39 protein-coding genes and 1 tRNA gene (2 of these 40 running past the window's edge) are annotated in these 57,671 nt (G+C 36.8%); 32 read left to right on the top strand and 8 right to left on the bottom strand.

The window, feature by feature from the left end:
- On the top strand, positions 1-1,011 hold the 3' portion of the coding sequence (locus WJN01_RS03770; RefSeq protein WP_445195822.1) for a T9SS type B sorting domain-containing protein. 393 nt of this gene lie to the left of the window's left edge; only the last 1,011 of its 1,404 coding nucleotides appear in the window; its start codon lies off the left edge, out of view; its stop codon occupies positions 1,009-1,011.
- Positions 1,012-1,024: 13 nt separating this feature from the next.
- Here the strand turns inward: WJN01_RS03770 and WJN01_RS03765 are convergent, their stop codons facing one another.
- The 3 genes from WJN01_RS03765 to rpiB are packed head-to-tail and all read right to left on the bottom strand — an operon-like array spanning position 1,025 to position 2,872.
- Positions 1,025-1,471: a GNAT family N-acetyltransferase gene (locus tag WJN01_RS03765; RefSeq protein ID WP_445195821.1), complete on the bottom strand. Its 447-nt coding sequence runs from the start codon at positions 1,469-1,471 to the stop codon at positions 1,025-1,027.
- 48 nt (positions 1,472-1,519) lie between these two features.
- Entirely contained in the window at positions 1,520-2,437 is a 918-nt protein-coding gene (locus WJN01_RS03760; protein WP_445195820.1) for a cation diffusion facilitator family transporter, read from the bottom strand.
- On the bottom strand, positions 2,438-2,872 hold the full coding sequence (rpiB, locus tag WJN01_RS03755) for a ribose 5-phosphate isomerase B (RefSeq protein WP_445195819.1): 435 nt from the start codon (positions 2,870-2,872) through the stop codon (positions 2,438-2,440).
- 557 nt (positions 2,873-3,429) lie between these two features.
- On the opposite strand from rpiB, the gene WJN01_RS03750 reads away from it, so the two are divergent.
- The 21 genes from WJN01_RS03750 to WJN01_RS03650 all read left to right on the top strand — a co-directional run bounded on the left by WJN01_RS03750 (position 3,430) and on the right by WJN01_RS03650 (position 42,002).
- On the top strand, positions 3,430-4,899 hold the full coding sequence (locus WJN01_RS03750; protein WP_445195818.1) for a T9SS type A sorting domain-containing protein: 1,470 nt from the start codon (positions 3,430-3,432) through the stop codon (positions 4,897-4,899).
- A 197-nt stretch (positions 4,900-5,096) separates the two neighbouring features.
- Positions 5,097-7,331, top strand: a complete 2,235-nt coding sequence (locus tag WJN01_RS03745) for a ribonuclease R family protein (RefSeq protein WP_445195817.1) — start codon at positions 5,097-5,099, stop codon at positions 7,329-7,331.
- A gap of 74 nt (positions 7,332-7,405) precedes the next feature.
- On the top strand, positions 7,406-7,699 hold the full coding sequence (locus WJN01_RS03740; RefSeq protein ID WP_445195816.1) for a YbjQ family protein: 294 nt from the start codon (positions 7,406-7,408) through the stop codon (positions 7,697-7,699).
- Between the two features lie 133 nt (positions 7,700-7,832).
- Positions 7,833-8,504 carry a head GIN domain-containing protein gene (locus WJN01_RS03735; RefSeq protein ID WP_445195815.1) on the top strand — a complete coding sequence of 224 codons (672 nt, stop codon included), beginning with the start codon at positions 7,833-7,835 and terminating at the stop codon, positions 8,502-8,504.
- 144 nt (positions 8,505-8,648) lie between these two features.
- On the top strand, positions 8,649-11,465 hold the full coding sequence (locus WJN01_RS03730) for a helix-turn-helix and ligand-binding sensor domain-containing protein (RefSeq protein WP_445195814.1): 2,817 nt from the start codon (positions 8,649-8,651) through the stop codon (positions 11,463-11,465).
- Positions 11,466-11,693: 228 nt separating this feature from the next.
- Positions 11,694-14,711: a SusC/RagA family TonB-linked outer membrane protein gene (locus WJN01_RS03725; RefSeq protein ID WP_445195813.1), complete on the top strand. Its 3,018-nt coding sequence runs from the start codon at positions 11,694-11,696 to the stop codon at positions 14,709-14,711.
- A 10-nt stretch (positions 14,712-14,721) separates the two neighbouring features.
- Positions 14,722-16,200, top strand: a complete 1,479-nt coding sequence (locus tag WJN01_RS03720) for a RagB/SusD family nutrient uptake outer membrane protein (protein ID WP_445195812.1) — start codon at positions 14,722-14,724, stop codon at positions 16,198-16,200.
- A gap of 104 nt (positions 16,201-16,304) precedes the next feature.
- Positions 16,305-18,314, top strand: coding sequence for a carbohydrate binding domain-containing protein (locus tag WJN01_RS03715; RefSeq protein ID WP_445195811.1), 2,010 nt, complete (start codon positions 16,305-16,307; stop codon positions 18,312-18,314).
- 20 nt (positions 18,315-18,334) lie between these two features.
- A complete protein-coding gene (locus WJN01_RS03710) occupies positions 18,335-19,285 on the top strand; it encodes a PKD domain-containing protein (RefSeq protein ID WP_445195810.1) in 951 nt (316 codons plus the stop codon).
- A 380-nt stretch (positions 19,286-19,665) separates the two neighbouring features.
- Positions 19,666-22,854, top strand: a complete 3,189-nt coding sequence (locus WJN01_RS03705) for a glycoside hydrolase family 2 TIM barrel-domain containing protein (protein ID WP_445195809.1) — start codon at positions 19,666-19,668, stop codon at positions 22,852-22,854.
- Positions 22,855-22,865: 11 nt separating this feature from the next.
- Positions 22,866-24,272, top strand: a complete 1,407-nt coding sequence (locus tag WJN01_RS03700) for an Ig-like domain-containing protein (RefSeq protein WP_445195808.1) — start codon at positions 22,866-22,868, stop codon at positions 24,270-24,272.
- A gap of 51 nt (positions 24,273-24,323) precedes the next feature.
- Complete coding sequence (locus WJN01_RS03695) at positions 24,324-25,166, top strand: glycoside hydrolase family 16 protein (RefSeq protein ID WP_445195807.1); 843 nt, start codon at positions 24,324-24,326, stop codon at positions 25,164-25,166.
- A gap of 11 nt (positions 25,167-25,177) precedes the next feature.
- Positions 25,178-26,899 carry a PKD domain-containing protein gene (locus WJN01_RS03690; protein WP_445195806.1) on the top strand — a complete coding sequence of 574 codons (1,722 nt, stop codon included), beginning with the start codon at positions 25,178-25,180 and terminating at the stop codon, positions 26,897-26,899.
- Positions 26,900-26,966: 67 nt separating this feature from the next.
- Complete coding sequence (locus WJN01_RS03685) at positions 26,967-30,404, top strand: 1,3-beta-D-glucan phosphorylase, GH149 family (protein WP_508493499.1); 3,438 nt, start codon at positions 26,967-26,969, stop codon at positions 30,402-30,404.
- 62 nt (positions 30,405-30,466) lie between these two features.
- Entirely contained in the window at positions 30,467-31,690 is a 1,224-nt protein-coding gene (locus WJN01_RS03680; RefSeq protein ID WP_445196294.1) for a glycosyl hydrolase family 17 protein, read from the top strand.
- Between the two features lie 57 nt (positions 31,691-31,747).
- Positions 31,748-33,202, top strand: a complete 1,455-nt coding sequence (locus tag WJN01_RS03675) for a glycoside hydrolase family 30 protein (RefSeq protein ID WP_445196293.1) — start codon at positions 31,748-31,750, stop codon at positions 33,200-33,202.
- A gap of 10 nt (positions 33,203-33,212) precedes the next feature.
- Complete coding sequence (locus WJN01_RS03670; protein WP_445195804.1) at positions 33,213-34,643, top strand: MFS transporter; 1,431 nt, start codon at positions 33,213-33,215, stop codon at positions 34,641-34,643.
- A gap of 12 nt (positions 34,644-34,655) precedes the next feature.
- Complete coding sequence (locus tag WJN01_RS03665) at positions 34,656-35,582, top strand: glycoside hydrolase family 17 protein (protein WP_445195803.1); 927 nt, start codon at positions 34,656-34,658, stop codon at positions 35,580-35,582.
- A gap of 361 nt (positions 35,583-35,943) precedes the next feature.
- On the top strand, positions 35,944-37,362 hold the full coding sequence (locus WJN01_RS03660; protein ID WP_445195802.1) for a T9SS type A sorting domain-containing protein: 1,419 nt from the start codon (positions 35,944-35,946) through the stop codon (positions 37,360-37,362).
- Positions 37,363-37,438: 76 nt separating this feature from the next.
- A complete protein-coding gene (locus WJN01_RS03655; protein WP_445195801.1) occupies positions 37,439-41,188 on the top strand; it encodes a glycosyl hydrolase in 3,750 nt (1,249 codons plus the stop codon).
- Positions 41,189-41,321: 133 nt separating this feature from the next.
- Positions 41,322-42,002: a LysE family translocator gene (locus WJN01_RS03650; protein WP_445196292.1), complete on the top strand. Its 681-nt coding sequence runs from the start codon at positions 41,322-41,324 to the stop codon at positions 42,000-42,002.
- 109 nt (positions 42,003-42,111) lie between these two features.
- Here WJN01_RS03650 and WJN01_RS03645 read toward each other — a convergent pair whose 3' ends face one another.
- The 3 genes from WJN01_RS03645 to folB form a co-directional block, all read right to left on the bottom strand.
- On the bottom strand, positions 42,112-42,594 hold the full coding sequence (locus WJN01_RS03645; RefSeq protein ID WP_445195800.1) for a hypothetical protein: 483 nt from the start codon (positions 42,592-42,594) through the stop codon (positions 42,112-42,114).
- Between the two features lie 165 nt (positions 42,595-42,759).
- Positions 42,760-42,830 (bottom strand) — tRNA-Cys (locus tag WJN01_RS03640).
- A gap of 49 nt (positions 42,831-42,879) precedes the next feature.
- Positions 42,880-43,242, bottom strand: a complete 363-nt coding sequence (gene folB, locus WJN01_RS03635; protein ID WP_445195799.1) for a dihydroneopterin aldolase — start codon at positions 43,240-43,242, stop codon at positions 42,880-42,882.
- Between the two features lie 108 nt (positions 43,243-43,350).
- On the opposite strand from folB, the gene WJN01_RS03630 reads away from it, so the two are divergent.
- The 6 genes from WJN01_RS03630 (at position 43,351) to WJN01_RS03605 (ending at position 49,986) form a co-directional block, all read left to right on the top strand.
- Entirely contained in the window at positions 43,351-45,345 is a 1,995-nt protein-coding gene (locus tag WJN01_RS03630) for a glutamine--tRNA ligase/YqeY domain fusion protein (RefSeq protein WP_445195798.1), read from the top strand.
- A gap of 75 nt (positions 45,346-45,420) precedes the next feature.
- A complete protein-coding gene (locus WJN01_RS03625) occupies positions 45,421-45,903 on the top strand; it encodes a DUF1761 domain-containing protein (protein ID WP_445195797.1) in 483 nt (160 codons plus the stop codon).
- 66 nt (positions 45,904-45,969) lie between these two features.
- Entirely contained in the window at positions 45,970-47,124 is a 1,155-nt protein-coding gene (locus WJN01_RS03620) for a GNAT family N-acetyltransferase (protein WP_445195796.1), read from the top strand.
- Between the two features lie 118 nt (positions 47,125-47,242).
- Positions 47,243-48,898, top strand: coding sequence for a sensor histidine kinase (locus WJN01_RS03615; protein ID WP_445195795.1), 1,656 nt, complete (start codon positions 47,243-47,245; stop codon positions 48,896-48,898).
- Positions 48,895-49,527 (top strand): response regulator, encoded by a 633-nt coding sequence (locus WJN01_RS03610; protein WP_445195794.1) that lies wholly within the window; start codon positions 48,895-48,897, stop codon positions 49,525-49,527. The genes WJN01_RS03615 and WJN01_RS03610 overlap by 4 nt, the downstream gene beginning before the upstream one ends.
- Before the next feature lie 105 nt (positions 49,528-49,632).
- Entirely contained in the window at positions 49,633-49,986 is a 354-nt protein-coding gene (locus WJN01_RS03605) for a hypothetical protein (protein ID WP_445195793.1), read from the top strand.
- An 81-nt stretch (positions 49,987-50,067) separates the two neighbouring features.
- Here the strand turns inward: WJN01_RS03605 and WJN01_RS03600 are convergent, their stop codons facing one another.
- Positions 50,068-51,000: an SPFH domain-containing protein gene (locus WJN01_RS03600; protein ID WP_445195792.1), complete on the bottom strand. Its 933-nt coding sequence runs from the start codon at positions 50,998-51,000 to the stop codon at positions 50,068-50,070.
- A gap of 73 nt (positions 51,001-51,073) precedes the next feature.
- Between WJN01_RS03600 and WJN01_RS03595 the strand changes: the two genes are divergently transcribed.
- Positions 51,074-51,757: a hypothetical protein gene (locus tag WJN01_RS03595; protein WP_445195791.1), complete on the top strand. Its 684-nt coding sequence runs from the start codon at positions 51,074-51,076 to the stop codon at positions 51,755-51,757.
- A gap of 33 nt (positions 51,758-51,790) precedes the next feature.
- On the opposite strand, the gene gltX is transcribed toward WJN01_RS03595, so the two are convergent.
- Entirely contained in the window at positions 51,791-53,302 is a 1,512-nt protein-coding gene (gene gltX / locus WJN01_RS03590) for a glutamate--tRNA ligase (protein WP_445195790.1), read from the bottom strand.
- Positions 53,303-53,402: 100 nt separating this feature from the next.
- On the opposite strand from gltX, the gene WJN01_RS03585 reads away from it, so the two are divergent.
- The 3 genes from WJN01_RS03585 to mnmG all read left to right on the top strand — a co-directional run.
- Entirely contained in the window at positions 53,403-56,843 is a 3,441-nt protein-coding gene (locus tag WJN01_RS03585; protein WP_445195789.1) for a coiled-coil domain-containing protein, read from the top strand.
- A complete protein-coding gene (gene ybeY / locus WJN01_RS03580; RefSeq protein ID WP_445195788.1) occupies positions 56,836-57,252 on the top strand; it encodes an rRNA maturation RNase YbeY in 417 nt (138 codons plus the stop codon). The genes WJN01_RS03585 and ybeY overlap by 8 nt, the downstream gene beginning before the upstream one ends.
- Positions 57,253-57,324: 72 nt before the next feature.
- Positions 57,325-57,671, top strand: partial view of a tRNA uridine-5-carboxymethylaminomethyl(34) synthesis enzyme MnmG gene (gene mnmG, locus WJN01_RS03575; RefSeq protein ID WP_445195787.1) — the beginning only. Its footprint extends 1,525 nt past the window's final position; only the first 347 of its 1,872 coding nucleotides appear in the window; its start codon is at positions 57,325-57,327; its stop codon lies beyond the right edge, outside the window.

The raw sequence follows: 57,671 nt of genomic DNA, 5'->3' as shown, positions 1-57,671 counted from the left end.
AATCTGGATGTCACTCAAAATACTGGATTGATTTCTTTGCGTTGTGAAATGAATAATCTAACAAGTTTAGATGTTTCTAATAATACCATTTTAAATGTTTTGGTTTGTGAAGAAAACAAAATAAATGCAATCGATGTTTCTAATATCACGGGGCTTAGTCGGTTTCAATGTGGCAATAATTTAATATCAAATTTAAATATTGATGCAAATACCAATCTTTCTTACTTAAGCTGTGAACAAAATAATATTTCAAGCTTAGACCTTCAAAACAATTCTAGATTGGATGTTCTTTTTTGTTCTTTTAATAACATTTCAAGTTTAGACCTTTCAAGCAATTCAAATTTAACCGATTTAGATTGCAGCAATAACCAACTTTGTAGTCTAAACTTAAGAAATGGCAATAACAATGATTTTATTTCGGTGAACTTTGATTCCAATCCCTATTTAAATTGCGTGGTTGTTGATGATGTAAATGGAAATCATAGCGGTTGGCTACCAAATTCTTTCTCTGGCTATGTTGGTAGAATTGAAGATTGCAATGATTTTATTCCTGTTTCATTTTTAGAAGATTTTATTGGTACAAGTTATACTTTACCAATGATAAACAACGGCAGTTATTTTACCGAATCGGGTGGTAATGGTACGGCTTTAAATGCTGGTGATGTAATACCAAGTTCTCAAACCGTTTATATTTACAATGAAAATAGTTGCTTTAGCAGCGAATCGAGTTTTAATGTCATCATTGCGGAAAACAACTATTTTATTCCAAAATATTTTACACCAAATGGGGATGGCAGCCATGATATTTGGAAAGTTGTTGATAACAACAATTTAATAAATAACATTACCATTTATAATCGCCACGGAAAATTGCTTAAATATTTATCCTCAACCTCCAATGGCTGGGACGGCACATTTAACGGCCAACCGCTAAATTCTGATAGTTATTGGTATGTTATCGTTTTAAATACCAAAGAAATTTTAAAAGGTCATTTCGCATTAAAACGATGACGGCAATGAAATTTCAAAACGACCCTATCATGGCTATATGCGGAATATCATCTTCAAGATACTCCGCACCCATTGCTTTAAACCCAACATTGGTATAAAATTGTTTTAGGTAGCACTGTGCAGAAATTTTTATCGTAGATTCCTGAAAGTGGATTTTAATAGCTTTGATAGACGCTTTCATGATATCGTAACCATATTTATAGTGTCTTTCTTTTTTAGCAACCACTACCCTGCCTATACTGGCTTTTTCAAAATAATCTCCTGGTTTAAAAATTCTGGAATAAGCAATTAATTTATTGTTTTTAAAACCTAAAACATGGAGTGCTTTTTCGTCTTTTCCATCAATGTCTTGGTAAACACAATTCTGCTCAACCACAAATACTTCGCTACGCAACTGAAGCAAATCATAAAGTTCTTGTTTGGTTAATTCTTTAAAGGATTTTAATTTAATTTCTAGCATAATTAATAAAAAGATGCTGAACCAAGTTCAGCATGACAAATAAATTTGTCAATCCTGTACAATAACATCTTTGGCATCAACTTTTTCAAATTCTGGTTGAATGTTTACATGGTTGATATCATATTTTGAGAAAACCAAATCTTCTATTTTACGTAAAATGGCGTCAAATTCAGAAAGGGTGATGTCTTCGGTAAAATCGATATGGGCCTCTAAATGCACTTCGTCTTCATTTAATTGCCAAACGTGTACATGGTGCACATTTTTAATACTTTCAAAAGCGTTTATTTCTTCTACAATTTTTTTTATCGGAATGTTATCTGGTGTAAAAAGCATCAATACTTTAGTTGATGTTTTTAATAAATCGTAACCCATATAGATAAGATAAAGGGCAATGGTTAAAGTTAATGCGCTGTCTACCCAATAAATTTCATAGAATTTCATCAGTAAACCACCAATTAATACCGCAACACTGGCCATCATATCAGTTAATAAGTGTAGATATGCACTGCGCATATTCATGTTTGATTTTGAATCCTTTTTAAGCAGAAGTACACTTAAACCATTAGCAATAATACCTAACAATGACAACCAAATAACCAGACCACTTTCAATCTCTTCTGGATTTCTGAATCTTTTAAACGCCTCAATAATCAGTAAAACCGCAACAATAATTAATGTAGAAGCATTAACAAATGCCGCTAAAATTTCGGCGCGTTTATAACCAAATGTTCGGTGCATTGATGCTTGTTTCTTTGCCAACCTATTGGCAGCATAACTAACAACCAAAGACAAAACATCACTAAAATTATGAAGTGCATCACTTAAAAGAGCCAAACTACCGGACAACACGCCACCAACTACTTGCGATGCTGTAATAAGGATGTTTAGTAAAATGGATATTAAAAGATTTCTACCTTTTAAATCGGAGTGGCTATGGCTGTGATTATGGGAATGGTTATGTGGCATTTAGCAAGATACCGGTATTTTATCTATTCTAGTTTGGTGGCGGCCGCCTTCAAAATCGGTATTTAAAAAAACGTCAACCATTTCAATAGCTTGTTGAATGGCTGTAAATCTTGCGGGAATACATAATATATTGGCATTATTATGGCTTCGTATTAAATGAACAATTTCTTTGTTCCAGCACAAACCGGCACGTATTTTTTGGTGTTTATTTGCTGTCATAGCAACACCATTGGCGCTACCGCAAAGTAGAATACCAAAATCGGCTTTTCCGTTTTCAACATCATCAGCAACAGGGTGAACAAAATCGGCATAATCTACACTGTCATTCCTATCTGTACCATAGTTTTTAACGGTATATCCTTTTGCTTCAAGATGTTTAACAATAGCTTTTTTATAATCGGTTCCGGCGTGGTCGTTTCCTATTGAAATATTCATTTTTTATGTTTTAATATAACCTAATACAAAGGTAATAATTATAAACATGTGAATGATATTATTCATTACTTGTTAATAAGTGTTCATTATTTTATAAAACAAAAATTGGGATAATTCAATAATTTTTTAAAACCAAAACCTCAAGGTAAAAAGCAAATTTTTAATTCATTTTTTCTGGACAAGTTTTCAGTCTAAAAATTTAAATATATAAACACAACATTTTTAAAAGTTATGAATAAAAACCGGTTAATTTTGGTTGTTAACAACTGTGAACACAAATTTGAAATAAGTTAAATATGAAGCTTTTAAAATAATTTTCAATGTTAATTACCTCTTAATAGAACGTAAACTTATTGTAATCAAAATAAAATTTAAAAAAGTTATACCGCTATTAACACCCTATAATAACCATCATTTATTTTTTAAAATTTTTAAAAGAATTTATTGATATAATGTATAATGTGGATAAGTCTAGTTTTTGCTCATTTTGTCGAATATTCTTATTTAATAAAAAGGAATAGGTTTATATTTAGAATCTTAATAATGTATATTAAAGTATGAAAAAGTATTTACTTTTTATGTTAATCCCTCTATTGAGTTTTGGGCAATCTTTAATAGGAAGTGGAATTGACGGAAAAACAATTGGTGATAATTTTGGTACAAGTATGAGTTTATCTTCTGATGGTAAAATAATCGCTATAGGAGATCATTTTAATAGTGTAAATAATGAATCAAACCCAGGTCATGTCAGTATTTTTGAGTATAAATTAAATGAATGGAAACAAATAGGAGCCACTATTGATGGAGAAGATTTAAAAGACAGATCGGGTTTTAGTGTAAGTTTATCATCAGATGGTAGTATAGTTGCAATAGGGGCTGTATTTAATGATGGAAACGGAACGAGTTCAGGTCATGTGCGTGTTTTCGAAAACGTTTCAGGTAATTGGATTCAAATAGGTAACGATATAAATGGTGCTGCTGAAGGGGATTTATTTGGTCATAAAGTAAGTTTGTCTTCTGATGGCAGTATAGTTGCTATAGGAGCCTTGCATAATGATGGAAATGGAATGAGTTCAGGTCATGTACGTGTTTTTAAGAATATATCAGAAGTTTGGACTCAAATAGGTAATGATATAGTTGGAGAGGCTACGGGCGACAGGTTTGGAAATAGTTTATGTTTATCATCGGATGGTAATATATTGGCAATTGGAGGAGTGTTCAACGATGGAAATGGTGATGATTCAGGTCATGTACGTGTTTTTGAAAACGTTTCAGGTAATTGGATCCAAATAGGTAATGATATAGATGGAGAGGCTGAAGGAGATTGGTTTGGTGCTAGTTTATGTTTATCATCAAATGGAAATATAGTAGTTGTTGGTGCTCCACAAAATGACGAAAATGGTGATGATTCAGGTCATGTGCGTGTTTTTGAAAACGTTTCAGGTAATTGGATTCAAATAGGCGATAATGTAAATGGTAAAGTTTCAGGTAATAGATTTGGAGAACATTTAAGTTTATCAGCAGATGGATTTACCTTTGCCGTAGGAGTGCCATTTAATGACGAAAATGGTGAAAACACTGGTCATGTAAGGATATTCAATAATATATCAGGAAGTTGGGTAGAATTAGATAATAATATTTATGGTCATCAAATAAATGAAATGGCTGGTTTAAATATAAGTTTGTCGGCAGATGGCTTTACTTTAGCAGTAGCAGGACAATTTAATGATGGTTATGGAAATATTACAGGAAATGTTGTTATTTACGATTTATTTGCTGTGTTATCAATAGAAAGTTTTAACAAAAATCATTTTAAGTTATACCCCATCCCCATTAACGATGTTTTAAACATCCATTTAAACAGTGGTTATGAGCTAAAACAAGTCAATATTTATAATATCCAAAGCCAATATTTATATTCAGTAAAAACCTTAAAAATAAATGTCAAAGATTTGGCTAGTGGCATCTATTTTATAGAAATAGAAACCAACAAAGGAAAGTCAACCAAAAAAATTGTGGTTGAATAACTTATTATTCGAAATATTTTAAAAAGACCTTCATTAATTTAAAGGTCTTTTTTTATGATTTAATCTTAACTAAACCTTCGTTTAATATTAAAACCGTAGCTTTGTAGAACAAATAGCAAATTCTTCGCCTAAATTATCGCTATTTAATAACCGAATTTCAATTAACTTTAGAAATTCATTTAAGATTACAATAATTAATGAGCAAAAAAAGAAAAAGGAAATCCAAAAACGGAATTTCCAACCTAACAAATACCATACTTAGTATTTTAAAGAAAGATAGAAACCAATCTTATAACTACAAACAAATAGCGGCTAAATTGGGTGTAAATGATGCCAGTAGTCGAAACCAAATTATAAAGACCCTTGCCAAACTTGCTGCCAAACAAGAAATAGAACAAGTAGATCGGGGTAAATTTAAAGCTATTGTTACGGCAGAATACCATACAGGTATTTTAGATCTATCAGCTCGTGGTTCTGGATATATTATTTCAAATGATTTTGATGAAGACGTATTTATTGCATCAAATAATATTAATAAAGCTCTAGAAGGTGATGAAGTTGAGTTTTACCTGTATAAACGAAGAAAGCGTGGCAAGCTGGAAGGTGAAATCACTAAGATTTTAAAAAGAGCCAAATCGGAGTATGTAGGTGTTATCCAAATTCAAAAGAACAGTAATTATGCCTTTGTGGTGCCAGATAGTTCTAAAATGTACAAAGATATTTTTGTGCCTATAAATAAAACCTTTAAAGCTGAAGATGGCGATAAGGTTTTGGTAAAACTTGAAGATTGGCCTGAGAAAGCAGATTCTCCCTATGGCAAAGTGTTAAAAATACTAGGTAAACCTGGTGAACATAGCACAGAAATCCATGCAATATTGGCCGAATATGGTTTGCCACATGAATTTCCTTATGAAGTTGAGGAATTCGCAAACAAATTGGATACCTCAATTTCTAATGAAGAAATAGCCAAACGTAGGGATATGCGTAAAGATTTAACCTTTACCATAGACCCAAAAGATGCTAAGGATTTTGATGATGCCCTATCGTTTAAGGTTTTGGATAACGGACTTTATGAAATAGGCATTCATATTGCCGATGTATCGCATTACGTAAAAGAAGGAACTGTTTTAGATGACGAAGCCTATGAACGTGCTACTTCAATTTATTTAGTGGATAGAGTTGTGCCGATGCTTCCGGAGGTGTTATCAAATAACGCCTGCTCATTGAGACCAAATGAAGAAAAATATACGTTTTCAGCCATTTTTCAATTGACTAATCAGGCGGAAATCAAAAACCAATGGTTTGGCAGAACAGTAACGTACAGCGATGCCCGTTTTGCTTATGAAGAAGCCCAAGCCATTATTGAAAATAACCCAAATGTCGCTTTGAGCGGAGTCGAAACATCTCAAATCACAACCGAAATTCCAGAAGAAGTATCATTAACAGGAAAAACATACCAAACAAAACCTGAAATCGCCCAAGCTGTTTTGGTTTTGGATAGATTGGCAAAAATAATGCGGCAAAGACGCATGAAAAATGGTGCTATTTCTTTTGATAAAGTTGAAGTAAAATTCAATTTGGACGAAAACAACAATCCGGAAGGCGTGTATTTCAAAACCACTAAAGATGCCAATAAGTTGATTGAGGAATTTATGTTGTTGGCCAATAAAAAGGTTGCCGAATTTATTGGAAAACAATCACCAAAAAAGACTTTTGTGTACCGTGTGCATGACGAACCTGACGATAGTAAATTGGCTGCTTTACAAAATATTGTGAGCAAATTTGGTTACAAACTTAATTTTAAGGACAGAAAATCTACAACAGCTTCGCTTAATGGTTTATTGCAGGATGTTGTTGGAAAAAAAGAGCAAAACCTAGTTGATACTTTGGCTATTCGCAGTATGAGCAAAGCCGAATATACCACTCACAATATTGGGCATTATGGTTTGGCTTTTGATTATTACAGCCACTTTACTTCACCCATTCGCCGATATCCGGATGTGATGGCACATCGCTTATTGCAACATTATTTAGATGGTGGAAAAAGTGCCAATGAAGAAGTTTACGAAGAAAAGTGTCAGCATTCCAGCAATATGGAGATGTTGGCTACAAAAGCTGAGCGCGATTCCATTAAATACATGCAAATTCGTTTTATGGAAGACCATAAGAATCAAGAGTTTTTGGGCGTTATTTCTGGGGTTACCGACTGGGGCATTTATGTTGAGATTATTTCAAATAAATGTGAAGGGATGGTAAGTGTTCGAGATATGACCGATGACCATTATGCTTTTGACCAAGACCAATATGCTATGGTTGGTCGTAATACTAAAAACATGTACCAGTTGGGTGATGAAGTAATTGTAAAAGTTAAAAACACTGATTTAATTAAAAAACACCTCGATTTTAATTTGATTGGAAAACCACAAAACTAGGTTTTTAGTTGCTATAATATTTTAACTTGTAACACTTGAATAAAAAATTCTACTGATATTAAAAATAAGAAGTCATGATACTAACAACTACAAACAACATTGAAGGCCATAAAATTGAAGATTACTTAGGTATAGTCACCGGTGTTTCCAGCAATATAAAAAGAGCATATTCTTTTAAAACTGAAAAGAATATGGAACTCATTACAGATGTTATAAATAAAGCAAAAGAAGAAGCATTTCAAGAGTTAAGAGAGAATGCATTAAAATTAAAGGCAAACGCAGTGGTTGGTATTACATTGGATTTGGAATCAGAATCTGGAGCCTATTTTTTTGTTTCCATAACGGGAACTGCTGTAAAGGTAGTTTAAAATTCCTCCCTTGAGGGAAGATCAAGGAGGGTGTTTTTAAAACAACGACATAATATTTTCACAAAATATAACAGCAATGGAATAATTGTTGATAGGTTTGCGTTATGTTAAAAAACCAAATCAAAAGAAAGAGATGAAAACATTAGTTAAAATTTTTGTGCTTTGCCTAACAACAACATTATTTGCACAAAAGCCTATAGAAAAGACCGTTGGCGAATTTACCGAACTAAAGGTATTTGATTTAATTCCGGTAGAGTTAATAAAGTCTACTGAAAATAAAGTCATCATTTCCGGTGAAAACAAAAGCGATGTGATTGTAAACAACAACAATGGCAAGTTGAAAATTAAAATGAAATTTGAAGAATCTTTTGATGGTTCAGATACCAAAGTTGTTTTGTATTACACTTCGGTTGATGTTATTGATGTTAATGAAGGCGCAAAAGTAGAGTCTAAAGACATTATTGAGCAGTTCGAAATAGACTTAAGAGCCCAAGAAGGAGGCATGATTAATGTGCCGTTAAATGTGAAATACGCGAACATTAAAGCTGTTACAGGTGGTTCTATTGCCACAACCGGAACATCAAAAAAGCAACATGTATCCTTGTTAACAGGAGGTATTTATAAAGGCCAAACATTAATAACCGAAAACACTGAAGTATCTATTAATGCGGCCGGCGAAGCTTATGTTAACGCCTCAAAATTGGTGGATGCCAAAATACGAGCCGGAGGAGATGTGTACATTTATGGTGACCCAGAAACCGTTAACGAGAGCAAAATGTTAGGCGGCAGAATAGAACGCATGTAGTTAACAAACAACACATAATTATCACAAAACCATCAATTTGATGGTTTTGTTATTTTATAAATTACCTATACATTTACGAAACAAATAACCTCTCAGTGCTTATTTTCACTATATTAGTAACCAATACAACTAACACTAAACAAATTGAGGTTATTAAAACTATTGCTCGTCGGCCTACTTATTTGTGTTTTTGGCAACCTCACCGCCCAAGAACTTCCTCCTATTGAAATTTACACACCTGAGGATTATAATGCCAATAACCAAAACTGGTCTATTTCACAATCTTCAAACAGGTTTATTTATGTTGGAAACAATAAAGGTTTATTGGAGTTTAATGGCGAAGAATGGCAGTTGTACGAATCGCCCAATAAAACAATTATGCGGTCTGTTAAGGCCATTGGCGACCAAATTTTTACCGGATGTTTTCGAGAATTTGGTTATTGGCAAAGAGATAGTTTAGGGCTTTTAAACTATGTTTCTGTTTCCAAAAAACTGGACGTTTCTTTTCTTGAGGACGAGGAGATTTGGAATATCATCGATGTAGATGACATTATTTTATTTCAATCGTTAAAAAGAATCTATATCTACAATAAGCGCAAGGAGTCCTACGATATTATAGATTCTGAAACTACTATTAACAGAATTTTTAAGGCTGGAAATCGGGTTTATTTCCAAAAAGCAAGGGATGGACTTTATGAAATTGAACATGGAAGCGCCAAACTTGTTACGGACGATAAAGTAGGTAAGGAAAATCTTTTGGTCAATGTATTCAATCACCAAAATAAGCTTTTGATTCAAACCCAAGACAACGGATTTTATATTCTAGAAAACAATGAACTCATCCCGTGGAGTATCGAAGCAAATGACATACTGTTAAACGACCACATTTATTGTAGCGCACAGCTAGAGGATAAAAGTTTTGTTTTAGGAAGCATTTCAAATGGGTTTTTGCATATATCTGAAGAAGGGCGGATAATGCACCAGATCAGTCAAAATAAAGGACTGAGCAACAACACGGTATTGTCGGTTTTTGAAGATACAGATAGTAATATTTGGTTGGGCTTGGAGTACGGAATCAACTGCATAAATATGAAATCGGCCTTTCGGATTTACGATGACAGAGATGGAAAAATAGGCTCAGTTAACACGTCCATTATTTTCAACGGCTATTTGTATATAGGAACCAACAGCGGTTTGTTTTTTAAAAGGAACAACACCAATGAAGCGTTCAGGTTTATATCAGGAACTCAAGGCGCTGTTTGGAGTTTGCAGAATATTAACGGAGCTCTGTTTTGTGGGCACAACACGGGCACATTTGTTATAGAAAACAATAAGGCAGATTTAATTGTTGATATTATTGGTACATGGCGGGTAATCCCTGTTAAAAACAACAGTAATTTACTTTTACAAGGAGATTATGACGGCTTTTATGTTTTAGAAAAAGTTAATGGAAAATGGGGATTAAGGAATAAAATTGAAGGTTTTGATGTATCAAGTAGATATTTTGAAATGGTTTCTGAAACAGAGGTTTTGGTTAGCCATGAATACCGAGGTGTTTTTAAGGTCGATTTAAACAAACAGTTTACCGAAGCTTCGGCTGTAACGGTTTTAGTGTCTGAAGAATCAGGGACCAGCACCAGTTTAATAAAGTATAATAACCATATTCTATATACCAATAAAGATGGTGTTTTTAAATATACCCATGAAACCAATATATTTGAAAAGGATTCGGTTTTAAGTAAATTGATTGATAGCGACCACTACACTTCTGGTCGTTTAGTTCACGATACTATTTCCAATAAACTCTGGTCTTTCTCTTCACAAGGATTAAGCTATTTAACCCCAAACAGATTAAGTGGGGCGCCAAAAATTCATAAGGTACCAATACAAAGTTCCGCAATTAATCATGTTGTAGGGTTTGAGAACATATTATCGGTTAATAATGGTGAATTTCTTTACGGAACAACTTCTGGTTATTTACTTTTAGACTTAAATAAGTTGGACTATCCATCGCACGAAGTAAAACTTAATTATACATTTGTTAGCAGCCTAAAGAACGACACCAATGTCAGGTTTATTGATACATCCACTGAAGGCGATTTTAAAAATACAGAAAATAATTTTGAGTTTCATTATTGTGTTCCAAAATTCAATAAGTTTCAAGTTACGGAATACCAATATATACTTGAGGGTATTTATGAAGATTGGAGTGAATGGTCTCAACAGCCCCATGAAGCTTTTGAGAACTTGCCTTTTGGCGATTATACCTTTTCTGTGCGATCCCGTATTGGCAACAGGGTTTCAAATAATATAGAATCGTATAGTTTCAGCATTGAGGCGCCTTGGTATTTAACTAAGGCTATGATAGCTCTATATATAGCATTTGTAGTTTTGTTTTCGTTGTTTATGCATAATGTTTATAAACGTTATTACAGAAAGCAGCGAGAAAGATTGCTGCTCAAATCACAACGTGAGTTGGAACGAAAGGAGCTTGAAAACAGACAACAACTTATGCGTTTTAATAACGATAAATTAAGACAGGATATAGAAAATAAAAACAAGGAATTGGCCACCTCTACAATGAACCTTATTAGGAAAAATGAGTTTTTGAACAACCTTAAAACCGAATTGAAAAAAACATCAGATACTGGTAAAGGCGTTAAGAGCATCATCAAAATCATAGACAAGAATTTAAATAATACAGACGACTGGCATTTGTTTGAAGAGGCCTTTAATAATGCAGATAAAGATTTCCTTAAAAAAATAAAGAGCGACCATCCTTCGCTAACCTCAAATGATCTAAGGCTTTGCGCTTACTTAAGGTTAAATTTATCCTCAAAAGAAATAGCGCCACTTTTAAATATTTCCCCGAGAAGTGTGGAGGTAAAACGTTATAGACTCAGAAAAAAGCTCGATTTACCACATGAGGCCAGCCTTACTGATTACATTTTAGAGGTATAGCGCCCCTACAAAATCGATTTTTACCTATACAACCCCACAACATTCATGTTTTTATAATTTTTTCCAAAAGATTTGTTTGGTCTTGAAAACCCAATAAATAAAAGGTCTTGTTGCTGTATTCTCAAAAAAACAATCATTTTTTTAAGATGTATGTTTTTTGTTGTGGCTAAAAATTTCAATAAAGCAAAGGTCACGTTTAATTTTACCACAACTAAAAACTAACAATATATGAGACAATTGCTAATTAAAATTTTAGCCTTATTCTTTGTGGCTTACTCCGGAGCTCAAAATTATGACATATCCGGTGTTGTTCAAGATGAAATTGGGTTTCCTATTCCGGGGGCTAACATTATCGTAAAGAACACCAGTAAAGGTACTACTACCGATTTTGATGGTAACTTTACATTAACAGGGGTTGAACAAGGTTCTGTAATTTCTGTAAGTTACCTAGGTTATGTAACCCAAGAAATTACCATTTCAACCAATACTGAACTCACAATTCAGTTAAAAGAAGATTTAGCACAACTAGAAGAAGTTGTGGTTATAGGTTATGGCACCCAAACCAAAAAAGAAGTCACAGGTGCGGTAAGTGTGGTATCCAGCGAAAGCATTGAAGCTCTTAAGCCTACCAGAATTGAGCAGGCACTTCAAGGTCAAGTTGCTGGGGTTAACATTACCTCTCAGACTGGAAGCCCGGGTGGGGATTCTACCATCAGTATTAGAGGTGTTTCCACAAACGGAGATAGCAAACCATTGATTTTGGTAGATGGTAACGTTATTGAAGATTTAAGTGTTGTAAACCCTGGCGACATTGAAAGCATTAACATTCTTAAAGACGCAACTGCAGGTATCTATGGTGTACGTGCGGCAAACGGTGTGGTTTTAATCAAGACCAAAACTGGCCGAAAGGAAATGCCTATTACGGTAGAATACAATGCTTATTATGGTATTCAAGAAACCACAAGAAAAATACCATTGTTAAATGCTACTGAATATGCCTTATTGGTTAATGAGGCTTTTGCAGCAGGAGGAAGCGCCATTCCTTTTACGGATGTTTCTAGCTTAGGTGCTGGTACCGATTGGCAAGACGAAGTTTTTGAAACTGCACCAATGACAAACCACAACATCCTTTTTAAAGGAGGTGGTAAAAAATCTTCATATTCTTACAGTGGATCATTCTTAAACCAAAACGGTATTGTTGGAGGGCGTAAATCAGCTTTTAGGCGTTTTACAAACAATGCAAGCTATAGCTTAGATTTTTTAGATAACTTTAAATTTAATGCGGGGCTTACGTTAATGCGTACCAACAAAAAGAACCTTCCAGAAAATTCAAACTCATCTGTGCTTTTCAATGCCATTAACATGGCACCAACATTTAGCGTTAGAGACGCAAATGGACGTTACACCTTGGCAGAAGGTTTAGGGGGCGAGGTTATCAACCCGTTAGCCCAAATTGACGATACACACGACTACCTTAATAAGGTCAGGTTAAGTGGAAACGCTGGGTTGTCCTATAATTTTTTAGACCACTTTACCGCCCAAACCAATATACAGTTTAACTATGCCCAGGTTGATTCAAAAGTGTTTAACCCCATAGCTTTTTTTGGTAGTGGAAAAAACAGCAATGTTGAGAGAAGTAGTGTTTTTGAAGGGTTAGATTATTTTAGAGATTACACTTTTGATGCCTTCATAAAATATGAGAATACCTTTAATGACACTCACAAGGTCAATGTACTTTTAGGAACATCTGTATTTAAAACAACAGGTGAGTTCACAGGCGCAACAGGTTTTGATATTGTTGGTAATATTGAAGCAAACGCCAATCTGGAACAAGCTTCAGATATAGAAAATATCAATAGATTTACAGGAAGAAACCCAACTTTTGACTCTAGGTTATTGTCCTATTTTTCAAGGTTGCAATACGATTACAAAGGAAAATATCTTCTTTCTGCAGTTATTCGTAGAGATGGATCAACCAAATTTGGTCCAGAAAACCAGTTCGGTTATTTCCCTTCAGGATCTATTGGCTGGGTTGCTTCAGACGAAGATTTTCTTCAGGACAATAAGTTTTTCGACTTGTTGAAATTTAGAGCGTCTTATGGAGTTTTAGGAAATGATAGAATTCCAGACTACAGATATGTGTCTTTGTTAAACGGAGAAGGAACATACATATTTAATGAGCAAGAAATCATAGGGACAGCTTCAGGAGGAATTGCCAACCCAGAAATTAGATGGGAAAAACAAAAAACCTTTGACTTTGGAGTTGATATGAGAATTTTAGACAATAAGGTTGATATAACAGCCGATTATTTTAAACGAAGAACCGAGGATTTACTTGTAGTGCCTCAAGTATCGGGCCTGTTGGGTGTAGGTGGCGCTCCAGTGGTTAACGGAGGTGTTGTAGACAATGAAGGTCTTGAGTTTGCTATTGGCTATAGCAATAGGTTTAATGACAATTTTAAACTTAGTGTTAATTACAATGTTACCTACCTTAAAAATGAAGTTGTTTCAGTAAACACGGATGATGGTTTTCTTGTTGGTGGGTCATTTGGTATAAGCCAACCTGAACCATCAAGAATGGAAGCTGGTTTTCCACTGGGTTATTTCTATGGTTATCAAACAGCCGGTGTATTTCAAAACCAAGCAGAAATTGACGCTTCGGCAATAGGAGACATTACCCCGCAGCCAGGAGACTTAAAATATGTGGATCAAAATAATGATGGTGTTATAAATCTAGACGACCGTGTTGACTTAGGAAACCCTTTACCCGATGCGACAATGGGTATGAACGTTTCTTTGGAATTCAAAAATTTTGATTTTTTGGCCTATGCATTTGCATCAATAGGTAATGAAATAGTTCGCAACTACGAACGTGGTCAACAATTAACAAATAGAACTATTTATTATTTAGACCGATGGACTGGAGAAGGAACAAGTAACTCCTTCCCTAGAGTGTCAAATGGAGCAACGCCAAATGGGTTGTTCTCAGATTTTTATGTTGAAGATGGGTCTTTTGTTCGATTACAAAACATTCAGCTAGGCTATTCTTTTCCTGAAAAACTATTGGAGAACTCTAAAGTAACTAGTTTAAGAATGTATGTATCTTCAAACAATTTGTTTACGCTAACCAAATACAAGGGCTTTGACCCAACGGCTTCAAGTGGAGCTCCTATTGGCGGAGGCATAGACCAAGGCTTCTACCCAAGTGCAAAAACATTTCTATTCGGTGTAAACGTGAAACTATAATCAAGAAATTATGAAAACTTTAAAAATTAAATACATACTGTTAATCTCATTGGTGTTCGTGTTTTCTTGTGCCGATGATTTTATAGACGTTCCCTCACCTGAGAAAAACTCTGAAGATTTTTTCAATTCAGAAGCAGATTACCAAGATGCACTTGTTGCCGCATACGACATGTTGCAGGCAACAGCAAAAAACTTTCAATTAGGTGAAATAGCTTCAGACAACACGTTGTGTGGTGGAGAAAGTGCTACCGATACCCCTGGTTTTCAGGAGATTGATGATATGGAACACACGCCCGTAAATGCGCAATTAAGAGATATTTGGACCTGGATGTATACCGGAGTCAACCGTGCAAATTATATCATGGAGTTTAAGGATAAAGTAGATTTTCCAAATAAAGCAAGTGTATTAGCGCAAACACGTTTTTTAAGAGCGTTTTACTATTTTGAATTAGTAAAATGGTTCGGTGATGTGCCTTTGGTGGTTGATAAGCGAATTCAATTTGGGGATCAATTTGATCTTGCAAGAACACCCGCATCAGATATTTATGAATTAATTGAGCAAGACTTGATTTTTGCAGCAGACAATTTACCATACATCCAGAGTGAAACAGGAAGAATCACAAAAGGTGCGGCTCAGGCCTTATTGGGAAAAGCTTATTTGTACCAAAATAAATTCCCTGAAGCTGCCGAAGTTCTTGAAAATCTTATAAATAATGGTCCACACGATTTATTACCTTCAAATATTGCCCCTTTAATGTGGGAGAACGAGTATGAAAACAACATCGAATCTGTTTTCGAAATTCAATATTCTGATGTGGACGGGGGTAGTTACGATTGTTTCTATTGCCTTGAAGGTAACTACGCCATTGGCTTTAATGGTGTAAGAGGTTATTCAGGCCCCGTGTTTGACTTTGGTTATAGCTTTAATGTGCCCACTCAAGAAGCTGTTGATGCTTTTGAAGACGGCGACATCAGGTTAGGCTATACAATTCTTGATATCGAGCAGTGGATAGCCGATAACCCAACCGCAAGTTATGACGAAACTGCTGGTTATGAGCAAACAGGATACTTCAATAGAAAATATATTGCCAGAAAAGGAGATGCCAATCGTCCGGATGCTGCGCTAACAAACCCCAATAATACACGTGCTATTAGATACGCAGACGTTTTATTAATGGCAGCAGAAGCGCTAAACAGAGGAAACATAAGCGACGATAGAGCAAAAATTTATCTTAATAAAGTTAGAAATAGAGCCATGTTACCGGATGTTTCAACCTCGGGATCTAACCTAACCAACGACATTTTTAAAGAACGTCGTGTAGAATTGATGGGAGAAGGCCATCGTTTCTTTGATCTTGTAAGAACAGACCGTGCCGCCCAAGCCATCCCTGGCTTTGTGACAGGTAAGCATGAGTTGTTTCCAATTCCAAATGTAGAAATTGAATTGGCGGGTGGAACATGGGCACAAAACCCAGGATATGATAATTAATAAAAAATTGATATGAAATGAGCCATAACAATTGAGTTGATAACAACTGAAAAATTTAATGGCGAATTACATCTGACCGATGAAAAACAATAAAATTTAAACAGATGAAAACATTAAAATATATATTTAGTCTTCTTATGGTTGTTGTCTTAGCAACCAATTGTGAGCAGGACGATAACGATTTAGGTTACTTAGATAATGTAGTTGCTCCAACAGACGTGTCTGCATTGTTTAAGGTTACCCAAGATAATACAGGTTTGGTGACTATTACACCAAACGCTACAGGAGCTTCAAATTTCAATGTTTCTTTTGGAGATGGTTCAGAAGAGACGATAAACTTACTTCAAGGCGAAAGTGTAGAGCACGTTTATGAAGAAGGCTCTTATACCGTAAACATAGAAGCTATAGGTCTTACTGGATTAAAAACTCAAGTTTCTCAAGAGTTGGTAGTGTCCTTCAAAGCACCAGAAAATGTAGTGGTTACTATTGAAAATGATTTAGCCATTTCTAAACAAGTAAACGTCACAGCCACTGCAGATTTTGCAGTGTCTTATGAAGTTTATTTTGGCGAAGAAGGAATCGACGACCCTGTTATTGCCAATATTGGCGACACCGTTTCTTATGGCTATCAGGAGCCTGGGACTTACACCATTCGTGTTGTAGTCATGGGAGCCGCTATTGAAACAACAGAGTATATGCAGGAATTTGAAGTAACCGAAATACTTCAACCCATTGCTTCGGCGCCAACGCCTCCTAACAGACAAGAGACAGATGTTATTTCACTTTACAGTGAGAAATATAACGATGTGCCAGACACTAACTTTTTCCCGGATTGGGGTCAAGGTGGTCAAGGAAGTTCTTGGGCTGAATTTGATTTAGATGGAGACAAAATGTTACAATACATCAATCTAAGCTATCAAGGTATTGCCTTAGCCGACGGAACTTCCATTGATGTTTCTGGTATGGAATTCCTGCATTTGGATGTATGGACTGCAGATGAAGGCATTTCATTAGAAACCTCTTTAATTAATAATGCCTCTGGCACTGTAACCGAAAAACCTGTATGGAGCGATTTAACTGCTGGAGAATGGACAAGCCTGGACATCCCTATCTCAGAATACACCGACCAAGGACTTACGGTAACGGAAATATTCCAGTTAAAGTTTGTTGGCGAACCTTGGGCAACAGGAACGGTATTTATAGACAACCTTTACTTCTATAAACCAAGCACGGCACCGTTCAACGATGGCTTATTAAACAACGGAAACTTTGATTTTGGTAGCGATTCATGGATTGTAGGAACAGATGACAATGCACCAGTAAGTGTTGTAACTGATGGAGGAAACACCTACTACTCTGTAGATGTTGCCGCAGCTGGAAATCCTTGGGATGTAAACATGAGCCAGAAGGTTGAAATAATTCAAGGTGAAACCTATACCTTTATTTTTGATGCTTGGTCAGACACCAATAGATCAATTGTTACTGGTATTGGGTTGAGTGCAGCGCCATGGTCTAGCGCAGTTGAGACTGTAAATATTACACCCACAAAAACAACATATTCTCTAACCTTGGTAGCTACAGATTGGGGCGCACCTGATGCCAGAGCGATATTTGATTTGGGCGCGGAAGCAGGCATGGTGAACATTGATAATGTTGCCCTGTTTTTAGGAGATGGCCCTTTTGATGATGGTTTATTGGTAAATGGCGATTTTGAAGCAGGTCCAGACCCATGGATTGTAGGAACAGATGACAATGCACCAGTAAGCGTTGTAACTGATGGAGGAAACACATACTTCTCCGTAGGTGTTGCCGCAGCAGGAAACCCATGGGATGTAAACATGAGCCAGAAAGTTGAAATTATCGCTGGCAATACTTATACTTTGAATTTTGATGCTTGGTCAGACACCAACAGGGCTATAATATCCGGTATTGGGTTGAGCGCAGCTCCTTGGTCAAGTACCGTAGAAACTGTTAATATTACGACAACCAGAACAACCTATACCTTAACATTATTGGCTGCGGATTGGGGTGCTCCAGATGCTAGAGTAATATTTGATATGGGTGCAGAAGCTGGACAAGTTAATATTGACAATGTGGCTTTAACCTCTAACTAATACATTAAACACAGGTAATTATGAAAAACTTAAAATATATTTTAATTCCTTTCTTAAGCTTGTTTTTATTAACGAGCTGTCAAGATGATGAAGGGGAATTTGGAGAACTTATCCCACCAACCAATGTAACACTTACAGCAGAGATAGTTGGTGCAGATGCGGATAATCCTAACGGAGATGGTTCAGGATTTGTAAATTTTGAAGCATCGGCCACAGGAGCCATAACCTATTTGTTTGATTTTGGTGATGACTCTGGCTTAGTTGTTGCACCTTCGGGGAAGGTGACCCATAGGTTTAGTTTAACAGATTTAAACACCTATTCAGTAACCGTTATGGCGTCGGGGCGAGGAGGCGTAATAACATCAAAATCAATGAATATTGATGTTTTCAGTTCCTTTGAAGACAGCGAAGCCAAAGATTTTTTAAGCGGCGGTGCTGGAAATAGCAAAATCTGGTATTGGGCCGCAGATAAAAACGGCAACATTGGTCTTGGACCAAATGATTTCATGCCGGGTGGTGAGCATACGTATCCGCAATGGTTTAACGCGGGTCCTTGGTGGCCTGACAAATTATGTATGTATGACGCCGAGTTTGAATTCACACAATCTGTTGACGGCGAGTTAACTTTCGAACAGTTAACAGATATAGTATACACGCCTGGAGACTACGCCGGGTCTATTGGTGTTGCTGGAGACACGTGCCATGGCCCAGAGGTTGCACCATCAGTTGATGGGGTTAAGAAAGTCACGTTCAGTCCATCGTCATCTATTGCAACACTTGACGCAACAAATCCTGAATACAGAGGGACCACTATAAATATCTCTGACGGAGGTTTTATGTGTTGGTATGTTGGTGAAACCTCCAGTAAACTAGAAATAATTGAAATCACAAACAATACATTAAAAGTTAGAATTGAAGAAGGTCCTAGAGCATGGTATTGCTTTTATCAAACCGAAAAGCCTGTACAATAACTAGTTTAAAGTAAATTTTTTTGGTGGGGTATTGTTCTAAACCCGATACCCTTTCAATAAATTTAACACAACACCTTAAATTTTCACCTATACATAACCACAACATAGTTGGGCTGTTTTGAAAATTTTAATTTGAATGGTTATTCTATAAACATTTGTTAAGCCATTGGTTTTATTGAGGTTTTTGTAAAAAATAGTGAGTTTTTTTACAATGTATGTTTTTTGTTGTGGTTCTAAATTCGAATTTGACAAGCTATAGTGTTAAATTTATTATCCAAGTCTTACCTATTCCTCACCTACAAATTGTTAGCGGCTCTAGTTTATTCTTTTGTACAGTAAACCAATTAAACTAATAAAGAAGTTAATTAAACTTAAACGTTATGAATAAAAACCTTTTAAAGCTAGTCTTGATTTTATTTTCGACAACTGCATTTGCTCAAGCAAATAAAGTAGCTGTCGAAAAAAGCGGTGAAGGCATGTATCTCACTGTTAATGGTGAAAAATTTATGATTAACGGTATGAACTGGGATTACATTCCTATCGGAACGAATACCGTAAATGCCGATTTCTGGAATAAACCAGACGATGTTATCAGAGCGGGTCTAGATACCGAGATGTCACTCCTCAAAAGCATGAACGTAAATGTCATCCGTCAATACACTGGCGTTCCGGCAAGATGGATTAAATACATTTATGAAAACTATGGTATTTACACCATGTTGAATCATTCCTTTGGACGTTACGGACTAACTATTAATGGCGTTTGGACTCCCGTAACCATTTACGACGACCCAACAACTTCAGAACTTCTTCTAAACGACATGAAGACCTTGGTCCAGGAATACAAAAATACGCCTGGCCTATTGCTCTATCTCTTAGGTAATGAAAACAACTACGGATTGTTCTGGGCAGGTGCTGAAACTGAGGATTTTCCGGATGACGAGGGGCGCATTCAATTTATTGGTGAAAGCCGTGGTAGGCCAATGTACCGCTTAATGAATACAGCGGCAAAAATGATGAAAGAGATGGATACCTCCCATCCTGTGGCTATTTGTAATGGAGATGTTTTGTTCATTGATATCGCTGCAGAAGAATGTAAAGATGTAGATATATATGGTGTTAACTCTTATCGTGGCCCATCGTTTACCGATATGTTTGATGTTGTAAAGGAAAAATTCAATAAGCCAATTATGTTTACTGAATTTGGAGCTGACGCCTTTAATGCTATAGAAAACAAAGAAGACCAAAAATCTCAGGCCTATTACATGGTTGAGAACTGGAGAGAAATATACGCCAATGCTGCAGGATTGGGTAAAGCCCAAAACTCAATAGGTGGTTTTACTTTTCAATTTAGTGATGGCTGGTGGAAGTATGGTTTTGATAAACGTGAAAACGCTGATGTTCACGACAACAATGCGTCTTGGGCAAATGGTGGATATTTAAAGGATTACCAAGAAGGCGAAAATAATATGAATGAGGAATGGTTTGGTATTTGTGCCAAAGGATCAACTAGTCCAAGAGGGCTTTACGAATTATATCCACGAGCAGCTTACTACGCCTTAAAGGAAGCACATCAATTAAACCCATATGAAGATGGTGTTGATGCTGATTTTATTCAAAATTATTTTAACAACATCAACTTAATGGATGCGGTATTAAGAGCCCGTGGAGACAAAGCGGCTCTTGAAGCGAAAGACGGAGGAAAAATAAAATTGAGCAACCTTAGGGCTGAGTTTACAACGTTTAACACAGGAGGTTCATTAATCACAACTCCAGATAATCCGGATCCAGACACAAATTCATATCCAAATCAATTGGGCTTCGACCACATGCAATCTTACTACGTGGGTGTTATGGGGCAACCAACATCGAACATGACGGCCGAAGTAAATTTCAACATCCTTGGTAACGTAGCACAGAATCCCATTAATGAGATTTTTTATGAGAATGTTGGCCGCCCGGTTACCGTTATCAATTCAGATGGCGAAGAAATAACTATTACAGACAACAACCGTGTGCGAGTTTACAATGCAGAATTTGAATGGAACGCAAAGCATGCCGATGTTAGAGGATTTTACAGAACAGGCCACTACCATTGGGGTTATGAAGGTGATTTCTTTGGGTTATATCCTGAAGCTAACTATGGGCCAAACCTAGACATTTACAATGGTGAAATTCTGGGCTTGGAAATAGATGGAAAACGAGAATTTAAAGGCTTAAAGGCCGCATTTGGCCCTCAACTTTGGTGGGGCGCCAACCCAACAATGTTGCTTAAGTATAGAACCAATTTCAAACATTGGGATATAACAGGTATATATCACAGAGATTTAAACACGAGCTTACAGTTTGATGATAATGGCCGACGAATTTTGGATGCAAACCAAGTTTCTTCTGGTGTAATTCCACCTTGGCCAACAGAACGAGCCACTATAGTACTTGAAAAAGAATTTGGAAACCTTGGCCTTTCGTTAGGGGGGATTTGGGGCGGCAGACCATTAAATGGCAGCACATTTCAAGATGTAACTGGAGAGCCTGGAAATTATCAGGTGTATCAAGATAAAATTAATTCAGATGATAATTGGGGTGGTAAAGCCAAAATAACCGTTCAGGCAGGAAGGTTTAACTGGTATGCACAGGCAGCTTATATGGGCTTGGTAGCCAATGGTGGTGCCGATGCCACAAGAACATTTACGGGTTGGAAGTTAAAGGATTCAGGCAGTGGTAACCAAACTAACATTCTCTCTGGATTTACATTCTTAATGGGAGATTGGCAATTAGCACCAAACTTTTTATGGCAAAAACCATTAGTAGACCCAATGCCAAATGATGTCTCTGCTCCAGGAAGATTAAGAAACTTTATTGACGATCCATTTGCCGTAAGAGGCAACAGAGAAACTACTGCTGGAGAGTTGCTTTTAACCTTCGATCCAACACCAGGCACTTGGTTTTACGAGTGGGATAACGACCGTGCTGAGGATGCAAAATTTGCCTTCAACCTTGGTTTTGTCTACAGACACCACCCTACTGCTCAAGATGCAGCTATTGGGTTTTTAGCCAATCGTACCTTTTTTGCCTTTCCTCAATCTGCACCAGCTCAAGACCTCTGGGAGTTAAGTTCTAGAATCGTCTCGAAAATAAGTCCAGATTTAGGGCTCATCGGAAATTTATATGGTGGTACCGCGCAAGCAAATGGTGATAGTGATAGAACCATTGAACGCATTGGCGGCGACATCAAAATGATATACAAAAAATGGAAGCTGGAATATGGTTTCAAAATTAATGATTGGGGACCATTTGATTACCATCGAGATTTTAACCTCACCTTCCCTGTTCAGAACATGATTGATATTTCTACATCTATTGGTAAGCCAGATTGGTTTATTCTTCCAGACACGAAAATAGGTATTCGTGGTATTTGGCGATCACTGGATGAAAATTCACCAAGATATTCACCTACAGCAGTTCCACCTAACACATTTCCTCCCGTACCGCCAATAAGCCCAGTTGGTTTTGATAACGGTAGTGAATGGGAAATTAGAACCTATGTACACATCAATATTGGCAAATAAAATATATGAAAATGAAAAATATAAAATTCACATTCAGAAAAGCATTATTCTTATTGAGCGCCCTATTCACAATTATGGTTGGCTGCGAAAGAGAATTGTCCGATGAAGCAGTATTGGCAACATTTCCAAGTACAGCAGAAATATTTACAGATACGCCCGTAGGGTTGGGTTCTAATTTTTACTTTCCATTTGTGGGATCCAAACCAACTGCTTGGTCTGTTGATGAAAGCGAAGGCTACAATAGCAAGGCTTCTATGCGTTTTGATGTTCCCAATGTTAATGACCCAGAAGGCAGCTATGCAGGTGCTATTTTTAGGGTTGATGGAGCAGGCAGAGACCTAACGGGCTACAATGCCCTAACTTTTTGGGCAAAAGGAACAAGATCTGGACGCATAAATGAAATAGGCTTTGGTCAAGATTTTTTTGAAAACAAATATCTAGTTAGCACGAGCCTTCAATTAACCACAAATTGGCAAAAGTATGTTATTCCTATTCCTGACGCATCAAAATTGGTGGAAGAAAGAGGTGTGTTTTGGTATGCTGAAGGACCAGAAAATGGAGAGGGCTATAGTTTTTGGATAGATGAACTTAAATTTGAAAACCTTGGAACCATGGCTCAACCACAACCAGCCATTTCCAATGGTGAAGATAGATCAGAAACCGCTTTTACTGGAGTGGATATTGCCCTAACCGGTTTGACCCAAACCTTTAATTTAGGAACAGGCAATAATGTAACTGTTAATGCGGCACCTTCATATTTTAAGTTTTTCTCTTCTAATGAAGATATTGCAACTGTTAATGACAATGGTGTAGTTTCTATAATAGGTGAAGGAACTGCAAAAATAACCGCCACACTTGGGGGTGTTGTGGCCAAAGGCTCGTTGGAACTTACATCAAGAGGAGCATTTAATTTAGCCCCAACGCCTACTAGAGACCCAAGTAAAGTTATCTCTATTTATAGTGATTCCTACACCAATGTTCCTGTAGACTTTTTTAATGGATATTGGGAACCATTTCAAACAACACAATCTTCAGAGTTTTCAATTGGAGGCAACAGCATGATTAATTACACCAACTTTAATTTTGTTGGAAATCAATTTGCTAATCCAACGGTTGATGCTACTCAAAAATCAAATTTGCACATAAACATGTACATTCCTAATAGCGTGCCGGCAAACATTGATTTTTTGATAACCGTTGTAGATTTTGGTGCTGATCAAGCAGATGGTGGTGGTGACGACACCAGAGAACAAATTTTCTTCAACAAAGCTCTTTTTGTTGCTGATTCCTGGATTACGCTAGAGTTCCCTATTACAATGAACAACAGGAACAACATTGGCCTTATTATTTATGAGAACATCAATGGTTCATCATTATCAAATTTTTATCTGGATAATATTTATTTCTATGAAAATTAATTCTGCTTTTAGATTTAAAAAACTAAATAAAGAATTCAAAAAAGCAATATTATGAAAACTAAAATCTTAAAGCTTAATTCAATATACACATACCTTTTATTTTCATTGATGTTAACCCTTTTTACAGGTTGTAGTACCGATGAAAAACAAACCGTTGTAACCTTCACAAACCTTGTTATGGCTGATGAATTTGATACCGATGGCGCTCCCGATGCCTCCATTTGGGGATACAATATAGGTACAGGACAAGACGGTTGGGGAAATAACGAACTTCAATATTATACAGATCGCACTGAAAACGTCACCGTTCAAAATGGCGTCTTAATCATTACCGCCAAAAAGGAAGATTTTGAAGGATCTTCTTATACTTCCGCAAGGCTACTTACTAAAGGTAAATTTGAACAAACCTATGGTCGGTTCGAAGCCCGTATAAGATTGCCTTGGGGGCAAGGGTTATGGCCAGCATTTTGGTTACTGGGTGATGATAGTAACGGCACTGAAATTTGGCCACAGATAGGTGAGATTGATATCATGGAGTATGTCGGAGACGAACCTACCAGAATATTTGGAACCGTTCACGGACCAGGGTATTCAGGAGGAGAATCGATTAGTAAATCATATAATCTGGACAATGACAGATTCGATACAGGCTTTCATGTTTTTGGTATTGAGTGGGGGCCGGATTACATAAACTACTATGTTGATGATGTGCTGTACAATCAAATAACCCCTGAAGATGTTCCTGGCGAGTGGGTATTTAATAACGGACCATTTTACATCATATTGAATTTGGCCGTTGGAGGCAATTTACCTGGTTCTCCCAACAATGAAACTGTATTCCCCCAAACTATGTTAGTAGACTATGTTAGAGTTTATAAAAACAACAACAACTAAAAAAGAAGACCATGAGAGAATTATTAATGAAATTTAAATATGCCCTAACAATCATTCTGGCTTTTGCTTTGGTAAATTGTGAGGAAGACGATGCTATTGTTTCACCAAAGGTTACGGCTGGTTTTACATATACCTTAAATGTAGACACTGGTACGGTAACATTCATCAATATATCGGAAAACGCCAATACTTATGAATGGAACTTTGGTGATGATAGCGAGGTGTCTACGCTTATAAATCCAGTAAAAACATACGAAAATGGGACTTACACTATAGTTTTAAAGGCCAATAATGAGTCAGGAACATCTGATTCTTTCCAAGATGAAATTACCATTTTAATTCCCGAAATAGCTAGTCTTCCAATTTCTTTCGATGGAACAAGTACTAAGTATGAGCCAACTGCTTTTGGTGGCGCATCGTTTTCCATTGTTGATAATCCAGATTCATCAGGCTCAAATACAAGCACTTCCAAAGTGGGAGCCGTTACAAACTCTGGAGCAGCTTGGGAAGGTCTTTATTTTGATTTAGGTGAAGATATTGATTTAAACACGCTTAAAAGCATTTCAATGAATTTTTGGTCAGATGCCCCAATAAATGTTTTGCTTAAACTTGAGGAAGGAAGTGGTGCGCCCATAGAAACTACCGCAAGCCACGGTGGTTCTGGATGGGAGCCCCTTGTTTTTAGCTATAATTCATCCAATAGCTATTCGCGATTAACCCTATTTGTTGATGGTCCAGGCACTACTTCAGGCACTTTTTACATAGACGATATTATACAAATTGAAACACCACCTACGCCTTGTACATCTGAAGTAACGGAGTCACTCAGCGCAGCAGATTTCAATTTAACTTTTATGGAAGACCCATCGACTAGTATTATAGAAGACGGCGCTGATTTTAGTTGGATTGATAATCCAGATTTTGATAACGACTTAAATAAGTCATGCAAGGTTGGTCAAATCACAAAACTTGGCAATAACCCATGGGACAACAATCAAATAGATTTGGATGCGAAATTGGATTTCACCTCCAATACAGGTTTAAAAATAAAAGTTTGGTCTGCAAGAGCCAACACTGAAGTTAGAATAAAGCTAGAAGAGATTGGTAACGCCAGCAATAGTACCGAACAATTTTTAACTACTTCGGTAACCAGTGCATGGGAAGAGTTAATGTTTCCTTTTACCGGTTCAGATAGTGGCAAGTTTAACAAAATCGTCATTTTCTTTGACCTGAATGCCAACAATACAGACACCTATTATTTTGATGATTTAATGCTATATGGTACAGGTTCTGGGGTAGGCCCTTTTGATGATGGCCTTTTAACCAACGGAGACTTTGAGAATGGTGGCACAGCTTGGAGCGGTAATGCCTTGAACGTTCAAATGGATGGTGGCAATTCTTATAATTTTGCTGATGTAACTGCCGCCGGCAATCCTTATGATGTTAATTTAAGCCAAGTAGTTGCGATTGAGCAAGGCAAGAATTACACGCTTACATTTGATGCCTCTTCCGATAGAAATAGAACCATTTTGGCAGGCATCGGATTAAATCAAGACCCTTGGACAGCGGCTACGGAAACAGTAAGCCTAACCACAACAACACAAACTTTTACGTTGAATTTGTCGTCTGCCGATTTTGGAATAGCAAATAGTCGTGTTCTTTTCGATATGGGAGCAGAAGTAGGAGTTGTGGTTATAGATAACGTTTCTCTTGTTTGCACCGACTGCAATTAAAACAACATTATAAAGGTAGTTCAGAGCACAAAATGAATTTATTAGAACTATGGAGACCAATATAAAGATGAGCAAAACAATGACGTCCAAAAATGACACTTCAGTTGAATTAGAATTGGTAAGCTTCAATAATGAAGATTTTTATAAAATTTCGAATAGCGATAAAATGCGTCCGTTTTTTATGAGTATTGTAAGCGATTCAAACCACTGGATGTTCATTTCTAGTAACGGAGGCTTAACCGCTGGGCGCAAGAATGCAGAGTATGCCCTTTTTCCATATTATACTGATGATAAGATTACCGAAATGGCCGAAACCACAGGTAGCAAAGCTATTTTTCAGGTTAAAATAAATGGAAAAGTTCATATTTGGGAACCCTTTTCAATCAGACAAATGGGTATTTATAAAACCCAAACCAATCTCTACAAAAACAAATTTGGAAATAAAATTGTATTTGAAGAGCATAATATCGACTTGGGACTAACATTCAGGTATCAATGGAACAGTAGCAATGAGTTCGGCTTTGTAAAAAAATCAACCCTTGTTAATACCAAAGAAAATGTAGTTGAGGTTACCCTAATAGATGGTTTGCAAAATATTTTACCTGCAAGTGTTTCTTCAGATTTACAAAACAGCAGAAGCAATTTGGTTGATGCCTACAAAAAAAGTGAACTACAAAAAGATTCAGGTTTAGGCGTTTTTGCATTAAGCGCCGTAATTGTAGATAAAGCAGAGCCAAGTGAGGCGCTTAAGGCAAACACCGTATGGTCTCATGGGATTGAAAACGCTACACATCTATTGTCTTCCCTTCAAATGGACAATTTTAGAAAAGGAGAAAAAATTCAAGAAGAGGTAGATGTAAAAGCCGAGAAAGGAGCTTATTTTATTTCTTCAAAAATTGAATTACTGCCCAAATCTGAAAAGAATTGGATGTTTGTTGCCAATGTTAACCAATCCATAACAGATGTTGTTCGAATTTCGGAAACAATCAAAACTGAAAAAAATCTGTTCAATTTAGTTCAAAATGATATTGATGCCGGCACAAAAAACCTCATCAATTTAACAGGTGCGTCAGATGGATTGCAACTAACGGCAGATTCATTGATTAATACCAGACATTTTTCAAATACGCTTTTCAACATTATGCGAGGTGGTATTTTTGATGATGGGTACAACATTGAAAAATCAGATTTCATAAAATATATTTCCAAAGCAAACAAGGAAGTTTTTAATGAAAAGGAAACTGTTCTAAATAACTTAAATGACAAGTTCAGTTTAAGTGATCTTCAAAATCTTGTAGAAAAGGACAGCAATAAAGACTTCAAACGCCTTTGCTTTGAATATTTACCGTTAAAGTTTAGTAGAAGGCATGGCGACCCAAGTAGGCCATGGAACAAGTTCTCCATTAACACGAGAAGCGAAATAGATGGGTCAAAAATTTTAGATTATGAAGGCAATTGGCGTGATATTTTCCAGAATTGGGAAGCTTTGGCCCACTCCTACCCTGAGTATATTGAGGGTATGATACATAAGTTTTTAAACGCTTCAACATTTGAAGGTTATAATCCGTATCGAGTTACAAAAGATGGTTTTGATTGGGAGGTTATAGAAGAGCACGACCCTTGGTCTTACATTGGTTATTGGGGGGACCACCAAATTATCTATCTATTAAAATTCTTGGAATTTATTGAGGACCACTACCCCGGCAAATTAGAAACAGGGTTTAATCAAGATGTGTTTGTTTATGCCAATGTACCATACAAGATTAAGAGCTACAAAGACACCTTAAAAAACCCAAAGGACACTATTGATTTTGACCATAAGTTGGATGCAAAAATCAATGATAAAAGAAAAATTTTGGGAGCCGATGGCGCTTTGTTGGAAGACAAAAATGCGAAAATCCACCATGTTAACCTCATGGAAAAATTGTTGGCAACGGTATTGTCAAAAATTTCAAACTTTATTCCAGAAGGAGGTATTTGGCTAAACACCCAGCGCCCAGAATGGAATGATGCCAACAATGCCTTAGTTGGCAATGGTGTTTCCATGGTTACGCTATACTACCTCTATAGATTTTTAAATTTCTTTGAAAATGTTGTTTCAAAAGCCAATATCGATGAAGTTGAAATATCGCAAGAGCTGGCTGTTTTTTTCAACGAAGTTGTTAAAACTCTTAGCACGAACAAACATGTTTTATCCGATAAAATATCCAACAAAGGCCGAAGAGCCATTTTGGATGGTTTAGGTAATGCAGGAGGGCATTATAGAGAAGAAATTTACAGCAAAAGTTTTTCGGGCAAAAAATCAGCATTGCCACTAACAGATATTTTAGGTTTTATACAAACCACTAAAGCGTATTTAGAACACAGTATAGATGCCAACAAGCGACATGATAACATGTATCACGCCTATAATTTAATGACTGTTGAAAGTGATGGCGGTGTATCCATTTCGTACCTATCGGAAATGCTTGAAGGGCAAGTGGCGGCCTTAAGCTCAGGCTATTTGTCGCCAACTCAAGCCTTAAGTCTGCTTGACGGGCTTAAAAGCAGCGCACTGTTTAGGGAAGACCAATACAGCTACATTTTGTACCCTAACAAAGAATTGCCCCGATTTGATAAAAAGAACAATATTCCATTTGAAAAAGTGGAACAATCAGAACTTTTAAAAACGTTGGTAACCGATGGAAATAAGCGGGTTATAGAACAAGATGTTAAAGGAAACTACCATTTTAATGGGAATTTCAATAATGCCAACAGTTTAAAAGAGGCGCTCTCGAATTTAGATAAGCCCTACCAGCCATTGGTAGAAAAAGACCAAGCTTTGTTGCTTCAAATTTTCGAAGACATTTTTGACCACAAATCCTTTACGGGACGCTCAGGTACTTTCTTTGGTTATGAAGGTTTAGGGTCTATTTATTGGCACATGGTTTCTAAATTATTGCTTGCCGTTCAAGAAAACTGTTTGCTAGCGATAAAAAACAATGACGATAAGGCTTTAATAGGAAAGCTTTTAGACCATTATTACGAAATAAACGCGGGTATCGGCGTGCACAAATCACCAGAATTATATGGCGCCTTCCCTACTGATCCCTATTCCCATACACCGGCAACAAAAGGAGCCCAACAACCTGGTATGACTGGGCAAGTAAAAGAGGATGTGCTAAGCAGGTTTGGTGAATTGGGTGTTTTTGTTGAAGAGGGAAAAATAGCCTTTAAACCAAGGTTATTACAAAAGAAGGAGTTTTTAAAAGAACCATCAGTTTTTCAATTTACCAATGTCAACAAGGAGCTTCAGAGCATAAATCTTGAAGCGAATTCGCTGTGTTTTACTTATTGCCAAGTACCGTTTATCTATAAGCTTGCCGATATTGAAAATACACAAATAATCTTTAACACTGGTGAGGTTCAAACATTTGAAAGCTTGACGCTTAGCCATGAACTTTCAAAATCATTATTTGAACGAATGGGAGCAATAAACCACATTAAAGTTTCAGTTAAAAAATAGAAACTCGAGCCATGTTGAAGCTAAAAACATATAAATCACTTTTAACGCTTACACTATTAATAATGATTTTAGGATGTAATAAAACTCCAAAAGCTAAAAATAACATAACAGCCGCAGATATTCTTGGAAATCCAAATTATATGGCTATTTCATACGGTGGATATCGTCAAAAAACACGCGATGTGCAGCCAACAAATGAGCAACTTAAGGAAGATATGAAGATTTTAGCAGCTATGGGCATTAAAATCTTAAGAACCTACAATGTTCAGCTTCAACAAGCACCAAATTTATTAAAGGTGATAAGTGAATTAAAAGAAGAAGACCCAAACTTTGAAATGTATGTTATGCTTGGCGCATGGATAGATTGCAAAAACGCTTGGACAGGCAAAACCCCAGACCATGAAGTAGAAAGTGAGCAGAACGAAGGTGAAATAAATAGAGCGGTAGCTTTGGCAAAACAATACCCAGATATAGTAAAGGTTATAGCCGTAGGCAATGAGGCTATGGTAAATTGGGCTACAAGCTATTTTGTTAGGCCAAATGTTATACTTAAATGGGTAAATCACCTTCAGGCTTTAAAGAAAAAAGGAGAGCTTCCAAAAAGCTTATGGATTACCAGCTCAGATGATTTTTCATCATGGGGTGGTGGCGACTCAAGTTATCATACCAAAGATTTGGAAAAGCTTATCAAGGCTGTAGACTATATTTCTATGCACACCTACCCTATGCACAATTCGCACTACAACCCTGCTTTTTGGTTGTTGCATGAAAATGAAGAAGGTCTTCCTGATGAAGAAAAAATTGAGTTTGCCATGCAACGTTCATTAGAATTTGCGCAAAAACAGTATGACAGTGTTACCAATTATATGAAAAGTTTGGGCGTAAACAAACCCATACACATTGGGGAAACAGGTTGGGCAACGGTATCAGACGGCCATTATGGTCCAGACGGCTCCAGGGCTTGTGATGAATACAAATCGGGGCGCTATCATGAATTAATGCGAGATTGGACGAACAAAAACAATATTTCCTGTTTTTTCTTTGAAGCCTTTGATGAACAATGGAAAGATGCCCGGAATGCCAAGGGTTCAGAAAATCACTTTGGACTCTTCAAGATTGATGGACAAGCAAAATATGCCCTATGGAATTTGGTTGATCAAGGTGTTTTTGACGGCCTAACAAGAGATGGCAACCCAATAACCAAAACATATGGCGGGAATCTAGAAGTACTAAAAGACGAAGTTTTAGCGCCTCCTACCCCTCAAGAGTTTAACGTTGCCAATTGATAAGAACTAAAAATGAAGTGTTTCAAATTAAATATTGTCTTTCTTTTTTTAATCATAATGAGTTGTAGCGAATCTAAAATGCCATTGGAGTTTGAGGTTTTTGAAACTTCAGCAAACGGAAACAAGTTAACCAAGATTATGGAGTTTCCTAAAGTAGATTCGATTGTAAAAATTAAAATCAACCCTGAAAAAACCTTTCAAACCATAACAGGATTTGGCGGCGCTTTTACGGAGTCTTCAGCTTATTTATTAAATCAGCTCAGCAAAAAGAACAGGGACACTATTTTAAAGGCATATTTTGCCAAAGATGGTGCAAATTATTCATTGAATAGAACACACATGAATTCTTGTGATTTTTCGCTTGGTCAATATTCCTATGCAGCAGTTGAAGGAGATAAGAACCTGGAACATTTTACGGTTGAAGAAGATAAGGACGATTTAATCCCAATGATAAAGGATGCCTTGGCGGTGTCGGAAGATGGATTTAAACTATTTGCCTCACCATGGACTGCCCCACCATGGATGAAAGACAACAATCATTGGGTTGGTGGGAAATTGCTTCCTGAATACTATGATACTTGGGCACTATTCTTTTCAAAATATGTAAAAGCATATGAAGACGAAGGTATTGGTATTTGGGGATTTACTGTAGAAAATGAACCCCACGGAAATGGCAACAATTGGGAGAGCATGCATTTTTCACCGAAGGAAATGACCGACTTTGTGCAGTTTCATTTAGGACCAAAATTGGAAACCGATGGCTATGGTGATAAAATTATTTTGGGCTATGATCAAAACAGAGCAGGTTTAAAAGAATGGGTTGACGAAATGTATCGGGATGAAGCTTCATCAAAATATTTTGATGGAACAGCAATTCACTGGTATGAAAGCACCTATGATTATTTTCCTGAGGCTTTGCAATATGCGCACAATAAAGCTCCTGATAAATATTTGATTGAAACAGAAGGATGTGTTGATGCCGAAGTGCCCGTTTGGAAGGACGATGCTTGGTACTGGAAAAAGGAAGCTACAGATTGGGGATGGGATTGGGCTTCAGAAGAAGAAAAGTACCTACACCCAAAGTATGCCCCTGTGAACAGATATGCTCGGGATATTATCGGTTGCCTCAACAATTGGGTTGATGGATGGGTAGATTGGAATATGGTTTTAGACAAACAAGGTGGCCCTAATTGGTTCAAAAACTGGTGCGTGGCTCCTGTAATTGTTGACCCTGATTTAGATGAGGTTTACTTTACACCTCTCTACTTTACTATGGCACATTTTAGTAAGTACATAAGGCCAGGCGCAAAAATTATTGATTTGGAAAATAATGATGATACCCTTATGTCCACAGCAGCACAAAATCCTGATGGCACAATTGCTTTGGTAATCTTTAATGAATTTGAAGCTCCAAAATCAATCAACCTTTTTGTTGGTGAGGAACAAGTGGATACAACAATTAATGGACAAGCCATTCAAACAATAATCATTCAACCAAGTATAACTAAATAAATAAGATATTATGTCAAACGTAAAAACAGCAGCAAAAGATAAAGTGCCTATTGGACAAAAGGCAGCCTTTGGCGCAGGACATTTGGTATTGAATCTGTTACCGGGCGCGTTAGGCTTTTTCATGTTTTTCTTACTCACGGCCTTTGGTATGGATCCCTTTTTAGCGGGGCTACTGGGTGGTTTACCTAGAATTTTTGATGCCATCACAGATCCCATAATGGGGTTTATTTCAGACAACACAAAATCTAAATGGGGGCGCAGAAGACCTTACATTTTTGTCGGGGCCATATTAAGCGGAATTTTGTTTGCTGTATTATGGCAACTAGACGCTGAAAATTCACAGTCCTATAATTTTTGGTACTTCCTTATTTTTTCATTGTTGTTTCTAATAGGCAACACCATGTTTGCTACCCCGTTAGTTGGTTTGGGTTATGAAATGACCAGCGACTATAATGAGCGAACTAGATTAATGGCATTTGCAAATACCATGGGGCAAATAGCTTGGATGGTTACACCATGGTTTTGGGTAATCATTGCAGACCCCGATTTGTTCGCTGATCAAGCACAGGGAGTAAGGCAAATGTCCATGGTGGTTGCAGCGGCGTGTTTATTACTGGGTGTTTTACCAGCAATTTTTTGTAAGGGTATTGATGCCTCACACATGGAAAACAGGAAGGAAATATCCTTTAAAACCCTAGGGTCTAATATGGTTGATTTGTTTAAAGGGATTGCCCAAGTTTCCAAAAACAAACCGTTTATGAGGTTATGTGGTGCTACGTTTTTAGTCTTTAATGGCTTTCAAATGGTGGCTGCGTTCAGTTTTTATATCATAGTTTTTTACATGTTTAATGGCGATTATGACGGTGCTGGAACCTGGCCCGCGTGGTTTTCAACCATAACAGCGGTTCTAACAGCTTTTGCCGTTATACCCATTATTTCTTGGATGTCCGATAAATGGGGTAAACGCAAGGCTTTTATCTATTCAACAGTTATTTCCATCGTTGGTTACGTTTTAAAATGGTGGGGCTTCGACCCTGGAAACCCATGGCTTATGTTTATTCCTGTACCCTTTATGGCATTTGGTTTAGGAGGACTTTTCACTTTAATGATGAGTATGACGGCAGATGTTTGCGATTTAGATGAATTAAGGAACGGCATGCCCCGCAAAGAAGGAACGTTTGGCGCTATTTATTGGTGGATGGTAAAACTTGGTCAAGCACTGGCGTTGGTCTTGGGCGGATTGGTATTAAAGATGGTCGGGTTCATTTCAGATGCACCAACACAAACAATGGAGACCATGACCAATCTGCGTATTGCAGACATTGCAATTCCTTCAATTACAGCAGCCCTGGCTATTTGGGTTATGTGGAACTACAGTTTAACGGAAGCAAGAGCAAAAGAAATAAAAGAACAATTAGTTGAAAGAAGAGGAGAACTTTAATATTTAAAAATTATGTCATACAGAGCTGATAAAATTATGTCGTTATCTGGAGGCCAGTTAGATAACAAAACAAGTAAGGGCCTTCAAAATTTATTTAAAAGAGTACTAAAAAATGGTATGCACGGGCTATGTTTTAGTCCTTATGAAGAGGGACAAGAACCGGGCGACCAATTAACCGAAAAGCAAATTAGAAGGCGATTAAAAATTATAAAACCTTACACAAATTGGGTGCGTTCATTTTCATGCACAGAAGGTAACGAGCTTATTCCAATAATAGCGAAAGAAATGGGCATGAAAACCTTAGTAGGTGCTTGGTTGGGAAATGACGCTGAAATTAACAAGAATGAAATTTTAGGTTTAAAAAAATTAGCTCAGGAAGGTTTTGTTGATATAGCAGCAGTTGGAAATGAAGTGCTCTACAGAAAGGATTTAACCGAAGATGAATTATTGGCGTTTATTTATGATGTAAAAAAAGATATTACCAATGTTCCCGTAGGTTATGTAGACGCCTATTATGAGTTTACAATGAAGCCCAAAATAACCGAAGCCTGCGATGTGATTTTAGCAAACTGTTACCCCTATTGGGAAGGCTGTAGCATAGAATATTCATTACTTTATATGAAGGATATGTACAGACAAGCTGAACGAGCGGGTAACGGAAAGAAAGTAATTATTACCGAAACGGGTTGGCCCAGCCAAGGTGAAGGCTTAAACGGAGCTATGCCTTCAACTGAAAATGCCATGAAGTATTTCATTAACACACAACTTTGGTCTAAGGAAGAGGATATTGACATATTCTATTTTTCCTCATTTGATGAGTCATGGAAAGTTGGTGCCGAAGGTGATGTTGGTGCTTATTGGGGTCTTTGGGACAAGAATGAAAAGCCTAAATTTTACAGTAAAGAGTTAGCCCTTAAAGACCAAAAGCTGTTTTTTTAGCTTCTAATTATAAGGTGGTTATCTCCAAGTTTTATTCAAAAGTTGTTATTTAAAACGGTTCAACACCCAATAAACTTTAGGTTTATTTACACCATCACCAAACAATAGGTTTTATTACCACAACATAACCACAACAAAACCAAATTAATAGTTTGGTTTACAGAAAAATACTGTAAATCGTAATCCTTGTTAAACCCAGCAATTAAAGGGAGTTTTCAGGATAATTGTGTAAAGCAAAGTTTAAATTTTAAACTGTATGTTTTTTGTATAGGCTATACATTAGGATGTGTAGAGCAACACCTATAACTTTGAGAATCAACGTACGAAACTATAACTCAATATTAATCTAAAACTATTTATTATGAAAAAAGTTACATTATTATTATCTTTTTTAATCGCCTCTTTTGGGTTTTCTCAAGACCTTTTATTAGGTTTCGAAGCTGGTGAAAGTGGTGGTATGGATGGCGGCCCCTTTGGAAATATGGCAGGCCCAACTGTAGTGGCAGGTACAGGCTCAAATACTTCTCAAGTATTAGAAATTGTGGCAAACTCTTCTGGAGAAATTTGGCAAGGAATCAATCTGAATCTTTCAACAGACGTTGATTTAACCAGTACACAAACAATGACAATGGATGTTAAATCGGCTACGGCCATTACGATCTTGGTTAAGGTTAATGATGGCACTGGTGCTGAAGCTGCTGCTGCTGTTACCCATAATGGCGATAACACATGGCAAACACTTTCGTTTACATTCAACACTTCCTTAGATGGAAAGGCGGCAATGGCAAACGGTGTTTATAATGGTTTTGTAATTCATGCATATTGGGCACCGGGAGCGACAACTTTTGGTGAGGTAACAGCTGATGAAAGAACATTTTATGTAGATAATATCTCTGGTCCTGCCAATAACGATACATGTTCAAACGGCGTGCAAGATGGTGATGAAACTGGAGTAGATTGTGGTGGCTCATGCCCTAATGCATGTATTGCGCCTCCAAGTGAAGCAGCTCCAACACCTCCTGCAAGGGCTGCTGCCGATGTGTTTTCTATTTACAGTGACGCCTATACAGACTTTGTGGTTGACAATTTCGATGCTGGTTGGTGCGGAGGAGCCCATTCCTCTGAGGTAATGATTGCAGGAAATCCAACGCTTAAAAAGAATACCGGTATAGCCTGTCAAGGCATTGATTTTTCTTCCAACAAGCAAGATTTATCTGGTTTTACACATTTGCACTTTGACTTTTATATAGCAGATAGTGATTTAGTTGGAGATGTATTCAATTTAAAACTTGTAGATTTTGGTGGAGGTGGAGCCGAGGCTTCTGCTCTTGAGGTTAATATTAATGGGGGTACTACCCCAGCTCTTGTAGGAAACACCTGGGTATCGGTTGATGTAGATATTACTGCATTGGTAGCTCCTGTTGCAGGTAGCTTAACAAGAAGCGATGTTGCCCAAATAGGTATTACAACGGCAAACGTTGACAACTTGTGGTTTGATAATATTTATCTTCACAAAAACACAACCCTTAGCACAGAAAAATTTGATTTAGCTGCCTTCAGTGTATTCCCTAATCCTGCTAAAGATAGTTGGACAGTTAAAACAAAGGATATTAAAATATCATCAATTCAAGTATTGGATGTTCTAGGACAGCAAGTAATGTCTTTGGCTCCAAATAAAACCGAGGCTACCATAGATGGCTCTCGATTAAAATCAGGACTGTACTTTGCAACAGTAAAGACAGAATCTGGAGCTAAAAGCTTAAGATTAATTAAGCAATAGGCATCCCTAAAAATTAAAATCTAACGTTAAAGGAGCGTATCCTAATGATGCGCTCCTTTTTCTTTAAAACAAACCAATGAAAACAAACCAATGGTTTTTGTTTAGAACGCTGTTTATATTTCTAATCTTAGCCTTCCAAGCAAACGCTCAAATAACAGTAGGAAGTGGTAGCTATACCAATACTTTTCCAGGAACAGATTCTGCTGGAAGAAATGGTTTTCCTTCTGGAATTCCCCAACTAAGTGGTAATGCCCTGGGCAAACCGGTTCCAACAAACGACTGGTGGTCCTCGCTAATTAAATTTGATCATGCCGATAATTTGTTTAATTATCCCATGACCATGAAAACAACCAATCAGGGCTTAATCGTTACATATATTCCTTGGGGACCTATCGGTGACTCCGCTCCTATTATTGTTGGCTTGCAAAGTTTAAGCGCTACAAAGGCCACTGTTTCAGACTATTCAGATTGGACGGTTACCATGAATTGGGATGATGGTTCGCATAGCTTAGATGCAACGTCTGGTATAGGGATGCCATTTATATATTTTGAAAAAGGCAACGATGACGTTGTTGAAATAACCATTAATTCTGGAGCCGTAACAATTTCCAATGAAATGATAATAGTTGGGAACGCAAGTGCGGGTGCAGATTACGCTATTTATGCTCCTGTGGGCAGTACATGGTCACAAAACGGGAACAAGTATACATCAACATTAAACGGGAATGATTATTGGTCTATGGCCATGATTCCGCTAACGGCCTCAAATGTGGCTACTGTTGCTAATGAATATAAAAAATATGCTTATGTTTTTCCCACCAATACTGAGGTTTCATGGGGCTTTAATGAAAGTACATCAGCTGTAACTACAACATTTGTTGCATCTGTAGATGTAAAGGATGGCTCTGTTTCAAACAACAACATGCTTTTGGGTTTATTACCACACCAATGGAGTAATTTAGCTTCTGGTTCTCCTTCCCCATCGGGATATAGTTATAGTACCGTCAGAGGTGAATTAAAGACTATGGATGGCAATACCTTTACTACTGAAAATATTTTTAAAGGCATTCTTCCCACAATGCCCAATTTGGCAAATTACAGCGCAAGTTTCAGCCCCGCAGATTTACACACAAAAATATCTCAAATTGAAAATGATGAATTAGCCACGTGGACAGATTCCTATAATGAAGGTCAGGTGATGAATCGCTTAATCCAAACAGCAAGAATTGCAGACCAAATGGGGAATACTGTAGCTAGAGATAAAATGGTGGCAACCATCAAAGAGCGTTTAGAAGATTGGCTTAGCTATCAGGTGGGCGAGGTGGCTTTTCTGTTTTATTACAACAACGATTGGTCTGCCATGCTAGGTTATCCTGCAGGGCATGGACAAGATAACAATATTAACGACCATCACTTTCATTGGGGCTATTTCATACACGCTGCTGCGTTTATGGAGCAATTTGAACCTGGTTGGGCCAACGATTGGGGAGACATGGTAAACTTGCTGGTCAGGGATGCGGCATCATCAAATAGAAACAATACGCAATTTCCTTTCTTAAGAAATTTCAGCCCTTATGCCGGTCATTGTTGGGCTAATGGTTTCGCAACATTCCCATTTGGAAACGATCAGGAATCCACTTCAGAAAGTATGCAGTTCAATTCATCGTTGATTCACTGGGGAGCTATAACTGAGAACGATGCTATTCGGGATTTGGGAATTTATTTGTACACCACGGAACAAACAGCCATTGAGGAATACTGGTTAGACATGTATGAACGCAACTTTAGTCCGTCACATCCTTATAGTTTAGTATCACGAGTATGGGGGAATGCCTATGACAATCAAACATTTTGGACAGGAGATATCACGGCATCATATGTCATTGAAATGTATCCAATGCATGGAGGCTCCTTATATCTTGGTCAAAACACGGCTTATGTTCAAACCATTTGGGATGAGTTGAAGGCTAATACAGGTATTTTAAACCCAAATGATACCAATCCTAATTTATGGCATGACACCATTTGGAAATATCTTTCATTCATTGATCCGGCTGAAGCAATTTCACTTTACAATGCTGATCCTGATAGGGTTTTAAAATTTGGAATTTCAGATGCACAAACCTATCATTGGCTACACGCTATGAACGCCATGGGGCAATTGGATGCTAGCATAACGGCCAATTACCCGATTGCTGCAGTTTTTAATAATGGCGGCGATAAAACTTATGTGGCCCATAATTATTCAGACGCACCCATTACAATTACTTTTTCAGATGGTTTTATGTTGGATGTTCCACCCAATTCCATGGCAACAAGTAAAGATGTTGGTGTAGCAGGAACCATCTCTTCAGATGTTTATCAAACATCAGAAAATGGCGTTGCAAATTTATCAACGGTTACGACGGGAAGCGGTATTACAAAAGTCGAATTTTATAATGACGGTACTCTATTAGCGGATGACACTACTGCACCTTATGAATATAACACAGGAAACTTAGCCTTGGGAATTTATAATATGTACTCAAAAATATACACTTCCTCAGGTTTTGCTGTAAGCAATATAATCACAATTCAGGTAGGAGATCAAGTACCATATTCGGGAACGCCATCAACCATTCCAGGCACTATAGAGACAGGCCATTATGATATATTTGAAGGGGGAAGCGGTCAAAATATTGCTTATTTCGATGCTTCAATAGGCAACAATGGAGATTTTAGAACAAGTGAGGATGTCGATGCCGTATCCGTTGTATATGAGGGAGATACTGTCGGGTGGATTTCTAATGGTGAATGGATGGAATATACCATTGATGTTGAAACAACAGGATGCTATAATGTAGACATACGTTATGCTAGCGGTAATACAGGCGGCGGTGGCCCCATTTATTTTGAAATCGATAATGTAAAAGTTAGCTCAGATATTGTTTTTAGTTATACTGGTGATTGGGGCAATTGGAGTACCAAATCGGTCAGTAATATTGATCTTACTGCTGGTGTACATATCCTTAGATTAGTTGCTGATGGTGGTGAGATTAACCTTGGCAGAATTATATTTACATATGATGGTTCTGAGTGCACACCAATAGGCGAAAATACTGGATTGCCATTTGATTTTGAAACTGAGCCAACCACAACAGATTTCAATAATTTTGATGGTGGTACAGGTACTGTAGAAGCAGTTCAAGCACAACAAAGTACTGGTAATACAAGTGCTAATTTGGCAAAGGTTGTTAGGGATGGAGGTCAAGTATGGGCAGGAGTTTATATTAATCTTAACGAAGGGTTAAACTTCAGTAGTAAAAAATATTTAACGCTCAGGCTGTGGACCGAAGCACCCGTGGGGACTACAGTAAAAATAAAATTGGAAGAACAGGCCAACCGAGGTAACGCCACCGAAAGGGACGCCTTTACAACTGTTTCTGGTGGATGGGAGACCTTAAGTTGGGATTTTTCAGCAGTTGGGGTCAGCAATTTTGATAGTCTGGTATTTATGTTTGATTTCGGAAAAGCTGGAAATGGCACTAACACCTCAACTTTTTACTTTGATGATGTACAGCAAGTGGCCAGTTTATCAACCCAAAAACATGTTTTAAAGGCCTTTAAGGCTTTCCCTAATCCAACAAATGATAGTTGGATATTGAGGTCCAATGATATTAAATTATTAACGATTAATGTGTTTGACATTTCAGGTAAAAAAGTATTAACACTTTCACCAAATGTTAATGAAACATTAATAAAAGCATCAAACTTAAAAACAGGATTATACTTTGCCCAAATAGAAACAGAGCAAGGAATTAATAGCATTAAGCTAATGAAAAATTAGTTTAGTTTAGTTGATTTGTATGTAATGGGTGCGTTAATATATCGTGCCCATTTCTTTTACTACAAATCCAGTAAGCGGCTTCAATAAAGTTTTAAAATATTTCTTTACTTTGTATTGAAACCCTTTCATAATGATTTTTGATGATATTTTAACGGCCATTCCTTTTGGAATTATTCTTGCTTTTACCATTGGGCCGGTGTTTTTCGTGCTTTTGGAAACCAGCGCTACAAAAGGATTTAGAAGCGCTTTAATATTTGATTTGGGCGTTATATTGGCCGATATTTTATTCATTCTGGTCGCCTTTTTTAGTACAAGCAAACTTTTGGATAAAATTGAAGATGACCCCAATTTTTTAATCTTTGGAGGTGTTTTGTTGGTAGCATATGGGATAATTTCCTTTATAAAAACATCAAAATCATTTAGGGCCATTCTTAAGGAATACCATAAAATTGAAATTAAAAAAGGCTACGGAAAACTTTTCCTTAAAGGGTTTTTGCTGAACTTTATCAATATTGGAGTGCTGTTGGGTTGGGTGGCTTTTATAGTGTTGGCAAACTCATTAACCAGCTCCAAAGATGGCGTGGTGGTTTTTTTGAGCACCATTTTGGTGGTTTATTTTTTAGTAGACTTGGTTAAAATACTTATAGCCAAAAAGCTAAAAAACAGGTTAACACCTCGACTTATTTTTAAGACCAAAAAAATAATAGCTTTGGTTATTTTGGGTTTTGGCGTACTGCTTTTGGTACAAGGCTTTTTTCCCAAGGAAAAGGAAATGATACAGGATAAGTTGGAGCAGATGAGCCCGATTAAATAAAGAGTTTTGGGTTTTTGGGCTCGTTTATACGTCTCGGCTATGAATTAGTTCTGAGAATTTTCAGAAGTATGCAAGAACAAGCTATTACTTATAGTCAAGGTGTAAACAGTTATTTCCAAACATAATTACAATTTAAATAATCACCTCTAATAGTTCCATCAGGCCTTATAATAATAAAATTATCATTGCTTTTATTCCAAATTAGTTCAATAACTTGATTACTAGTTCTAATATTGAAATAGCTGGCTTCATCTTGGTAAATCCAACTAATTCTTTTCTCCTTGGGGATTTCATTCCAAGTAATTGGGCAATTTTGGCACTGTAATAAAGAATTCCATAACCCTTTTCCATCATCATAAAATTCTATAGTTCCATCATTAGAGTTTTTAAGAGCTCCAGCAATTTTTTCAATTTCTGATTGGTTAAAAACATACCCATTTACTCCTTTTATTTCCAGTATTTCAACATGGTCAAGTGTCCAAGGACTTTTCTCAACAATAACATCAAAATAGTTTTTTGTAATATCTTCAGAACCATTTAAACTACAGGAAATTATTACAAAAAATACGACTAAGTATTTAATATTGTTCATCTTATTTTAAATTTTTACAACTTGGTGATATGTGTTGTTTCAATGTCTTATATCAGACGTTACTGAATCAAGTTCAGCACAGGTAAACGAAGTTAGTTGAAATTTTTCACAAAGGCAAGTGCGTAAAATTAAAAAGCCTTCAGAACCAACTGAAAGCTTTTTTTGAGGCGTCGAGCGGATTCGAACCGCTGTACAAGGTTTTGCAGACCTCTACCTAGCCACTCGGTCACGACGCCGATAACTGCTGCAAATGTAAAAAAAATTAAGACTTTTCAATAGTTAAAATCAATTTTTACGTTTTTGGGTCATTTTAATCGTTACGCGCTCTACATCGCCTCCAATGGGCGGGTTTAACTTACTTACCCAAACCGTGGCTTTGGTAACCATTTGGTCTTCGTTAAAAATACGGTTTAAAATGCGTTTGGCAACGGTTTCAAGCAGGTGAGAGGCTATGCCCATTTCCTCTTTAATCACTCGGTTTAAAAAAACATAATCTACGGTATCACTTAATTTATCGGTAATCGCCGAAGTTTGTAAACTGGCTTCAACCTTTAAGTCAACACGGTAATCGCTACCAATTTTTGTCTCTTCTTTTAGGCAACCGTGGTAAGCAAATACCCTTATATTTTCAACTTTTATTATTCCCATATTGGCTTATTTAAATCTAAATTATAGAGTAAAATTACCTAATTTTGCACAATATTTGGTTTAACAGACGCAGTTTCTGTTTTATCAATGTCAATCGTATTATTTTATATGTCTGAAGAAAGAAAACCGCTCAATTTTATTGAGCAAATTATAGAGGAAGATTTAGCAAATGGTATGTCTAAAAACGAATTGCGCTTTCGTTTTCCACCAGAGCCCAATGGTTATTTGCACATTGGCCATACCAAGGCCATTGGCATTAGTTTTGGGTTGGGCGAGTATTACAATGCCCCGGTAAACCTTAGGTTTGACGATACCAATCCGGCCAAAGAAGAGCAGGAATATGTTGATGCCATAAAAGAAGATGTAGCTTGGTTGGGCTATAAATGGGATAAGGAACTGTTCTCTTCAGACTATTTTCAACAACTGTACGACTGGGCAGTTAATATGATAAAGGAAGGAAGGGCCTATGTAGATTCGCAAAGCAGCGAGGCTATGGCCGAACAAAAAGGAACACCAACGGAACCCGGTATAGACGGACCTTATAGAAATAGAAGTGTGGCCGAAAACCTCGATTTGTTCGAGCGTATGAAAAAGGGTGAGTTTGATGAGGGCGAACATATTTTGCGCGCCAAAATAGACATGCAACACCCCAATATGTTGATGCGCGACCCTATCATGTATCGCATTCTTAAAAAATCCCACCATAGAACAGGAAGCAATTGGTGTATTTACCCAATGTACGATTGGACCCATGGTGAAAGCGATTATATTGAGCAGATATCGCACAGTTTATGTTCGTTGGAATTTAAACCGCACAGAGAGCTCTACGATTGGTTTTTAGACCAGGTTGTGGATGCCGATAAGCTTAGGCCCAAACAACGTGAGTTTGCGCGCTTAAACCTAAGCTACACCATTATGAGCAAACGCAGATTGCTCAAATTGGTTGAAGATGGCATTGTTTCTGGTTGGGATGACCCCCGTATGCCTACCATTTCGGGATTGCGCCGAAGAGGGTATACACCAGCATCGTTAAGAAAATTTGTTGAAACAGTTGGTGTTGCCAAGCGCGATAACGTTATTGATGTATCGCTCTTAGAGTTTTGTATTCGCGAAGATTTAAATAAAACTGCACCTCGTGTAATGGCTGTTTTAGACCCCGTAAAATTGGTTATTACCAATTATCCGGAAGGTAAAGTTGAATGGTTGGATGCCGAAAACAATCAAGAAGACGAAAGTGCTGGTTTTAGAAAAGTACCTTTTTCAAGGGAACTTTACATTGAAAAGGAAGACTTTAAAGAGGAAGCAAGCAATAAGTTTTTTAGGTTGAAATTAGGGGGAGAAGTGCGTCTTAAAAACGCCTACATAATAAAGGCAGAACGTGTTGTAAAAGATGCTAATGGCAATATTGAAGAAATTCATTGTACTTATTCCGAAGACACCTCCAAGAAAGTAAAAGGCACGTTACACTGGGTTTCGATTCAGCATGCCATAAAAGCGGAGGTTAGGGAATATGACAGGTTGTTTATGGACGAAGCACCTGATGCCCATCAGGACAGAGATTTTATGGAATTCCTCAATCCAAATTCCTTAAAAACCATTGAAGCTTATGTTGAGCCAAGTTTGAAAGAAGCTCAATTAGGCGATAGGTTCCAGTTTCAACGTTTGGGCTATTTTAATGTGGATGATGATAGCTCTCCAGAAAAATTAATATTCAACAAAACCGTTGGTTTAAGGGATTCTTGGGCTAAACAGGCTCCAAAACCACAGGCCACGCAACCAAATAATAATCAGAATAAGCCGCCGCAACGAAAGGCTATTGATGTTATTCAGCAGTTGGGGAAAAAATACACCAATTTGCCAGAAGCCAAACAGCAAAAGGTGAAAGCAGAAATTCTAGAATTGGCCAAGGATGTGACTTACAATGAACTTCAACCACTTTTTAATACCTCGGCTAAAAAGGTAGGAACTCGAATTGCTGTTGCTTTGGCACTTGGCGTTTTATTGGAAAAAGGTGTTAAAAAAAATGATGAAATAGAAGAATTTATAAATAAAGCTTTAGACGACAATAATGAACTTTTGGTTGCTGAGGCTCAGTCCATTTAATCTTCACATTGTGTTAAAAATAAACTCCATATAGAAATTTTAGCTACATTTAACTACTAACTAAACATTTTTATTATGGAATTTTTGAATCCTGTCGCTATGTTGGTTGCGGCAATTTCGGCCATGGTTGTTGGCTTTATTTGGTACAACCCAAAGACTTTTGGCAACGCATGGATGGAAGCATCTGGCATGACCGAAGAAAAGATTAAAGGCGGAAACATGGCCAAAATATTTATAATGGCGTTTATTTTCGCTTTTTTATTGGCTAGTACACTTCCCGCGTTGGTTATTCATCAAATGGGCGTTGTTAGTCTGGCACAAGGCGAGTTGGGCATGTTGCCTTCTTATGACGCTTTTTTAAGTGATTATGGTGATGCGTTTAGAACCTTCAAGCACGGTGCACTTCATGGTGTTTTGGCCGGTATTTTTATTGCGCTACCAATTTTAGGCACTAACGCCTTGTTTGAACGGAAAAGTGCCAAATACATCTTTATCAATGCTGGTTATTGGATTGTAACGCTAGGTATAATGGGGGCAATCATTTGTGGTTGGAGATAATAATTTTGTAAACTTTTAACATATTTAAAGACTGAGAATTGTAATTTTCAGTCTTTTCTTTTTGAATTGATACGTTACACTATTTACAACTCATTTAACGAACTTCCAGAGGGCTGGAATGCACTTGCAAAGCACGATGTGTTTTTGCAAACTCGGTATTTGCAAGCCATGGAAAAAGCTTCTCCAAACAACATTCAATGGTTTTATGTTGGTGTTTTTAATAATGAAGCATTAGCAGGTGTTGCAATTGTTCAACGGGTACAATTGTATTTAAAAGATATGTTTAGAAACACTAAAGTTTCATGCTTTAAAACACTTTTTAAAGATTTGGTTTCGCGTGTTTTGAAGGGAAATATTTTGGTTGTTGGAAATTTAACCCATACCGGACAACACGGATTATTTTTTAAAAGAACAGCTATTTCACAATCCGATTTTTTTAGAGAGATTTTTTCAGCATTAGATGAAATTAAAGACCAAATAAAGAAAAGTCAAGGCAAGAAAATTAGGGCTGTTGTACTAAAGGATTTTTTTAAGAACGATGAAATTCATAAAGAAAAACAAGTTTTTGAAGCAGCCAAACTTCACCAAGTTTATGTACAACCAAACATGTTGCTTCAAGTCAAGCCTGAATGGTTAAAATTTGATGACTACATAGCCAACCTAAACAAAAAATACCGAGATAGATACAAACGTGCCAGAAAAAAACGGAACTCCATTAAGCCAGTTGAGTTAAGTCTTTTGGACATTCAAAAATATACACCAGAATTGCATCAGTTTTACATGAACGTATCCAACAATGCCAAGTTCAACACTTTCATTTTACCAGAAAACCATTTTTATAGTCTTAAGGCCAATTTAAAGGAAAACTTTAAAGTTTATGGCTATTTTTTAAAGGACCAATTGGTTGGTTTTTACACTTTGATTTTAAACAATACAGCCCTGGAAACTTATTTTTTAGGATATGATGAAGAACATCAATATCCAAACCAATTGTATTTAAACATGCTTTATGACATGCTTCAATTTGGCATTGAAAACAAGTTCAACACGGTTGTTTATGCCAGAACGGCCATGGAAATTAAAAGTTCGGTAGGTGCGGAAGCCATCCCCATGGTTGTGTACCTAAAGCATACCAATGGGTTTTTAAATGCTATTTTAAGGCAAATCTTTAAACTTATGAACCCATCGGAAGATTGGGAAGTAAGGCATCCGTTTAAGTAGATTGTCTGAATCTTTGCTCATTACTGTTTTTTCAAATTACTATTTTCATTTTATAATATTTGATAAATTTAGGTTTTAGAGTAATTGGCAAGAAATTGTAAGCAACATTTTGAATAAAATGAGTTTAAGAACATTAATATTAATCATAATCAATAGCCTTATTTTTTTGGTAATTTTAATGTTGTCCCTTACGTTTTACAGCCAGTTTTCAAAAGCGTTGGACGATAGAATTTTTCTTCAGCTCAATTCCATAAAAACCCTAAAGCAAGTACAAGTTGAAAATTTGATAAAAAGCGAATGGGCTAAATTTATGAATTCAAAACCCACAGATTTCCCTTTGGATAGCATTACATTAAAACTGCCAAAATCTGCCTTAACTACTTCTGGAATATTTGATTTCACGAAGTATAACGATAACGGACAAACAGCCATTGGTTTGATTTTGGTTGCTGACAACCAAGCCAAAGTGAAGATTATTGACTATAACAAGATTAAGGACATATTGCTAGAGCGCACAGGAATGGGTAGCAGCGGCGAATCGTATTTGGTTGGGGAAGATTATCACCTAAGGTCGCAATCCCGTTTTATGCCAGAGGAAACTCCGTCTAACATATTTGCTAAAACCAAAGCCGCTGTTGAAGCCATTTCAGGAAACACTGGGAAAGCCATCATAAAAGACTATAGAGGGGTAGAGGTGTACAGTGCTTACGGTCCCATAAACATATCCAACTTAAATTTGGGTATACTAAGTGAGATTGATTTGAGTGAAGTAAAGGCACCGTTAAAAAGCTTAAAACTTAGGCTTTTGGGTCTGATAATTTTAATCATGCTAATTGCTGTTGTTTTGTCTTTATTTTTAACTAGACTGATCACCAATCCTATTATTAACATGCAAAAAAGCTTGAAGATAATGGCAGATGGAGACTACAACCAAACCAATGAATTTAATAAAAATTCGGCTGAAATAAAGGAAATGTTCGCCGCTTTGGACAATTTGAAAAAATCACTTCAAGGAGCTGTTAAATTCTCCAATGAAATTGGGAAGATGAATCTCAATAACGATTATGAACCAAGGAGCCAAAATGATTCACTTGGAAAGAGCCTTATAAAAATGAGGGATAAATTGATTGAATTTAGAAGCAAAGAAATCAAAAATAGAGTAGAAACCCAACGATTGATGGTAGATGGCCTTGAAAATGAAAGGAGACGGTTGTCACGGGAACTGCATGATGGCATTGGCCCACTTTTAACTTCATTAAAATTTTATATTGAAAATAAAGTTGATGCAAAAAAGCAAAAACAGGAAATGATAAACATAGTGGACACTACAATTTCTGAAATTCGTTTAATGTCCAACGCTTTGATGCCCTCAACCATCGATGATTTTGGGGTAGGTGTGGCGCTCACAAATTTTGTGAATAGTATAAAAGAAACTTCGGGAATCTCCATAGAATTTGAAGATTTAACCAAAGAAAACAACAGTAAAATAACTAAAAATCAAGCCATAAATATTTTCAGGATTGCACAAGAGTTAATCAACAATGCATTAAAACATTCAAAGTGTAAAAATATTAGAATCTCACTCTCCGAGTTTGACGATTTTATATCGCTTTTCTATTTTGATGACGGTATTGGTTTCGATATCGAGCGTGTAAAACTTGGCTCTGGTATTATAAATATTAAGGAACGTGTAGAAATCTGTAATGGACAAATCCAAATAGATTCCAAAAAAGGAATGACCACATTTGAAATAGAATTACCCATAGAATTATGAGCAAGATAAAAGTAATAATTGCTGACGACCATGAGCTGTTTAGAAACGGTTTAAAGGAACTTTTAATGAAACACGATGATATTGAGGTTGTGGCCACCGTGGGTGACGGTTTGGCGTTTATGGAGGCCTTAAATGAGAACAATGATATTGACATTGTTTTGTTGGATATTACCATGCCAAATATGGATGGCTTTGAAGTTTTAAATGAACTAAAAAGCACAAAGGCATTTATTAAACCTATTGTTATATCCATGCATGACGATGGTAATTACATAGCAAAATGTGCCAAAAGTGGCGCGTATAGTTATTTGCTTAAAAATACCGACGAAGATGAATTGATTAAAGTGGTGCGCATTGTAAACCAAGGGAAGAAATATTTTAGTCCTAAAATTTCTGAAAAGATGATAAATTTTATGTCAGACCAGAGGGTAAGCGAAAATATACTTTCAAACAAAGAACGTGAGGTTCTGAGCTTAATTTCTCAAGGACTTACTACTAAGGAAATAGCAACTAAATTATTTGTTAGCACCCGAACAATTGAAACGCATCGCGCCAATATTCTAAAAAAATTAGACGTAAAAAACACAGCGGAATTAATAAAAAAGGCAGCGCAAATCAATTTGATTTGAGTCTGGCGCATCCGTATAAATACGGATATAAATTACGTGGTTTCCCATATCAGCCAAAACTAGGTTTTTCAGTTAATTTTGATGTAAATTAAAATTGTAAATACTATGAAGAACTTAGCATTAATATTGGCAGTTGCCTTTTTTACCTCCATAAGCTCGTTTGGACAAGAAAGAAGTGAATTAACAGGACCAGCGTACAAAAATTACAAACCTTGGAAAAACAAAACCAAAACTAAAAATATGTATACGTCCAACTCAAAGGAGAGTTTAACGGGGCCAGAATATAAAAACCATAAACCTTGGGCAAAGACATCGGAAGCTGAATACACTCAGGTTGCATCAAACAATGAAAGAGCCAACTTAACAGGACCCGAGTACAAAAACTACAAACCTTGGAAGAATGATAAGGAAGAAGAATCAGTTAGTACTGAGGTTGCAAATAACATAGAACAAGAATAGCTTATTTAAAAGAAGCAAAAAGGCATCACATCGTGATGCCTTTTTTGTTATTTATAGCTAAAAAATTGTTTAACAGTAGCCTTATTTAGTAGTATCTCCACCTTTCTTTTTAGCATTTTTCATGGCCTCGCCAATTTGGTTGCTGGCGGTAAAACTGGCAACCATATCGTTCAGCATATTGCTTCCGGCTTGAGGAGCATTGGGCAGTAAAATAAGGTTGCTGTTGGTTTCTTCACCCAAAGACTGCAAGGTGTCGTAATGTTGAGTAACTACTATTAACGCCGAGGCCTCTTGGCTGTTTATGCCCACACGGTTAAGCACTTCAACCGATTCTTCCAAACCACGTGCTATTTCACGACGTTGGTCTGCAATACCTTGGCCTTGTAAGCGCTTGCTTTCGGCTTCAGCTTTGGCTTTTTCAACAATTAAAATACGTTGCGCATCACCTTCATATTGGGCGGCAGTTTTTTCACGTTCTGCCGCGTTAATGCGATTCATGGCTGCTTTTACCTGCGCATCAGGATCAATATCTGTTACTAAAGTTTTAATTATATCAAAACCATAATCAAGCATGGCATCGTTCAATTCAGCTTTTACAGCTAAGGCGATATCATCTTTTTTCACAAATACATCGTCTAATTTCATTTTAGGGACTTCAGCACGTACTACGTCAAAAACATAACTGGTAATTTGCTCGTGCGGATAATCCAGTTTATAGAAGGCATCATACACTTTTTGGCTTAAAACCCGGTATTGAACTGATACTTTCAATCTTACAAATACGTCATCAAGAGTTTTGGTTTCAACAATAACATCTAACTGCTGAATCTTTAAACTTAGGCGTCCTGCCACCCTATCTACCAAAGGGATTTTTAATTTTAGACCAGATTGCCTAATGCTGTGAAACTTACCAAAACGTTCAATTATGGCAGCGGTTTGTTGCTTTACAATAAAGAATGAGGCAATGAAAATTAATAGGCCTAGTACAATAAACGGGATGTAAAAAAAGCTCATAATGTTTAGTTTAAGGTTTAAGAAAAGTAAGATACAAAAATACACTATATTTGGTCGCTAATAACCCATTCAAATGAATTATAACCGACTTTTATTATTAGTAGTCTTTATGTTGTGTTTTGTTACAAATAACTTCGCACAAAAAGGCAATTACCCCATTACCAACGGCATAAGTGTTACTGGTGGCGTTACCAAATTCAATATTCTAACCGATAATTTTACAACAAGGGAAACCAATGGATTTATTGGCGGGTTTTTGGCAACGGTTGAAATACCAGTAAGATGGTACGATGTGAGCTTTGGCATGCAACTTTCTCAAAATTCGGTTGAAGTTTTAGGCCGACCAGCATTAGTGAGTACACAGGAAGCTTTTATTGACTATAAATTGCTTGCTGTACAAGTGGCTATGTTGATGCACGTAAAGGTTGTTCCGAACTATTTTACAATAGATTTAGGCCCCATGATTCAGTATAACAGTAAGCTGGAATTTAATGACAAAAACCAAGAGGGCTATTATGTTAATAAATATGTGAATTTAACTGCTGAGGACATCACCAACATATCCCAATTTAATTTTAATGGCACTATAGGGGCATCGGTTGGTATAAAACATATTAAGCTAAAGGCCCAATACATTTATGGATTTACCAATATTTTAAAGAAACTTGAAAAACAAGAATTAGACCTCACGGGAGGTAATGGGCGCTTTAAAGGCAACCAAAGCATGTTGGTTTTGGGCGCAACGGTATCGTTCTAATATGTTCTGAAACAAGTTCAGAAAGAAAGAAACTTATAAAATATCAATTACAGATTGAACTCGCTTAACCGTTTCATTCTTCCCAACCATAAACATAATATCAAAAACATCTGGGCCTTGCAAAGCGCCAACCAAGGCAATACGCAAGGGCATCATTACTTTGCCAAAACCTATGTTGTTGCTTGTTATCCAACCTTTTATAACATTTTGTAAAGTTTCTACAGTAAAATCATCAATGGTTAAAATGATGCTTTTCAGTTTTTTCATAAGCTCCAAAGTGTCTTCTTTAAAGGCTTTTTTGGTTCCTTTTTCATCGTATGTGGTAGGTGCCTTAAAAAAGAAATGGCTCAGTTCCCAAAAATCTGAAACAAACGTGGCGCGTTCTTTTATTAAACCTATTACCATGGCAGTGTAATTCACGTCAATTTCAGAAAGTTCAGGACATTGAGATTTGAAGGTTTCCGCCAAAACATCATTGCTTTGTTCTTGCATATAATGATGGTTAAACCATTTTATTTTATCAGGGTCGAAACGGGCTCCAGACTTATTGACACGCTCCAATTCAAAGGCATTTATTAATGCTTCTAGATTGAAAATTTCCTGCTCCGTACCAGGATTCCAGCCTAAAAACGCTAAAAAGTTAACCATAGCTTCAGGAAAATACCCATCTTCTTTATATCCTCTTGAAACTTCTTTTGCTTTTGGGTCTCTCCATTCTAAAGGAAATACTGGGAAGCCTAATTTATCGCCGTCGCGCTTGCTTAATTTTCCTTTTCCTGTGGGCTTTAATATAAGGGGCAAATGCGCAAATTCTGGAGCTTCCCAGCCAAAAGCATCGTATAATTGACAATGCAAGGCCAAGCTAGGCAACCATTCTTCGCCACGAATTACGTGGGTAATCTCCATTAAATGGTCATCCACAATATTTGCCAAATGGTAGGTGGGCATGCCATCGCTTTTAAACAACACTTTATCATCCAGAATATTGGTGTCAATTTTAATGTCGCCACGAATAATGTCTTTTAAATGAAGTGTTTCATCTTGAGGTGATTTAAACCGGATAACATAATCTTCACCGGCATCCAATTTAGTCTGGACTTCTTCTGCACTAAGCGATAGGGAATTGCTCAATTTTAATCGGTTATGCCAATTGTAAATAAAGGTTTTCCCTTTTTCTTCATGATCTTTTCTGTGAAAATCTAAAGTTTCGGCTGTATCAAAGGCATAATAGGCATGGCCTTTTGCGATGAGTTCATCGGCATATTTTTTATACAAATGTTTGCGTTCGCTTTGTCTGTAAGGACCAAATGAGTCTTCTTTCCCTGGACCTTCATCAAATGGCATTCCGCACCAGTTTAAGGCATCAATAATATATTGCTCTGCACCTTCTACATAACGATTTTGGTCCGTATCTTCAATTCTTAAAATAAATGTGCCGTTATGTTTTTTGGCAAATAAATAGTTGAATAATGCGGTACGAACACCTCCAATATGTAAAGGTCCTGTTGGACTTGGCGCAAAACGCACACGAACGTTTTTGGTCATCTTTTTTAATTTTTGGCAAAGATACAATTAACAGGTAATTAAGAACATGGTATAAAATAAAATTGTAGTTTAGTAAATTAGCATGAAATTTTCCCAAATCATGAGCAACTTTAAAACCATACAAAACAAATTAGAGGCATTCATTCGGCGTTACTACACCAATGAATTGCTAAAAGGAGTCATTTTGTTTTTTGCTATAGGGCTGTTGTATTTTCTCTTTACGCTTTTTGTTGAACATGTTTTATGGTTGAATACCGGGGCCAGAACTGTTTTATTTTGGGTGTTTGTTACGGTAGAATTTGGGCTGCTGGTTAAGTTCATTTTTATTCCGTTGGCTAAGTTGTTCAAACTTCAAAAAGGGCTAAATTATGAAGAAGCCTCAAGAATTATTGGCAAGCATTTTCCTGAGGTTAACGATAAGCTGTTGAATGTTTTACAGCTTCATGGCAGTACGTCAAAATCTGAATTGCTTTTGGCGAGTATCGAACAGAAATCACTGGAATTAAAGCCAATTCCGTTTAAGCTTGCTATTAATTTCAAGAATAATTTAGGATACTTAAAATACGCGGCAATTCCCATTTTTATTTTGTTGCTCACTTATTTTACAGGTAATTTTAATTGGTTTAGTGATAGTTACAAACGTGTGGTGCACTATAAAACGGCTTATGAGCCGCCAGCGCCGTTTCAGTTTTATGTGCTGAATGAGAGCATGACTGCTATTGAAAACCAAGACTTTAAGCTTGTGGTTAAAACCGCTGGCGAGCTTACTCCAGAAAGTGCTCAAATAACCTATAATGGCCAAACTTATTTTTTGCAACAAAAGGCTTTAGGCGAATTTGAATACGTGTTTACACAGCCCAAGGAAGCTCTTGAGTTTCAACTTTCGGCTAATAAAGTAACTTCCAAACCTTATACGATTGAGGTTGTAGAAACACCATCAGTTTTGAGTTTTCAAATGGTTTTGGATTATCCCAATTACACCAATAAAAAAGATGAAGTATTAAAAAGCACAGGTAATGCTCTGGTACCGGAAGGGACAAACATTAAATGGCAATTAAGTACCAAAGCTACAGATAAGGTGTTTTTATATGCGAAGGATACCGTTAGCTTTAGTACTGAAAATGATGGAAATTTTGAAGCATCAAAACAAGTATTCAATAATCTTAATTACACTTTAAGCACAAGTAATAAGAATCTCCAAAACTTTGAAAATTTAGCTTTTAGTATAGGTGTGGTTAAAGATGAATACCCTGAGATTAACATAGAAATGCAACAGGACAGCCTTGATTTGCAAACGCTCTATTTCCACGGGCAAGTGAGTGATGACTATGGTTTTTCGAAACTTCAACTTGTTTATTATCCTGTTTTAAACGAAAATGTGAAGGAGATTGTTACAATGCCCGTTTCCAGTTCAAATGTTTCAGAGTTTATTTCTGCATTCCCAAATGATTTGAATATAGAAGAAGGTATTGCTTATGAATTGTACTTTCAAGTATTTGATAATGATGAAGTTAATCGCTATAAGAGTGTGAAAAGCAATGTCTTTACTTATAGAAAGCGAACATTAGAAGAGGAGGCTCAAAAAAATCTGCAACAACAAAACGAAACCATAAAGGATTTAAATAAATCTTTGGAAAAGTTTGATGATCAACAAAAGGAACTTGAGGAGCTGACAAAGACACAGAAAGAGAAATCGACTTTAAATTTTAACGACAAAAAGAAATTGGAATCTTTTTTCAAACGTCAGATGCAACAGGACGAAATGATGAAGAATTTCAATAAGAAACTCCAAGATAATTTGGAAAATTTTGAGAAGGAAAATACTGAACAAGATGAATTCAAAGAGGAGTTGAAAGAACGACTCAAAGACAATGAGGAAAAGCTTAAGCAAGATGAAAAGTTGCTCAAGGAAATTGAAAAGCTTCAGGATAAAATCAATAATGAAGAGCTCATTAAAAAGTTAGATGAATTGGCAAAACAGAATAAGAACAAGAAACGTAGCTTAGAGCAACTGCTTGAATTGACCAAACGCTTCTATATTGAAAAGAAACTTGAAAAGCTAAAGGAGGATTTAATGAAGTTGGCTATCGATCAAGAAAAACTGTCTAATGAACCTGAAGAAAATAATACAAAAGAAAACCAAGAGCAATTAAATGAGCAGTTTGAGAATTTTACAAAGAATATAGAAGACCTTGAAAAGGAGAGTAAGGAACTTAAAAAACCAATAGATATTCCTAGAGATGAGTTGGATGAAAAGGAAGTGGTTGATAAACAAAAAAATGCCTCTGAAGAGTTAGAAAGGAAGGAAGGTCTAAAATCTACCGAAGGCGATAAAAATAAAGATGCCGAAAACCTAAGACAGAATTTAAAGAACGCTCAAAACAGCCAAAAGAAGGCCGCTAAGAAAATGATGCAAATGAGCCAAAGCATGCAAAGTGCCATGCAGGCTGGTGGCGGGGAGCAAATGCAAGAGGATGTAGAAATGTTGCGTCAAGTATTGGATAATGTGGTTTTGTTTTCTTTTGATCAAGAAGCACTCATGAATCAGTTTAAATCCATAGAAATTAATCATAATAAGTTTGCCTCTTATTTAAGAAAGCAAAATGATTTGAAGGAGCATTTTGAGCATATAGACGATAGTTTGTTTGCGCTATCATTACGCCAGACCAAGCTTTCAGAACAAGTTAATAAGGAGATTAGTGATGTTTATTATAACATGGAAAGGGCGATGGGTTTACTTGCAGAAAACCAACTGTATCAAGGAATTTCAAATCAGCAGTTCGCGGTTACGGCGGCTAATAATTTAGCTGATTTTTTAAGCGATTTTTTAGATAATATGCAAGAAAACATGAGCATGTCTGCAGGTAAAGGTGGCGATGGCGATATGCAACTGCCCGATATTATTATGACTCAGGAGCAGCTTAATGAAATGATGCAAAAAGGAATGAAAAAAGGCGAACAAGGCAACCCAAATGAAGGCGATGGAAAAAATGAAGAGCAGGGAGAAAAGGAAGGAAATAAACCTAGTGAACAGGGTGAAAAAGGTGAGAAAGGTGAAATGGGAAAAGCTAATAACAAAGGAGAAAATGGTGAGCAAACTGGAGGAGAAGGCCAGGGTACTAATGAAGATTTAAACGGTTTACTTTATGAAATTTACCAACAGCAGCAACAGTTACGACAAGCCCTTCAGGATAAATTGGCCAAGGAAGGGAAAAGTGGTAATGGAGACGCTCTTGTAAGAAAGATGGAGGATATTGAGTTGGATCTTTTGAATAAGGGATTTACTAACCAGACGCTTCAAAAAATGATGGACTTGAAACATCAATTGCTTAAATTGGAGAATGCAACATTTCAACAAGGAGAGGATGATAAGCGTGAATCTGAAACCAATAAAAAGAATTTTTATAATAATCCAAACAATCAAATTCCAATGGCAAAGGAATATTTTCAAACTACCGAAATATTAAACAGACAGGCGTTACCTTTGCAACAAGTTTATAAAAGGAAAGTGCAAGAATATTTTAAGGGAGGAGATGATTAATTTCAATTATGAAACTGACTTTAAGTTGAGAAATGAAGGTCAACTTTCAGCATGGATTTTAAATACCATTTCATCGGAAAATCACAAAATTGAAGAAATCAATTATGTGTTTTGTGATGATGAATATTTGCACAAATTGAATGTTGAGTTTCTAAATCATGACACCTTAACCGACATAATTAGTTTCGATTATTCTATCGGAAAAATTATACAGGGAGATATTTTTATTTCTATTGAACGAGTAGAGGACAACGCTAAAGATTTTAATGTTTCCTTTGAGGACGAGTTGCATCGGGTAATTGTTCACGGTGTACTACATTATTGTGGCTACAAAGACAAGAGCGATGGTGATGCAAGACTAATGAGAGACAAGGAAAACTTCTACTTGAATCAACTTGTTTCAAATTAAAGAATTCAATGTATATTTGCAGACCTAAAATTTGCATGTTCCACGTGGAACATGTTTTTCAACACAAAGATTATGTTTAACGAGGTTTATGATGTTATAGTGGTTGGTGCTGGTCACGCTGGAAGCGAGGCTGCGGCCGCAGCTGCAAATATGGGTAGCAAAACACTGCTGGTTACCATGAACTTGCAGAACATTGCTCAAATGTCGTGCAACCCAGCTATGGGTGGAATTGCTAAGGGGCAGATTGTTCGTGAAATTGATGCTTTGGGCGGCTATAGCGGGATTGTGTCCGACACTTCAGCAATTCAGTTCAAAATGTTGAACAAATCGAAAGGGCCAGCTATGTGGAGCCCGAGAGTGCAGAGTGATAGAATGCGTTTCGCTGAAGATTGGAGGATGCTTTTAGAGCAAACCCCGAA

The organism is Tamlana sedimenti (genome assembly GCF_038148895.1).
In the GTDB taxonomy this organism is placed as follows: Bacteria; Bacteroidota; Bacteroidia; order Flavobacteriales; family Flavobacteriaceae; genus Tamlana.
The sequence above is the reverse complement of the archived record's forward strand: the minus strand, read 5'-3'. Positions and strand labels throughout refer to the sequence as shown.

Coding starts and splice junctions, on each gene's coding strand:
- WJN01_RS03710 (WP_445195810.1), top strand. CDS start 18,335: ATGAAAAACTTAAAATATATTTTAATTCCTTTCTTAAGCTTGTTTTTA.
- WJN01_RS03705 (WP_445195809.1), top strand. CDS start 19,666: ATGAATAAAAACCTTTTAAAGCTAGTCTTGATTTTATTTTCGACAACT.
- rpiB (WP_445195819.1), bottom strand. CDS start 2,872: ATGAATATTTCAATAGGAAACGACCACGCCGGAACCGATTATAAAAAA.
- WJN01_RS03625 (WP_445195797.1), top strand. CDS start 45,421: ATGGAATTTTTGAATCCTGTCGCTATGTTGGTTGCGGCAATTTCGGCC.
- WJN01_RS03765 (WP_445195821.1), bottom strand. CDS start 1,471: ATGCTAGAAATTAAATTAAAATCCTTTAAAGAATTAACCAAACAAGAA.
- WJN01_RS03745 (WP_445195817.1), top strand. CDS start 5,097: ATGAGCAAAAAAAGAAAAAGGAAATCCAAAAACGGAATTTCCAACCTA.
- WJN01_RS03725 (WP_445195813.1), top strand. CDS start 11,694: ATGAGACAATTGCTAATTAAAATTTTAGCCTTATTCTTTGTGGCTTAC.
- WJN01_RS03615 (WP_445195795.1), top strand. CDS start 47,243: ATGAGTTTAAGAACATTAATATTAATCATAATCAATAGCCTTATTTTT.
- WJN01_RS03760 (WP_445195820.1), bottom strand. CDS start 2,437: ATGCCACATAACCATTCCCATAATCACAGCCATAGCCACTCCGATTTA.
- WJN01_RS03660 (WP_445195802.1), top strand. CDS start 35,944: ATGAAAAAAGTTACATTATTATTATCTTTTTTAATCGCCTCTTTTGGG.
- WJN01_RS03715 (WP_445195811.1), top strand. CDS start 16,305: ATGAAAACATTAAAATATATATTTAGTCTTCTTATGGTTGTTGTCTTA.
- WJN01_RS03720 (WP_445195812.1), top strand. CDS start 14,722: ATGAAAACTTTAAAAATTAAATACATACTGTTAATCTCATTGGTGTTC.
- WJN01_RS03585 (WP_445195789.1), top strand. CDS start 53,403: ATGAGCAACTTTAAAACCATACAAAACAAATTAGAGGCATTCATTCGG.
- WJN01_RS03670 (WP_445195804.1), top strand. CDS start 33,213: ATGTCAAACGTAAAAACAGCAGCAAAAGATAAAGTGCCTATTGGACAA.
- WJN01_RS03610 (WP_445195794.1), top strand. CDS start 48,895: ATGAGCAAGATAAAAGTAATAATTGCTGACGACCATGAGCTGTTTAGA.
- WJN01_RS03700 (WP_445195808.1), top strand. CDS start 22,866: ATGAAAAATATAAAATTCACATTCAGAAAAGCATTATTCTTATTGAGC.
- WJN01_RS03740 (WP_445195816.1), top strand. CDS start 7,406: ATGATACTAACAACTACAAACAACATTGAAGGCCATAAAATTGAAGAT.
- WJN01_RS03680 (WP_445196294.1), top strand. CDS start 30,467: ATGATTTTAGGATGTAATAAAACTCCAAAAGCTAAAAATAACATAACA.
- WJN01_RS03690 (WP_445195806.1), top strand. CDS start 25,178: ATGAGAGAATTATTAATGAAATTTAAATATGCCCTAACAATCATTCTG.
- WJN01_RS03750 (WP_445195818.1), top strand. CDS start 3,430: ATGAAAAAGTATTTACTTTTTATGTTAATCCCTCTATTGAGTTTTGGG.
- folB (WP_445195799.1), bottom strand. CDS start 43,242: ATGGGAATAATAAAAGTTGAAAATATAAGGGTATTTGCTTACCACGGT.
- WJN01_RS03595 (WP_445195791.1), top strand. CDS start 51,074: ATGAATTATAACCGACTTTTATTATTAGTAGTCTTTATGTTGTGTTTT.
- WJN01_RS03735 (WP_445195815.1), top strand. CDS start 7,833: ATGAAAACATTAGTTAAAATTTTTGTGCTTTGCCTAACAACAACATTA.
- WJN01_RS03630 (WP_445195798.1), top strand. CDS start 43,351: ATGTCTGAAGAAAGAAAACCGCTCAATTTTATTGAGCAAATTATAGAG.
- WJN01_RS03685 (WP_508493499.1), top strand. CDS start 26,967: ATGAGCAAAACAATGACGTCCAAAAATGACACTTCAGTTGAATTAGAA.
- WJN01_RS03655 (WP_445195801.1), top strand. CDS start 37,439: ATGAAAACAAACCAATGGTTTTTGTTTAGAACGCTGTTTATATTTCTA.
- WJN01_RS03605 (WP_445195793.1), top strand. CDS start 49,633: ATGAAGAACTTAGCATTAATATTGGCAGTTGCCTTTTTTACCTCCATA.
- WJN01_RS03695 (WP_445195807.1), top strand. CDS start 24,324: ATGAAAACTAAAATCTTAAAGCTTAATTCAATATACACATACCTTTTA.
- WJN01_RS03645 (WP_445195800.1), bottom strand. CDS start 42,594: ATGAACAATATTAAATACTTAGTCGTATTTTTTGTAATAATTTCCTGT.
- ybeY (WP_445195788.1), top strand. CDS start 56,836: ATGATTAATTTCAATTATGAAACTGACTTTAAGTTGAGAAATGAAGGT.
- gltX (WP_445195790.1), bottom strand. CDS start 53,302: ATGACCAAAAACGTTCGTGTGCGTTTTGCGCCAAGTCCAACAGGACCT.
- WJN01_RS03665 (WP_445195803.1), top strand. CDS start 34,656: ATGTCATACAGAGCTGATAAAATTATGTCGTTATCTGGAGGCCAGTTA.
- WJN01_RS03675 (WP_445196293.1), top strand. CDS start 31,748: ATGAGTTGTAGCGAATCTAAAATGCCATTGGAGTTTGAGGTTTTTGAA.
- WJN01_RS03600 (WP_445195792.1), bottom strand. CDS start 51,000: ATGAGCTTTTTTTACATCCCGTTTATTGTACTAGGCCTATTAATTTTC.